This window comes from Corynebacterium sp. ACRPO, assembly GCF_022347205.1.
Lineage (GTDB): Bacteria > Actinomycetota > Actinomycetes > Mycobacteriales > Mycobacteriaceae > Corynebacterium.
This window is the reverse complement of the sequence record NZ_JAKRNE010000001.1, coordinates 286,385-344,055: the sequence shown is the minus strand read 5'-3', so window position 1 is coordinate 344,055 and position 57,671 is coordinate 286,385. Positions and strand designations below refer to the sequence as shown.

The window sequence follows — 57,671 nt, the reverse complement described above, 5'->3', positions numbered from 1 at the left end:
GCCGCGTAGGCGTACTTGACTAGGCCCGAGCAATCGAAGCCAGACTGACCGAAGTCCCCGAAGGAATCAGCCACGCCACCATCGCGAAGCCCACCAGTAGGACCATTATTATCGCCGCCACCCCACACATAAGGGACGCCGACCTGAGACTCAGCGCGAGAAATTACGGCCTCAATCTGAGCGTCTCGGCCCGCGTCTGCACTCGTGGTGGTTTCCTCGGACTCAGTTACCTCATCCAACTCGGGAGCATCAACACTGGCGGCAGGTGCAGTGTTCGGACTGCCCAAACCAAGCAAGTCAGATGAACCTTGCATGAGGGTACGCACATCGTCCTCATCAACCGCCGCGGCAATATCATTCGCAAGTCCGAGCGCATCGTTCACAGAGGACCCAGTGCCGAAATCGACGTTCTGGAACGTCGGAGTAGCACCCTTGTTGAGGGCGTTTTCAAAGTCCGCCTCTGGAGCAGTCTTCTCCTGCTCAGCAACGGATGGTTCCTCCGGGTTCTCTGCAACGTCCGTGCCGCCCGTAACCTCAGGCGTTCCCTCCTTTACCACCTCATCAGTAAAGGTCTGAGACTTGTCTCCTGTAGTCAAGTCTTGAGGGTTGACAGAAAATGTATCGGTAGAATTCCCAGAATCAAGATTGGTTACTTGATTTGGGGCTGCCGGAAGAGAATCCTGCTGCGAGAACTGTACCCCGCTTGCCCCCTCCGCCTGGGCCGTAGCCTGCTGCTGGCGGGCAAAAGTGGCTTCCGCAAATCTTTGGGTAGCGTTCAGTCGCGCTTCATTCTGGGCCAGCTCTCGGCGCTCCTGCGCAACACGATTCTCGGCTTCTCGCTTTTCCTCGCCCGCCTGGCGCAGCTCATCTTCCAAGCTGGCAACATACTCTTCGTTAGCACCCGGCTCACCGTTCACTTGTTCCAATTGGGCTCGAATCTGAGCAATACGGTCTTCCGCGCCGGAAACATCTGCTTCCGCGCGACCTAGCTCTGCCCGGGACTCCTCTACAGCACCCTGCAGTGAATCCGCGTTGGCAACCGCACGGTCAATTGCTACGTGGTCTGAGTTTTGATCGTGGACCGTACCCGGGTTTGGCGTCGATACTTCATCGGCGCCCGCTGGGGCTACGGTGGAAAGCGTTGAAATAGCTGCGGTACCTGCTACTGCAGCAATGAAAGCGCGAACATGTCGAATGCGCGGAAGGCGAATGGTGGCCACTGAAATACTCCTAGTTTGGGCCCACGCTGCTCCTTTAGTGAGAGTCCATGAAGACTCCGGACATAGGTATGCCCGAGCTCCCCGCCTGCATATTTCGCACAAACACAGGCGTTATCGCATGTCTTATTGGGCGGCCTAGAGGTTCGCCTCGAGTAGATATCAATAGATACGCGAAGCTAACCCCTGGTGCCCGCAGAGACTAGAGCGGTAATTGTTGATGGACTGCCTACATTGGCTGAGACTTCACTCCGGGTGTGCTCTTTCGGTGGACCCTCAGCAGACTTAGGGCTTTCATGTTGGAACTAGAGAGAGTTAAGGACGATTGCTGCGCCGTTACTGGACGACTCAAACCGCTACTGTTTCCCCACAACAGCGATATACAGACAACTTGCACTCTGGCAAGAGAGCCTAAAGGTCTACTTGCGTGAGTCCGACAAGTCGGCCACAAATGGTCTACAACTATTCTCTATTCAAACAAATTCCCACGACTGCGAAATCCACTTCTATTCTTGCGCTGCGCGCGACATACGCTCCAGGATGCGTCTAACAACCCGCGATTCCGTATGCCCCGATCACGTCTTCGTTGCACTGAGCACCGTGAGAACTGCTCTACGGGTTCTGGCAGACCTCGCCGCGGCGCCGGACCGGAATCCAAAAGGTCTAGCCTTTTAGTACTACCGAGCCGTCGAGGGCAAGCAGCCACAAACCATGAACAGGCCGCACGAGGCTGACCCTTGTGGAGTGATTCGGCGTTCCCAGACCCTATCCCTATGGACCTCTTCGTGCGCACCTTCTGTGCCAACAGGCTTTCAGCCTTAGCCTTATAAAGGTTCGCACCAAAATTTCCACACGGTGGAGTTCTAATGAACGCGTCTCACCTCATAAACGGAAGGTGGGTTGATGTGTAATTTTTTCGAACATTGCAATCGCTCAAGTTCTTTGCCTGCGTCCCCAATCACTTTCGATTGGTCCCAGTTCATTGACTTCCAAGAACGGCCACTCGACGTTCTAACCTTCGCTCAAGGCGTGCTTCCCCACATACCCGTGCGAGTTCTCTCGTGACAGTCAAGGCTAAGCCCATGAACCCAGGAAGCAAGAAATGTCTCCTGAGTCGACAACCGAACCTTACGTCACGACACGCCCGTTTCGCACAATTTTCCCGCAATTCACGTGAGTCAAGTTAATTCACATGACTCAACATGTGCACCTAACCTGCAATGATTCTGTTACCATCCCGTTATTGTGACTTTAGTCACTGGCTAACCAGAGTTCCATACGCTCTACCGGCCCTCAGCTCGTCCACAACTAGGACAACAGAGCCACTCCCCCACCGGATGTCAACCCCTAAGAGTTTACTTTGACCACTCCCCCGCCCCATTTACGGTCCCCAATTAGGTACCAGGTTCAAGCTAAGCCCAGACCGAACTTCTACCTCCCCGATCCACAACCGGCCTTCTCGACACACCGTGAGTGAACGAAACTGCGCCATTCACATTCACCCGGAGTTCTTCGGTACCCATCTTCGGGCCGGTTGCCCGAATTTTTCACACATCGAAGGCCCGCAAAAATTTCACCCTGAGACGCGATACTTTTTCGAACAAACTTAATTTTAAAGGAGTATCTGTCGAGTTTTGGAAAGTGAAGTTCCGCAGTGCTCGCGCTACCCTATTTGCCCGACCGACCCAATCGGGAATTACATAGAGTCTTCTCAACCCCTAGACCCCGCGCCGGCTGGCCACCAGAAAAGAGCTGACCAAAACAATTATGGCGATTACGGCAACCGTCCCCACTACTGCGCCCACAGGGAGACTGATTTGGTCTAGCCCCCTGTAGTACTCAGACAGAAGGTCTACTTGGTTAACTCCAGGCACGATCTGCGCCTGCACCGACTCAATGCCGGCGCGGCTATAAGTGTCACTGACGGAAGAAACATGGCGGGGGGTTTGAACGATGACAGTGTTTAAACCTGTCGCATCCTGGAGCTCTTGGGCAATGTCGCGGACATCAGGTGCCCGATCAGCCATCACATCAACCACGGCCACCCCGTCACCGTCTCGCAAGCCTTGAGCTACCTCCGCGTTGAGCTGTGCATCTTGGCTGAGCGCTGGGGACGTATAGGCCACGCCGTCCTCTTTCAGCTGGCTTGCCAAATCAGCTACATCTACGCCCGCAGGAACCATGCGTATCTCTTCCTTATATATAGGGCTCCTAAACTTCTTCTCCCCAAAGATACGGACAGATCACAGCAACCCATTTCCTCAACTCGCCGATTTTCCTGAAAAGGTGAAAACAGAACGCTTGTACTGTTACAATGGCAGCGACCGAAGGTTTTAGCCTCTACAATATCTAGGTGAACCATCGCGTTCTTTGTCGCCTTCAACACAGCGGGCCCCATGGTCGCGTCGAGTCACACTCGTGACCGTTGACGCTGAGCACTGCCCCGCTGTGACGACAGGCGGCGAGTACCAAACAGAACACACTGTTTATTAACAAGGAATGGAGCTCCCTGTGACTGAAAGCTTGAACTCCTTCGAGGCCAAGAAGACCCTTGACGTCAACGGCAAGTCTTATGACTACTTTGACATCAACACCGTCTCCGGCTTGGAGAAGTTGCCTTACTCCCTCAAGGTGCTGGCAGAAAACCTGCTGCGTAACGAGGACGGCAAGAACGTAACCAAGGACCACATCAACGCCTTGGCGAACTGGGATCCGGAAGCAGAACCGGACACCGAAATCCAGTTCACCCCAGCACGCGTCCTCATGCAGGACTTTACCGGTGTTCCTTGCGTTGTTGACCTCGCTACCATGCGTGAGGCCGTCTCCGCACTGGGTGGCACCCCGGATCAGGTTAACCCTCTCAACCCGGCCGAAATGGTCATTGACCACTCCGTCATCGTTGAGGCTTTCGGCTCTACCGATGCGCTGGAAAAGAACGTTGAAATCGAGTACCAGCGCAACGAAGAGCGCTACCAGTTCCTTCGCTGGGGTGCTGAGAACTTCTCCAACTTCCGCGTAGTTCCTCCGGGAACCGGCATTGTCCACCAGGTAAATATCGAGTACCTGTCTCGCGTTGTATTCGACAACGAGGGCCTTGCTTACCCGGATACCTGTATCGGTACCGACTCCCACACCACCATGGAAAACGGCCTGGGCATTCTGGGCTGGGGCGTCGGCGGCATCGAAGCAGAGGCTGCCATGCTCGGCCAGCCGGTGTCCATGCTTATCCCGAAGGTTGTCGGCTTCAAGCTGACCGGTGAGATTCCTACCGGCGTTACTGCAACCGACGTCGTTCTTACCATCACCGAGATGCTGCGCGAGCACGGCGTTGTTCAGAAGTTCGTTGAGTTCTATGGCAACGGTGTTAAGTCTGTCCCGCTGGCAAACCGCGCCACCATCGGCAACATGTCCCCTGAGTTCGGTTCCACCGCTGCGATCTTCCCGATTGACGAGGAGACCACCAAGTACCTCGAGCTCACCGGCCGCCCGCAGGAGCAGATCGACCGCGTCGAGGCCTACGCCAAGGCGCAGGGAATGTGGCTGGAGGAGGACGCTCCAGAGGCAAAGTACTCCGAGTACCTCGAGCTGGACCTGTCCACCGTTGTTCCTTCCATTGCCGGCCCGAAGCGCCCGCAGGACCGCATCCTGCTGACCGAGGCCAAGGAGCAGTTCCGCAAGGATCTGGCTAACTACACCACCGACGAGGTTTGCGTTGACGAATCCTCTGTCGAGGCAAAGCGCATGTCCGCAGAAGGCGGCGCCCCAGCTATGGAGGACGTCACCGGCGGCTTGAACAAGGCTCGTGAGGGTCACGGCGAGTCCTCGGCTACTGGCGCGAAGGGCCGCCACTCCAACCCAATTACCGTGGAGTCCCAAAACGGTGGCGAGTTCACCTTGGACCACGGCATGGTTGCCATTGCCTCCATCACCTCCTGCACCAACACCTCTAACCCATCCGTCATGGTGGGCGCGGGCCTTATCGCCCGTAAGGCAGCAGAAAAGGGTCTGCAGTCCAAGCCATGGGTTAAGACCATCTGTGCTCCTGGCTCCCAGGTTGTTGATGGCTACTTCCAGCGTGCAGACCTGTGGAAGGACCTCGAAGCCATGGGCTTCTACCTCTCCGGCTTCGGCTGCACCACCTGCATTGGTAACTCCGGCCCACTGCCGGACGAGGTTTCTGCAGCCATCAACGAGAACGACCTCGCTGCCACCGCGGTACTTTCCGGTAACCGCAACTTCGAGGGCCGTATCTCCCCGGATGTCAAGATGAACTACTTGGCTTCTCCAATCATGGTCATCGCCTACGCCATTGCCGGCACCATGGACTTTGACTTTGATGCACAGCCGCTGGGCCAGGATAAGGAAGGCAACGATGTCTTCCTGAAGGACATTTGGCCATCCCCGCAGGAGATTGAGGACACCATCCAGTCCGCTATCTCCCGCGAGATGTACGAGGCTGACTACGCCGACGTCTTCAAGGGCGACGATGCTTGGCGCGCCCTGGACGTGCCGGAAGGCGAGACCTTCAAGTGGGATGAGGATTCCACCTACATCCGCAAGGCTCCTTACTTCGATGGCATGCCAACCGAGCCGAACCCGGTTGAAGACATCAAGGGCGCACGCGTGCTGGCAAAGCTGGGCGATTCCGTCACCACTGACCATATCTCCCCTGCTTCCGCTATTAAGCCGGGCACCCCGGCTGCGCAGTACCTCGATGAAAACGGCGTTGCCCGCCAGGACTACAATTCCCTGGGCTCCCGTCGCGGTAACCACGAGGTCATGATGCGCGGCACCTTCGCGAATATTCGCCTAGCTAACCAGCTGGTAGACGTCACCGGTGGCTACACCCGTGACTTCACCCAGGAAGGCGGCCCGCAGGCCTTCATCTTCGATGCTTGCCAGAACTATAAGGAAGCCGGCATCCCGCTCGTTGTCATTGCTGGCAAGGAGTACGGCACTGGTTCTTCCCGTGACTGGGCCGCTAAGGGCACCAACCTGCTTGGTGTGAAGGCTGTTATCACTGAGTCCTTCGAGCGTATCCACCGTTCCAACTTGATTGGCATGGGCGTTATCCCACTGCAGTTCCCGCAGGGCGAGTCCCACGAGTCCTTGGGCCTGGATGGTACGGAGACCTTCGACATCGAGGGCATCTCCGCCTTCAACGATGGCTCCATCCCGAAGACCGTCCACGTCACCGCTACCAAGGAGTCCGGCGAGGCCGTCGAATTTGATGCTGACGTTCGCATCGACACCCCGGGTGAGGCTGACTACTTCCGCCACGGCGGCATCTTGCAGTACGTCCTGCGTCAGATGGTCAAGAACTAAGCGTCTTCGCGCAGTCCTTTAGCCCACCCGAGGGGAGCTAAAGGACTAAGTTCTGTCGACAACGCGGGGTTGCACCGCCCTCCCCAGGAAGGGCAATGCGGCCCCGCGTTTCGTCACGTCGATTTTATTTCTTATTTAAAATTACTGATTAAAGATTCTTTAGACATCCCCCATTAAGGAGAGTTCCCTACTATGCCCATCGTGAGCGAATCTGAACTTAGCCGCCGCCGGCACGACATTCTCGTAGGTGCCCGCCGCTGCTTTGCAGAGCACGGGTACGAGGGAGCGACTGTTCGGCTTTTGGAGCAAGCGACGGGTAAGTCACGTGGCGCAATTTTTCACCACTTCGGTGACAAAGAGTCGCTATTCCTAGCCTTGGCGCAAGAAGATGCCGCTCGGCAGGCCGAAGTCGTGGCTCAAAATGGCTTGGTAGAAGTCATGCGGGAAATGCTCCAACATCCCGAGCGCCACGATTGGCTAGCCACTCGCTTGGAAATCACCTCCCTGCTACGCACTGACCCCTCGTTCGCCGCTCGGTGGAAAGAAAATCAATCGGTTCGTGATGAAGCCGTTCGCGCACGATTGGCATCTAATGCGGATAAGGGTCGCCTACGAGATGATGTAGGAATCGATACCTTAGCCATCTATCTTGAGGTGTTCATGGACGGATTCATTAACCGGCTTGCCTTGGGCGATACCGCGGAGTTGGAAAATGTTCTTGACTTAGTAGAGCAATCCATCCGCGGTGTTCAGGCGAGCCCACAGTAACCCCATACACCTACTTCTGCTCCCAGCTGCTTCTAAACTGATGTTGGAAGTAGCCGGGAGCAGTATTGTATGCGCCTAATGTTGCGGCACCGGCACTGTCTTTTCCGCCACTTGGGCATAAGTTCCTATTTCTGCCACAAACTTAGGATCGTGGCAGGTAACCACGAGGGCGCTGCCGGACTGCAGTGCATGGTGGATCAATTGGTGCATGAGCCAGCGGTCGGCAGCGGAAAGCAAGGTGTCTGGCTCGTCGAGCAGGACCACCTGTCGGTGCTGCCCGATCACGTGGGCAATTTGCGCAAGTCTCAGACGAGACGATGAAAGATCGAGAGGATGGTCTGCGGGGTTTAGTCCCAGCAGGTTGCGCAAGGTGTCATTGGGGACGAATTCCTCCACCGTTGCAAACACTGCCTGATCAAACGGCGATTGCAGGGCAAGAGCGGGTGGATTCGAGACAACTCCGGCACCATCGAGTCCAGCAGCAGCGCGCAGGAGCGTGGTCTTGCCACTGCCATTATTGCCTCGCAGCCACGTAACCGCAGATTCCGTGATAGGGATTTCTACCGGTCCGACGCTGAAGGACGTGCCGGTGGGCTGAGAAAAATGCCACCATTTCTTCTTTACTGCACCCCTGTGTGCCGTTAGCGGACCGATACTCCCTGTCCGGGAGCTTGCAGAAACCCGCGGTAAGTCGAGGTCCGCTACGAGTGGGTCTGTTCCGATGATGTCGCCACCCAAGTCTGGCCAGGAGGAGCTAGAAACGGAAATCACGCAAGTCCCCGGCATTGCCTGCAAGAGGCGAACTACTTGCGTGCGTGAGTTAGCGTCTAGCCCGGCTGCAGGCTCGCACACAATCATGACTTTTGGCTCGCGAATGGCAACACAGGCTGCCGCCAACCTGCGCGTTTGGCCACCAGATAGCTGGGTTGGGTCATGTTCGCAGTAGTCAGACAGTCCTACAGCGCGAAGCATTCGCTCCCCGCGCCGCTGCATTTCAGGGGCAGGCACGCCGGCATTTTCGAGGCCTAAAACTACTTCTTCGATGCAGGTTTCCCGCAGGAAGCTAATCTGTGCTGAGGCATCCGTGCCGATGATGGCTTCGGTAGATAGGTACTCCGCTAGTTCCACGGCAACGTCTTCGGCGGCTGTGTCAGGTTCGACGAGTACTTGATAAATGGCCCCTGGGGTGGGCTTAATGCGGGCTAAATCCATGTAGCAATCACCACCGCAAAGCTAACTAATGGAATGACCAAGCGTACGACGCGAGAGGCCATGGAATCGGCAACAGGACGCAGGAGGGTGCGTTGACCCTCTTGGTCGAATCCGACGGCGGCTAGGGCCTGGCCACGTTGGGTTCCTTGGGTAAGGAGGCGAGCGATAACGGGAATAATGACGCGCGAAATGGTGTTGCGCCAGGTCACGGTGATGCCGGCGAGCTGGTTGGCCTCACGGACGCAGCGCCAAGCGTGCGCACCTTGGGGCAGGGTTTGCAGGGAGGCTCCAACGATATATGCGACCTTGTGGCCAGCGCGCGAAACTTGCAGCCATTTGGCGATATCAGCAATGCGCAGCGCTGCCATGGCCGCGATGAAGCAGGCCATGAGGGCGCAGAATCGGAGGGTGAGGGTGGCGGCGAGCACCAGGCCGTCGCTTGTTACCAGCGGCAGCACTGGGTCATCACCGTAGGGGGCGTGAATGACCAGCATGGAAAGGGCCGCCGGGGCGCTTAGCGCCACAGTTGTCAAAATCACGGAAGCGTTGCGGGTAGCGGCAGTACCGCAGGCTAGGGCGAGAAGCACTACGCTTGCCGACGCCACCGGGGTATCCAGCGCCAAAGTAAGGATCCAGCCGCAGGCCGCGATGGTGACAACGGTCGCGGGATGAAGGCCCTGCATTAACGTGGCTGGAGGGATTCTCGGGTGCGCTGTGGCAGTGCCTTTACCGCTGCCCAGACAATGAGGAAGACCAGTGCCTTATCCAGGGGATCCGAAATAAAGGACTGGAGCGTAACCGAGGCGATGAGGGAATTGCCCAGTTCTCGGAAGAGCGAAACAACCGCGCCCGTACCAAGACCTGCGGTACCGCCATAAACAAAGGCAGCCACTGGTGCGGCGAGCATACCAGAAATGATGCCGATGACGGCGCCGCTGAGAATAACCCACCAGACCTTGGTGAAAGCGCCCTTCTTGATTACCAGTCCGGAGAGGAACCCCGTGGCGGCGGACACGGCGGCGAAGGGCAGGGCGGCAGGGTTCAACAGCCCCCATACGACGGAGGACAATGTACCGGTAGCCAATCCGGCAATGGGTCCCGCAAGCGCGGCTACCAGGATTGTTCCCACGGAGTCGATATACAGCGGAACGCCGATAGAACCGATGATTTCGCCAACAACAATATTGAGCACTAGCGCTACCGGGATGATGGCGATGGTTCGTGCCGGTAGCGCCGGAACGGTGCCGGCTAGAAGAAGCGCGGCGCCAACGAGGTAGCCGGCGAGGGTAATGAGCGCCTCTGTCGAGCCGGCGACAGATTCCCAATCAGTAGGACGCAGGAGAACCAGATAAATCCAGGTTGCGGCGACGATGAGTGCACCCGCGATGACCATGGCTTTGCGGGCGGGGGTGAGAGAAAGCTGTGACACAGTAAAAGTCCAAATCCATATACCGAAAAATGGGCAAAATAAACGACGACCGCGGATGGTGCTGTTTTTCCTATGTCACCTCGGAAAGCGAGCTCGCACGGCACGTGCGCCGCGGATAATAGTAGAGGTTCTGCGTGTCAAAAGCCACTAATGCGAAGCCAATAGCGTCAATCCCCGCACGCATTCGTGGTGTGCGGCCGCTATGTCTGCGCTTGTTACCAGCCGCGCGTTGAGGGCGCGGCCCCAATGGTTGCGCAAATCCGCAACGCTCGTGCCCCGCAGCAGTGACGATTCCGCCTCGACGTCCATGGTGGTTTCTACCGCGCCGAAATTGATGCGCCCGAGAGCAATCATGCAGGTCAAGAGGTCGTGGATTTGAGCTTGATATCCCTCCCCTTGTGCCTGGTGGAATTCAAAATAAAAACGCAACACGTCCGGCAGGATTTGTGCCGTGGGGTGCTCCCCCAACAATTCAAGGACCTCGTCTAGGCGCTGCGAGGTGATGAGAAACTGTTCCGTTACTTCGAGGGAACACAGCGTGGTGAGAACGCGTGGGGCGGTTGAATGAAAATGTTGGGCGGCGGCGTGTGGATCCACCCAAAAGTTCCACTCGGCAGTTGGCGTGGTGTTTCCGCGGTAATTGACCGCGCCGCCCATGATGGTGATGGCGCCGAAGCGCGCGGCAGCTTCGCTATGGGTTGCTTCGAATGCAGCAAGGTTGGTGACCGGTCCAGTAACGATCAGCTGCAGATCGTCGTGGGTGGCTAATGCTTCTTCCCATACCTGCTGCCAATCGCGCTGTTGCAGCTTGGCGGCGGCAGCGGGGGCATGTGCGTAGCCCAGTCCTGTCGGGCCATGGGTCTCAGGGGTGGTGGTGAGATCCACCTTGAGCGGTAGGGGTAGGCCGGGGGCTGCGGGAACGTCGGCAAGCGAGCACAGGTCCAGAATCCAGCGGGCATTAGCCGCGGTCTGGTGGACCTCGACGTTGCCGGCCGTGGTGGTAACCCCCACCAGCTCAATCTCACCGGCATGATGCAGACCCGCCAAGTACATGAGGGCGAGGCAATCATCGATGCCGGGATCGCAATCAATGAGTACAGCTGGTGGCTTAGTAGTCATAATGCCAGCCAGTCTAGCGACTTACTTGATAGAGCTCACCGGATTGTCGCCATCAACGAAGGCAAGCGGGGAATCCGGCAGGTTGTCGCGGCCAAGGGCCTCGACGATGACGTCCGCAACCAGCTCGCGGGAAGAAGTCAGAGACTCCTTCAGCTTCTTTTCCTCAATCTGCTCAATGCCCTTGGCTGGTTCCTCGGTCAGCATCGCTGGCTTGAGGATGAGGTGCGGGTAGCTGGCCTGTACAAGGCGGTTGTCTACTTCCTTCTTCGACTCCACATAGGCATACCACTTCTCATCGGCAGGATCCGTGGTTGCTACCTGGGAGCCGGCATAAGAGATCATCACATAGGCAGGCACATTCTTGCCCTCCTGCTGCAACTTGTCCATGGCGTCGAGGGTAGCGAGGGCACCATCGCGGTCAACGGCCCAGGTGAGGTCTGCCCCACCTCGGCCGCCATTGCCGGCGCCCCAGACTACAGCGTCATAAGCGGCGAAAAGATCTGCCCACTGATCCACGGTTTGTTCAGTAATATCCGCCATAACCGGGGTCGCGCCGAGCTTTTCAATCTCGGACTTCTGCTCTGGATTGCGGATGAGGGAGTCGACCTCGTGGCCGGCGTCAACCAGCTTAGGGGCGGTCAGCAGTCCGACCTTGCCGTGTCCACCGATGTACAGAATCTTCTTCTTATCAGTCATGCCTCCCCACCGTAACAACGGCGCGGCCGGCGTGCAGACGCCCTCACCTATCTGGCACGCACAAACCACCGCGGCGTGCCCGGCAAGCAGATAGACTTGTCTGCATGTATGCCATTATGACCGTCACCGGCGCCGATAGCACCGGCATCATCGCCGCGGTGACCACTACCCTTGCAGAACTCGATATCAACGTCATCGACGTCTCCCAGACGCTCATGGGCGGATACTTCACCATGATCCTGCGCGTCGAATTCGATGCGGACAAGGTCTCCATCCAGACCATCAAGGAGCGCATGCGCCCCGTGGCGGAGGAAAAGCACCAGTCCATCCGCATTCAGTCCGAAGACCTCTTCACCGCCATGAACGAGATTTAGAATGAGTACGCGTTTTAATACCACCAATATCTTGGACACCATCGAGATGATTGAGAACTATCGTCTCGATATCCGCACCGTGACCATGGGCATCTCCCTCCTCGGATGCACCCGCTCCACCATGGAGGCTACCTGCCAGGCCATCTATGACCGCGTCACCCAGCAGGCAGGGCGCCTCGTCGAGGTGTGCGAAGGCATCGAGGGCGAGCTCGGTATCCCCATCGTCAATAAGCGCATCTCCGTAACCCCCATCTCGTTGGTGGTGGCCGGCGTAGAGGGAAACCCCGTTGATGCATCGAAGGCGCTGGATAAGGCAGCCAAGGAGGTTGGCGTCAACTTCGTGGGCGGCTATTCCGCCCTAGTAGAAAAGGGCGCCACGACCGCGGAGCAAAAACTCATCAGCTCCATTCCGGAGGCGCTGGCTACTACCGACGTCGTCTGTTCCTCCGTGAATATCGCCAGCTCCCGCGCCGGCATCAACATGGATGCAGCCAAGAAGATGGGCGAGGTTATCAAGGAAGCGGCCGAGCTAACTAAGGATGATTCCGCCATAGCGTGCGCCAAGCTCGTGGTCTTTGCTAACTCCGTGGGAGATAATCCCTTTATGGCCGGTGCCTTCCACGGCATTGAGGAACCCGATTGTGTGGTCTCCGTGGGCGTTTCTGGCCCGGGTGTGGTCGACCGTGCCTTGGGCTCGCTCGAGGGGGCCAGCTTAGACCAGGTTGCAGAAGAGGTGAAGAAGGCTGCTTTCAAGATCACACGCGCCGGGCAGCTGGTGGGCACCATGGCCTCGGAGCGCCTGGGCGTTCCTTTCGGCATCATCGACCTTTCGCTTGCCCCCACCGCCGAATTGGGCGATTCGGTTGCGCACATCTTGGAGCACATGGGCTTAGACCAGGTGGGCACCCACGGCACCACTGCAGCCTTGGCTCTGCTTAACGACGCCGTAAAGAAGGGCGGCATGATGGCTTGTTCCCGCGTGGGCGGGTTGTCTGGTTCCTTCATCCCGGTTTCCGAGGACAAAGGCATGATCGACGCGGTCAAGTCCGGCTCCATTTCCATGGACAAGCTGGAGGCCATGACCGCTATTTGCTCGGTTGGCTTCGACATGATTGCCCTGCCGGGCGATACCTCGGCCGCGACGATCTCGGGCATGATCGCTGATGAGGCCGCCATTGGCGTGATGAACCATAAAACCACCGCAGTACGCGTCATTCCGGTACCTGGCGCCCAGGTAGGAGACGAGGTCAGCTTCGGAGGACTTCTTGGCTACGCCCCAGTCATCCCGGTCAATCAGGTGGGCAATGCGCAGTTCATTAACCGCGGCGGCTTCATCCCCGCGCCGGTGCATGGATTCCGCAACTAGCGCCAGCAACAACCGCGCCGCGGTCTAGTCCGCGGCGTGCTCCTCGCCCGGCTTATCGGATTCCGCCCACGCAGCTAGGTTGGCCTGGAAGTGCTGGTAGGAAGCCTCCAACTGTTTCAGCTCCACCTCGCCGCCTACTTGGCGGCGAGCATCGGAGTAGATGGCCTGGGCGGCGTCGTCAAGCACGCGCCGGCGTTCCGCCGTGCGAAGAAGGGCAACGACCTTAGCGAGGTTATCCAGCATGCTGAGGTAAATCTCCGCATTATCGGCCGCATCGCGCCGAATCTGTGCAAACATCGCATCGACGATTTCGGCATAGCTAAAGGTCTGATAATCCAGCCGAAACTCGCCGCCCACATGCACAATGCCCTGCGGAAGCCGCTTATCCCCAATCACCGTAAGAATCTGGGTAAAGCGGTCAATGATGTCAATTACCGTAAATGGGTCATTAACGCCGGTGCTCAAAGCGCGGGCGGCAATCTCAGCAAGGTGACGGGCGGTAAAGCGTGGATCGTGGGCGGAGGCGTTTTCGCGGTGCTGCGTAAGCACGATATGACGTTCTATATCTTCCGGCAAACGTGGCACGCCGTGGGCAATGACCTCGCCTTCCAATACGAGGTCTCCCGGTGCCACGCCGAGGTGCACCGCACAATTTTCCCGCGCCGCCGCCTGAGCAATGGCGTCATAGTCCACGAATTTGAGATAGCCAGTCTCACTACTGCGGCGCTTTTGCGCGTTCGTGTAGAACTCTGGCCCCGGCGCTTTTACCTTCTCTTCCTCCTCACCGCGGCGGATGAGCCGGCGCATGTGGCTTTCTACATCTTGGGCAACCACGTGCACCACGTGGGACATGCTGATCGATTGCGCAATATGCACGATGAAGTAGATGAGGAAGACAACGCAGGCGATGGCCAGCAGCACCGTGACGGCTACATTGAGGGAAGGAACATATTCTTCTTCCCCACCGCCGCCGGTACGGACCGCGCGCAGGGACAAGAGCGCAAAAATAAAGGTTGCCAGGTAGATCGCCAACGTGGATTGAATGGAGCGATCCTTTAAAAACTCGTGCAGGAGGCGTGGTCCCATCACCGTGACCACGCCCGACAGCGCGGTCAGGGTGATGAAAAAGACGGTGCCGGCCAAGGATAATGACGAGGTTGCTACCGCGCTTAGAATCCCTTGCGCGCTATCGGCGCTGCCGTCATAAAAGGGTGTGGCCGACACATCAAAATTGCTACCAGCCGCAATGAGCACCTCCGCACCGACTGCGGCGAGGGCCACCGCCACAGCAGGAATGAGCCAAAACTTTTCCCGCCAGGCGGGCATCCTCTCCAGCAGCGTTTTCATAAATCCCTAAGCTAGCTCCACGATCTCCATATAGTCATCGGACCACAGGTCCTCATCACCATCGGGCATGATGATCACGCGTTCCGGATCCAGTGCCTTAACCGCACCCGGATCGTGCGTCACCAGCACCACAGCGCCCGTATACGTTTTCAGTGCATCAAGCACCTGCTCGCGCGAAATCGGATCCAGGTTATTGGTCGGCTCGTCTAGCAGCAGGACGTTCGCGCGGCTGGAGACCAAGGCGGCCAGTGCAAGACGCGTCTTCTCGCCGCCGGAGAGCGTACCCGCAGGTTGCTCCAGCTTCTCGCCGGAAAACATAAAGGCACCAAGCAGGCTGCGCAACTCCTGCTGATCCGCGTCAGGACAAGCATCAATGGTGTTTTGCCACACGGACTTATCCGGGTCGATGGTGTCATGTTCCTGCGCGAAGTAGCCGATGCGCAGGCCGTGGCCACTGACGATGCCACCTTCACCATCGGTGCGTTCCACACCGGCGAGCAATTTCAACAGGGTGGTCTTACCTGCACCGTTGTAGCCGAGAACAACCACCCTAGAACCTTTGTCGATAGCGAGGTCTACTCCCACGAAAACCTCCAGCGAGCCATACATCTTGGTCAGGCCCTTGGCATTCATGGGGGTCTTGCCGCACGGCGCCGGCTCGGGGAACTTAATATTGGCCACCTTATCGGCCACGCGGACTTCATCGAGCTCGCTCATCATGCGTTCAGCACGGTGGAGCATCTGTTTTGCCGCAGCGGCCTTGGTTGCCTTGGCACCGAGTTTGGCCGCCTGCTTTTGCAGTGCAGACGCCTTCTTTTCCGCATTGGCGCGCTCTCGGCGGCGCCGCGCTTCATCGGTAGCACGCGCATCGAGATACTTCTTATAGCCCATGTTGTACACATCGGCCTCGCCGCGGACTGCGTCAAGGAACCACACCTTGTTGCACACGGCTTCTAGCAGTTCGACGTCGTGGGAAATCATAATGAGCCCGCCCTCATGCTTGGACAGGAATTGGCGCAGCCACGTAATAGAGTCCGCATCCAAGTGGTTAGTCGGCTCATCTAGGAGCAGAGTGGTCTGGGATTTGCCGGAGCCTTCAGTAGCTGCAAAGAGGATCTGTGCCAGCTCCACACGGCGGCGCTGGCCACCCGAGAGAGTCTTGAGCTGCTGATCTAGGACACGCTGTGGCAGGCCCAAATTGTCGCAAATCTGCGCACACTCGGAATCAGCCTCATAGCCGCCGAGCGACTCGAACTGCTCCTCTAAGCGGGAATACTTACGGATAGCCTTATCCCGGAACTTATCGTCCGTGGCCGACTCCATGAGTTCTTGTTGCTTCGCCATGCGGCGCTTAAGATCATCCAGACCGCGTGCGGAAAGAACGCGCTCGCGTGCCGTTTGCTCGATATTTCCCTCGCGGGAATCCTGGGGCAAATAACCAATGGGGCCCGAGCGAGTCACAGAACCACCATAAGGCTCCGTCTCCCCTGCCAAAATGCGCATGGTCGTCGTCTTGCCCGCGCCGTTGCGGCCGATGAGGCCGATGCGGTCGCCAGGCTGCACGCGGAGGTGCTGCCCGGGGGCGTCGAGAAGCGTGCGCGCTCCTACCCTGACTTCGAAATCATTGGTTACAATCACGAAGAAATAGTCTAGCAATTGACGCGGCCAACGCTAAGACGCACTAACGCCCCCACCAGCCACTTCCCGAATCCGAGAAATGCGCTGTTGGGGGCGTGTGATTAATACGCGATTTTAAACCGCGAAACCGAGGGCCTGAAGCTGCTCGCGGCCCTCCTCAGTAATCATCTGCGGGCCCCATGGCGGCATCCATACCCAGTTGATGCGGACGGCATCTGCCAGCTTATTGGCCTTAACGATGTCTTCCACCTGCTCTGCAATGACATCGGTCAGCGGGCACGCCGGCGAGGTCAGCGTCATATTGATCATGACGATTTCCTTGCCATTGTCCTCTTCAAACCAGAGGTCATAGACAAGGCCCAAGTCAACGACGTTGATGCCGAGCTCGGGGTCGATGACATCACGCATGAATTCGGTGACGTCAAAGGCCTTAGAGATCTGCTCTTCGGTCTGCTCCGAGCGCTCGCCGCTGCCGGAGAATGAAGAGTTCTCGTTCTGATAAGGATCTACGGGTTCGGTCATCTAGTTCTCCACTTCAGTTAGTGCATCGGCGGATGCAGCCTGGAAGGCCTTCCATCCGAGGAGCGCACACTTGACGCGCGCTGGGTACTGGGACACGCCGGCGAAGGCGACGCCGTCACCGATGAGGTCTTCATCGCCCTCTTCTTGGCCGCGAGAGGTAATCATCTTTTCAAACTCGGCCAGCTTCTCATTGGCTTCCGCAAGCGGCAGTCCAACGATCTCTTCAGCCATAACCGAGGTAGAAGCTTGCGAAATGGAGCAACCTTCCGCGTCATAGGAGACGTCCTCGACGGTCTTGCCGTCGTCGGAAAGGCGCACGCGCAGGGTCAGCTCATCGCCGCAGGACGGGTTCACGTGGTGAACCTCGGCCTGATACGGCTCCCTCAGGCCGGCGTGTTGGGGGTTCTTATAGTGATCCAGGATGACGTCCTGGTACATGGAATCTAGATTCATGAGGCAACTCCAAAGAATTCGCGGGCAGCCTTGATTGCGTCCACCAGCTTATCTACTTCTTCCTCGGTGTTATAGAGGTAGAAGCTAGCGCGGGCGGTGGACTGTGCGCCGCAGGCACGGTGCAGTGGCCACGCACAGTGGTGGCCAACGCGAATGGACACACCGTGGTCATCGAGGACCTGGCCCAAGTCGTGCGGGTGAACGCCCTCCACAGTGATGGAAATGGCGCCACCGCGATTTTCGGTGGTCTCTGGACCGATGATGCGCAGACCAGGGATTTCCTTGAGCTGGCGCAATGCGCGCTCGGTGAGCTTCTTTTCGTGCGCGTGGATATTGTCCATGCCCACTTCTTCCAAGAACTTCACCGCTGCGCCGAGGCCAACCACCTGGCTGGTCATCTGCGTGCCCGCCTCAAAGCGCGTCGGCGGCTCGGCAAAGGTGGTCTCTTCCATCTTGACGATCTCAATCATGGAGCCACCGGTCAGGAAGGGCGGCAGCTTCTTGAGCAGCTCATCCTTGCCGTACAGCACGCCCACGCCGCTGGGGCCACACATCTTATGGCCGGAGAAGGCTGCGAAATCCACGTCCAAGTCATGGAAATCCACCGCCATATGTGGCACCGACTGGCAGGCGTCGAGGACAACCATGGCGTCCACCGCGCGGGCGCGGCGCACCAGTTCATTCACGTCCGCCACGGCACCCGTGACATTGGATTGGTGAGTAAATGCAACTACCTTGACGGAATCATCGAGCTCGAGCGAATCGAGATCGATACGACCGTCTTCGGTCATGGAATACCACTTCAACGTAGCGCCAGTGCGAGCACACAGCTCCTGCCATGGCACCAAGTTGGCGTGGTGCTCCAATTCGGTGATGACGACGGTATCGCCCTCGCCCACGTAGAGGTCCCCCGCGCGCTCGTCGCTCAGCGCATAGGCAACTTCGTTCAGGGCCTCAGTGGCGTTTTTGGTAAAGGCGATTTCGTCGCGGTCCGCGCCCACAAATGCGGCGATAGCTTGACGCGCGGACTCGTAGGCATCATCGGCCTCCTCTGCCAATTGATAGGAACCGCGGTGAACAGGGGCGTTCGTGTGCAGCACAAACTCCTCTTCCGCCTTCCATACCGGCAGCGGGCGCTGGGAGGTAGCGCCCGAATCCAGATACACCAGTGGCTTATCGCCACGCACCGTGCGCTGGAGAATCGGGAACTGTTCCCTAATTGCGTTTACATCAAATCCAGACATGAATCTTCTTTGGATAGTCGCGGTTGACCGGCCGAGGGTCGGTCCTTACTTGAGGAACTGGTCGTAGCCGTCAGACTCGAGCTGGTCCGCCAATTCAGCGCCACCGGTCTTGATGACGTGGCCGTCAGCGAAGACGTGGACGAAGTCCGGCTTCACATAGTTCAGGATGCGCTTGTAGTGGGTAATCATCAAGATGCCACCATTGGTTTCCTTCTGGTAGCTATTGATGCCCTCAGACACGATGCGCAGAGCGTCAACGTCCAGGCCGGAGTCAGTCTCGTCCATGACTGCGAACTTCGGCTTCAGGATATCCAGCTGCATAACCTCGTGGCGCTTCTTCTCGCCGCCGGAAAAGCCTTCATTGACGGAGCGGGAGATGAAGGACTTATCAATCTTCAGGTTCTCGCGGGCCTGGGTAAGCTCCTTGTTCCATTCGCGCAGCTTCGGTGCCTCGCCGCGAATGGAGGTGACTGCGGAACGCATGAACTGGGAGACCTTGACACCTGGTACCTCAGTTGGGTACTGCATCGCCAAGAAAAGGCCGGCGCGAGCGCGCTCGTCGACGGGCATCTCCAGCAGATTTTCGCCGTCGAGAAGCACCTCGCCCTCGGTGACCTCATACTTTGGGTGGCCGGCGATGGTGTAGGACAAGGTGGACTTGCCTGACCCGTTCGGACCCATGATGGCGTGGATCTCGCCGGAGTTGATGGTCAGGTTAACGCCCTTGAGGATTTCCTTCGGCTCGCCGCCTTCTTCCGTCGGCAGCACCTGGGCGTGGAGGTTCTTAATTTCCAGAGTAGACATAATGTGTGTGGTTTTCCTTCTATGAAAGCTTTAGGCGGAGATCTTTTCCAGTTCTTCGGAAATGCGGTTTTCCAATTCCTCGGACAGGGACTGCACCGGAATACGGTGGATGACCTCATTGAAGAAGCCACGGATGATGAGGCGGCGGGCTTCAGCCTCTGGAATGCCGCGAGACATCAGGTAGAACAACTCGAGGTCATCGAAGCGACCAACGGTGGCCGCGTGGCCTGCACCGGTAATTTCACCGGTCTCAATCTCCAAGTTAGGGATTGCGTCCGCGCGAGCGCCCTCAGTCAGAATCAGGTTGTTGTTGGTCTCGTAGGTATCGGTGCCCTGTGCATTGGAGCGGATAAGGACATCGCCGACCCAGCAGGTACGGGCCTCATTGTCCTTGGTGCCCTGCAGTGCGCCCTTGTACAGGACGTGGGAGCGGCAATTAGGGACAGAGTGATCTACCAACATGCGGTTTTCAAAGTACTGGCCTTCGTCAGCGAAGTAGACGCCCAGCAGCTCTGCGTCGCCGCCCTGCTCGGTGAAGTTCACGCGAGGCACGATACGTACCACCTCGCCGCCAAAGATGGCGGAGTTGTGGCGCAGCACGGAATCGCGGCCGAGCTGTGCCACGTGGTTAGACAGGTGTACGGCATCGTCTTCCCAATCAACGTCAACAACGACGGTGAGGTGAGCACCATCGCCCACGATAAACTCGACGTTATCCGCGTGGGTGCCAGAGCCGACGTACTTCAAGATGACGGTAGCTTCCGCATGGTGGCCTACCTCGATGGAGGTAGCGCCAAAGGAAGTTACGCCCTCGCCCTTGCCGGTGTAGGTAATGACCACGGGCTCTTCCACCTGAGCCTCGGCGTCAATGGTGACAACCTTGCCTTCAGGCATAGAAGTCCACGCCTGTGCCGCAACGCGGTCAGACGGGGTACCAACGCGGCCCAAGCGCTCGTCATCGCGAGCGACGGTCTCGGAGCTTACGCCTGGATGTTCGCTCACGGTGACGTCCTGTGCCACTGCCTCAGCGAACTCGCCATTGTGCAGTCCACGGAGCTTGCGCAGGGAGACAAAGCGCCACACCTCATCGCGGCCGTGCGGCACCGGGAAGTCCTCCACGTTGGTGGAGGTAAAGACATCACCCTTGGTGATCTTATCCGGGTTGAATTCGTTCGAAGCGACCATTTTCTTTAGCCGACCGATCCTTCCATTTGCAGTTCGATGAGGCGGTTGAGCTCGAGGGCGTACTCCATCGGCAGCTCCTTAGCAATCGGCTCAACGAAGCCACGCACGATCATCGCCATTGCTTCTTCTTCCGCAATACCGCGGGACATCAGGTAGAACAGCTGCTCCTCAGAAACCTGGGAAACGGTTGCCTCATGGCCCAGCGTGACGTGGTCATTGCGGATGTCGTTATACGGGTATGTATCCGAACGCGAGATATTGTCCACCAGCAACGCATCGCACTCGACGTTAGAGGTGGAATGGTGCGCGTTCTGATTAACCTGCACCAAGCCGCGGTACGCGGCGCGGCCGCCGGCACGGGCTACCGACTTAGACACGATATTGGAAGAGGTGTGCGGAGCCATGTGAGTCATCTTGGCACCCGTGTCTTGGAACTGGTTCTCACCAGCAAAGGCAACAGAGAGAACCTCACCCTTGGCGTAAGGACCGGTCATCCATACGGCCGGGTACTTCATGGTGACCTTGGAGCCGATGTTGCCGTCAACCCATTCCATGGTGCCGCCTTCTTCTACCTTGGTGCGCTTGGTCACCAAGTTGTAGACGTTGCTGGACCAGTTCTGAATGGTGGTGTAGCGGCAGCGGCCGCCCTTCTTCACGATGATCTCCACTACTGCGGAGTGCAGGGAATCAGACTTGTAGATAGGAGCGGTGCAGCCCTCGACGTAGTGCACATAAGCGTCCTCGTCGACGATGATGAGGGTGCGCTCGAACTGGCCCATATTTTCCGTGTTGATGCGGAAGTAAGCCTGCAGTGGAATATCTACGTGCACGCCCTTGGGCACGTAGATAAAGGAGCCACCGGACCACACTGCTGAGTTCAGCGCAGAAAACTTGTTGTCGCCGGCTGGAATAACGGTGCCGAAGTATTCCTTGAAGAGCTCAGGATAGTCACGCAGAGCGGTATCAGTATCCACGAAGATGACGCCCTGGCTTTCCAGGTCCTCACGGATCTGGTGGTAGACAACCTCGGACTCGTACTGGGCTGCCACGCCGGCAACGAGGCGCTGCTTCTCGGCCTCTGGAATGCCCAACTTATCGTAGGTGGCCTTGATGTCGTCCGGGAGGTCTTCCCAGGTCTGGGCCTGCTCCTCAGTGGACTTCACGTAGTACTTAATCTGGTCGAAGTCGATGCCAGACAGATCCGCACCCCAGGTGGGAACGGGCTTCTTATCAAAGATGTTGAGGGCTTTCAGGCGCTGGTTAAGCATCCATTCCGGCTCGCCCTTCTTGGCGGAAATATCGCGTACTACATCTTCGTTCAAGCCGCGGCGAGCAGAAGCACCAGCCGCGTCCGAGTCGTGCCAGCCGTACTCATATGCACCAATGGAATCAATGATTTCATCATCGGTCATCTTGTTCTCGGGTGCCGATTGTGCCTGGGTCATGACTCGCTCCTTTCAGTATTTGTATTAACGGGTGTCAAGGGGATGTTCGTGGTACAGATCCCGTGACCGCCAGCAATGGAGGCCAAAGGCTGTACGTGTTTGCCTAATAGAGCAGAAAAGACTTCTTGTTCCGCCTCACACAGCTCTGGATGTTCGGCCGCCACGTGGGAGACCGGACAATGATGCTGGCAGATTTGCACTCCCTGACCAGCGCGGTCCACCGTGGCGGCGTACCCGTGCTCGTCCAAGACCTCGGCCAGCTTACGGGCCACATCCTCTACAGATTCGCCCTCTTCTATCAAGGGACGCACATCTGCAACGAGTCGCTCGAAGCGGACTTTGGCAAAGCGCTTAACAGCCTCAGACCCGCCGACGTCGCGGAGCGCCGTCAAGGCATCAGAGGCCAAATCATCGTAGGCGTGGCCGAATTGCGCTCGACCACGATCAGTGAGGCGGAAGTGTTTGGCTGGTCGCCCGCGACCAGACCCGCTGCCCGTTGAGCCGCGAGTAACTGGGCGGCGGCGCACAACCTCCGTCAGTTCCTCTTCCACCAAATTGTCTAAGTGCCGGCGAATTCCGGCAGCAGAAAGGCCAAGGCGTTCACCCAAGTGGGAAGCGGTAACGGGCCCGTCCTTCAGCAGCAACAGCATCACCTGCCGGCGGGTATCACCATCCGTAGTGCGGGATTCCTTAGCCGCCTTGTAGGTAGTTTCTACACGCTGAGGTGCACTCATGCCGGGACCTCCCTTCGTGCTTCGGTCACTTACAGTCGCCCTGCAACCGACTCCCGTAGTTCCGAGAGTCGCACCGCAGTCCAACTGCGCCTCCTTTATTAGACAACACTAGTGTTCCTTAATTCATTCCAGAATGCCACCATTGGCCATTCTTCGGCGTGGCACGGGGGTGGCCAACTCCCCTCATCGCCACGACTGGCGGCGCTGCCCACGCTAAAAGAGCGCCCCTGCTGGGGTTGAGACGGAGGATTCGCGTAAGGTCTTATCCCATGACAGGCAAATTCCGCGGCTTTCTTTCCGGCGTCAAGGCCGAGCTGCCGCAGCTGGGCACCGCTGGTTCTCGGTCTGCGCGACTGCACGCCGAGGACACCGGAGCCGCAGAACCTGATTCTCGTTTTGATTTTGTCCCCGCCAATGCGGATGGTCTAAAGCGCACCACCACCGCACAATGGCGGACATTTTTTATCCTGCGCTGGGTAGGCACAGTGGGTTCTCTGCTTATCGCCTTCGGCGCGTTAGGTGCCGGCGCTCTCCCAGTTGTGGGAAACCCCTATGACAACGTGCCCTTCGGCTCCCTCATGTCTCGCATGCTGCAGACCTCTTCTGCCATAGTCATGGTGGGAGTAGGCCTGTTGGTGGCCGCCTGGGTTTTTCTTGCCCCTTTTGTAGGCACGCCGCTGCGCCAACCCCAAGAAGGTGCCCTCACACCAGCGCGCGCCCGCCGGCTCGTGACCACACACCAGTTGTGGCGCACGTGGGCTGGTTGGGTCCTCCCGCTGATTTTTACTGCCCCGCTCTTTACCCAAGACATCTACTCCTATTTGGCTAACGGTTCCATCGTGATGCAGGGCATGGATCCGTATTCAGCAGGACCGGTGCAATTGCTTGGCGCGGGTGATGAGCTCGCCCGATCCGTACCGTTTATCTGGGCCAACTCCCCTTCCCCCTATGGCCCCGTAGCGCTCGGTCTCGCTGGAGTGGTGAGCGCAGTTACCTCAAATTCCATCCTTCTAGGAGTTATCGCCCACCGCCTCCTATCCATCGCCGGCATCATGGTTGCTGGGTGGGCAATTAGCTGTCTCGCGCGACGCTGCCGGGCATCTCCAGAATCTGCGCTGTGGCTCGGCATTCTCAACCCACTCACTATCTTGCATCTGGTGGGCGGAATCCATAATGAGTCCATAATGCTGGGCCTGCTCTTGGTAGGCATGGAGCTGGGCCTGAGGGGCGTCGACAAGCTAGAAGAGTCCACGCGCAGTGCCTACCTAGCACTAATTGCTTCTGGATTTTGTCTGTCCTGCGCCGGAATGGTCAAGGTTACCGGCTTTATCGGACTGGGCTTTGTGGGGATGGCGTATGCCCGCCACCTGATAGACAAAGGCGGCGCATCACGCTGGAAAGCCTTGGCCTATGCCATTGCCCTGCAGCTAGTTATCTTAATTGCAAGCATTGCCCTTATTAGCGCCTTGACCGGCATTGGCCTGGGGTGGATCACGGGACAAGGCGGGGCGGCCTCCATCCGCTCGTGGCTTTCGACCTCCACCGCCGTAGGCGTGGGTACCGGCTTCATTGGAATGCTGCTGGGCCTAGGTGACCACACCGAAGCGATTCTCACCGTTACCCGTACCTTTGGCGTGCTGGTGGCAGTAGCTTTCATGGCCCGCATGCTCTTTGCAACGTTGCGCGGCCGCATCCACCCTGTGGGAGGGCTCGGCACCGCCTCCTTAGTGCTGGTTATCTTCTTTCCCGTCGTCCATCCGTGGTACATCCTGTGGGCGGTACTGCCTTTGGCTGCATGGGCCAACCGGCTTATCTTCCGTTTCTGCGTCGTGGCTTATTCGGCAGCTATGAGCTTCTTTGTGCTGCCACGCGGCCTCGGGTTGCCGCCCAGCACCATCATCGTCATCTATGTGTCGGCTGCCTGCACGTTTGCCGTCATTGCCGCCCTGTGGTGGGTTGCAGTGCGGCGCAGCGGAATCCGTGTCCTAAACTAATCCCACGTGAATTCCATTTCAGCCGATCGCCCAGCCCTCACCTTGGACAACGTGGTGAAAAAATATGGCTCCACCACCGCCGTTAATGGTCTGAGCCTTAGCGTTGCCGCAGGTGAGATCTTTTGCCTCCTTGGTCCCAATGGCGCTGGAAAGTCCACGACGATCGAAATGTCGGAGGGTTTTATCCACCCCACCAGCGGCACAATCGACGTCCTGGGGTTGGACCCGAGTTCCGCACCGGACAAGGTGCGCGAAAAGGTCGGCATCATGTTGCAGGGTGGTGGTTCCTACTCCGGCATCCGTGTTCTGGAAATGCTTGAACTTTCCGCTAGCTACAGCGCCCATCCCCTCTCCCCGCACTGGCTACTGGAAACGCTCGGGCTGGAAGGAGTAGCCCGGACTCCCTATCGCAGGCTCTCCGGTGGGCAGCAGCAGCGGCTTTCCCTTGCTTTAGCAATTATCGGTCGGCCCGAGCTAGTTTTTCTCGATGAGCCCACCGCCGGCATGGATGCACAATCCCGTTTGGCGGTGTGGGACCTTGTTCGAGCCCTAAGGCGCGATGGCGTCACCATTGTTCTTACCACCCACCTCATGGATGAAGCGGAGTCACTAGCGGACCGAGTAGCCATCATGGATCATGGCGAGCTGGTAGCCCACGGCACCCCCGCGGAACTTACCTCGCAGTCGGACTCGGCAGGACTTAGTTTCAGCACCGATATCGATGTTGATGTGGAGGCTTTGGCTGAGGCTGGAATTCGGGCGACCAAATCCCGGCCGCTGCATTACCGCTTGACCCAAGCCGGCACGCCCGAGACCATCGCTACGCTTACCGCCGAACTTGCCCGCCAAGGAGTCCTGCTGCGGCGCCTAGACGCGGCTCACCGCAACTTGGAGGAGGTCTTCCTTGACCTTACCGGCCGCCATTTGCGCAGCTAGCTGCACCCTACGCCAGGACCGAATTCAACCAACTGCGTTGCGGAAAGAAGCCACCACATGAGCACAACCTTTAACCCCGGAACCTTTACCCCAGCCCCCAAACGGGCCAGCGCCGGCGCCATGTTGCTCGCGCAAGGAAAGATGGAAGCAAAACTCATGCTGCGCCACGGCGAACAGCAATTGTTGAGCGTCATCATACCGCTGGCCTTGCTCATTGGCGCGGCCCACCTGGAGTCCCTCACCGGACATGGCTTACACGAGGTATTTCCCATGGTGCTTGCAGTAGCGGCCACCTCCGCAGGCTTTACCGGTCAGGCCATTTCGCTTGCCTTTGACCGGCGCTATGGGGCCCTTAAACGCACCGGCGCATCCGGTGTGCCGGCCTGGGCAATTATTGGCGGCAAGATCCTCGGCGTACTCACCATGGTGGTATTCCAAATCCTCGTTTTGGGCATAGCTGCCTATATCCTGGGTCTCCGCATCAGCCCGGGCGGGGTGCTGCTCATGATCCTCTCGCTATTTTTCGGCGTTGCGGCTTTTACCGCCATGGGGCTGCTACTCGGCGGAACCCTCAGCTCTGAGGTAGTACTCGCACTGGCCAACCTCATCTGGTTCCTGCTCCTCGGCGTAGTCGGGTGGACCCTCTACTCCCAGGGCCTTGGCAATAATGGCGTCCTCAACGCAGTGCCGACTGTCGCCCTAGCAGGCGCGCTTACCGACGCCTCCAATTCCGCCTTCCCCAGCCTCGAGCTCCTGTCCTTGTTGGCGTGGCTTGCGGTGGCGTCGTTCGCGGCGGTCCGTTGGTTCCGCTTCGATGGCTAAATGTGACTTTTGTCCGGTTCCTTTCGAAACGAGAGGAATTTTTAGGCCCGAAATCTTCCGACTAGTAGGATGCTATGCGTGAATTACTGGACAAAGATCAAGCGCTTCTTTAAGAAAGCCGCCCCTACACTGCAACAGCAGCGCCTCATCGCGCTCATCCTTCTCTTGTGCCAGGGTGGCATCACCGTGTCTGGTTCCATTGTCCGCGTGACCGGCTCGGGATTGGGCTGTCCCACCTGGCCGGAATGCCAACCAGGCTCCCTTGTCCCTATGGAAGGCGCTGCGCCTGCTCTCCACCAGGCCATCGAGTTTGGTAACCGCCTGCTTACTTTCGTCGTAACCGCAGCGGCTGTCGCCGCCGTCATTGCCATGCGCATGGCGCGTCGCCGCGCAGAGCTCAAGGTATACGCCTGGCTCAACGTCGCCGGCATCGTCCTGCAGGCGATCATCGGCGGCATTTCTGTACACCTGGACCTGCGCTGGTGGTCCGTGGCACTACACTTCCTGCCTTCCATGCTCTTGGTATGGCTGGCGGCAATGCTCTATTCCCGCATCTTGGAACCCGATGACGGAACGCCACGCGCTCGCTTCCCCCAAGCGATTCGCCTCCTTGCAGCGGTCGCTACCATTGCCCTGAGCATTGTGCTCATCACCGGCACGATGGTTACCGGTTCGGGCGTTCACTCTGGCGATTCCGGGGTGGGAATGGAAGGCCGCCTGCAAGTAGATACCGAAGCCATGGCCGTCACCCACGCCATGTGCATGTATGTCTACCTGACTCTTACTGTTATTACCGTCTTCCTGCTTTATAAGAACCGGGCACCTCAAGACGCTAAGAAGGCTGGCTGGGTACTCGTTGTATGCATCCTCATTCAGTGGGCGGTAGGCGTTTACCAGTTCTACATGAGCATTCCGCGCTGGACTGTCCCCTTCCATATTGGCCTCTCCTCCTTCGTCACCGCGTTTACCGCCCTCCTGTGGGCGCACGGTGTACGCCGCACCGACGGCACCGCGGATCTCATCACCGGCTCTCCCAGCGGCGATGAGAAGTACGCGGCGCGCCAAACCTCTCTTGAACGAGAGCGAGCGACTGCTTAGCCCATAATTCTTACGGCCGGCCGAAGTACTGCACTCGGCCGGCTTTTTGCGCTAGCCTGACCATATGCACGCAATTCAGGTCACAGAAACCGGCGGACCAGAAGTACTTCGCTATACCGAAGTTCCCGCCCCCACCCCTAATGACGATGAGGTATTAGTGGACGTCATCATGGCTGGCGTCAACTACATCGATACCTATTATCGTGAGGGTATCTATAACGCGGCCACCCCGTTCATTCCCGGGTTCGAAGGCACCGGACGCGTAGTCCACGACCCCAAGGGGGAAATTGCCGAGGGCACAATGGTGGCCTGGAACCAGGCTTTTGGCTCCTACGCCGAGCAGGTCTGCGTCCCACGCGAGGCACTAGTAGCGGTCCCGGATGATTTCCAGCCAGAAGTCGCTGCCTCTATGTTGCTGCAAGGCATTACCGCACACTATTTGGCGCATGGCGTTTATCAACTGGGTGAAGGCGCTTCCTGCCTGATTACCGCCGGCGCCGGCGGTGTAGGCCAGGTCCTCACCCAAATGGCATCGTCGCTCGGCGCCACCGTCTATACGGTCGTCTCCACGGACGAAAAGGAAGAACTCTCCTACGCAGCCGGTGCGGATAAGGTATTTCGCTATGGCGACGGACTCGCCGAGCAGGTCCGTCGCTACAACGGTGATAAGGGGGTTGACGTGGTTTACGACGGCGTCGGCAAGGCTACCTTCCACGAGTCACTCGAAGCAGTACGCCCTCGTGGCACCGTCGCGCTATTCGGCGCCGCCTCTGGCCCAGTTGAGCCTATCGACCCGCAGCTGCTGAACAAGCATGGGTCTATCTTCCTCACCCGGCCTTCCATCGGTGCATGGACAGCCCAAGAAGGCGAGTTCCAAATGCGTGCACAGGCGGTCGTCCAAGCTGTGCTCGACGGCGAACTGAGCTTCAACGTCACGGCCTCCTACCCACTGGAAGACGCCGCTGCGGCCCACCGCGACCTCCAGGAGCGCAAGACTACCGGTTCCATCGTGCTGCGCGTCCAAGCTGGCGATAAAGCCTAAACCCACCCACAAACGCCAAAAGCGCGGGAAAAGCAGCTGTGCTTTCTCCCGCGCTTTCGCTTTATCCTTGAGTAACTAGGCGCAGTTAGAATAACGTGGCCGACCAGCCGAGCATCCGGCCTAGTGGCTCCCAGCCCAATACTGCGTCGATGGACAGCCCAATAAAGAGCACCGAAAGGTAGTTATTGGAGTAAATGAACAGTCGCATCGGCTTAACCTTAGCGCCGTTCTTGACTCCCTTGTGCAGGCGGATAGCCATCCACAGGAATACCGCGCCGGAGGCAAGTGCTGCGACCAAGTAAATCCACGATGCAGCGGGGACGATAAGTAGGGTCACGATAACCGTGCCCACGGTATACCACACGATCTGTCGAGTGACTTCCTTCTCATCAGCAACTACGGGCAGCATCGGCACGCCGGCCTTGCGGTAGTCTTCCTTGTACTTCATGGCCAGCGCCCACGTGTGCGGCGGAGTCCAAAAGAAGATGATGAGGAAAAGCACGATTGCCTGCCACCAGCGGTCAGGCTCTCCAGCAGGAGCGTTATCCCGGATAACCGCCCAGCCGACCATCGCGGGCATGCAGCCGGCCAAGCCGCCCCAGACGATATTTTGAGCATTGCGCATCTTCAAAAACTTGGTGTAGACGAAGACGTAGAAGAAGTTCGTCAAAACCACGAAAAAGGCCGCCAGCCATGAATGAGCAAGGACTCCCAACCACAGCACGGAGATGATGAGCATTACCCAAGCGAAAATTGCTGCGTTCCGCTTAGAAATCGTGGCCCTTACCAGCGGGCGGGCCCTCGTGCGCTGCATTTTTTGATCCAGCTCGTAATCCACGACGTTATTAAACGTGTGGGCGGCAGCAGCACCCATCCAACCGCCGAAAATGGTCGACACGATAAGCCAGATATTGTCTGAAACGGCCTCCACGCCGCGTTGTGCTTGGAGCATCGCCGGGATTGCGGCCACGAGGAGGAGTTCAATGATCCTCGGTTTCGTTAGCGCAAAATAGGCCTTGATGGTCTCCAAGGGATTCCTCCACTATCTGAACGTTGGTGAACTGTGCCCCGCACACTCCCTGCGCGCGGTCACCCCTAGCGGTCGCACAGGCCCGTGAAAAAGTTCCAGTTCTCTCACTCACAATTTTCGACGCAAGGGCGAAAGACTACAAGCCTACGGCCGCTAGATTCAGTGCGCGCTCTAGCGCCCACGCGCACTCCACTTAGCCATGCCAGCATACCGTTTATGCCGAGCTTTCTATAATTGCGCACCGCCGGTTAAAAAATTACTAGACTGAATAAAGTTAAGTACTTTTTGCCTAGACGTAAGCGAGGCTTTCCTGTGTCGAAAGATAAGTTGTCCCCAGAACTCCAAACTATGGTCGAGCGCCGTTATCCGGAGGATTGGTCGGAGTTTGACACCCGCGCCGTCGACACCGTGCGAGTACTAGCGGCAGATGCTGTACAAAAATGCGGTTCCGGCCACCCTGGCACCGCTATGTCCCTCGCGCCCCTCGCCTACACCTTGTACCAGCGTGTCATTAGCCATGATCCCGCGGATGTGCACTGGGCCGGCCGCGACCGCTTCGTTCTGTCAGTTGGCCACTCTTCCCTCACCCAATACATCCAGCTTTACCTGGGCGGCTTTGGCTTGGAAATGGACGATCTCAAGCAGCTGCGCACGTGGGGATCGCGCACGCCTGGCCACCCTGAAGTGCACCACACCGATGGTGTGGAAATCACCACCGGACCGCTTGGCCAAGGCCTTGCTTCCTCCGTGGGCATGGCAATGGCGGCACGGAAGGAGCGCGGCCTTTTCGATCCAGAGGCCCCGGCCGGCGAGTCTCCCTTCGACCACTACGTCTACACCATTGCTTCCGATGGTGACCTGCAGGAGGGCGTTACCGCTGAGGCCTCTTCCCTGGCGGGTACGCAAAAGCTCGGCAACTTGATTGTCTTCTGGGACGATAACCGCATCTCTATTGAGGACGATACGAATATTGCTTTCAACGAAGACGTGGTAGCCCGCTACGAGGCCTACGGCTGGCACGTCCAAACTGTCGAATCCGGCGAAGACGTCGTAGCCATTGAGGAGGCTGTCAAGGCCGCTCAGGCAGAGACCGAGCGCCCTTCCTTCATCCGCGTGAAGACCGTCATCGGCTACCCGGCCCCGAATAAGATGAATACCGGCGGCGTTCATGGCGCTGCTCTGGGCGATGACGAGGTAGCTGCCACCAAGGAGGTATTGGGCTTCGATCCCGAGCGCAGCTTCCACATCGACGACGAGGTCATCGAACACACCCGCAAGCTGCGCGAGCGCGGCGCCGAGAAGCACGCCGCGTGGCAGAAGAAGTTCGACGAATGGGCTGCAGCCAATCCGGAGAACAAGGCACTCTTTGACCGCATGAAGGCGCGCGAATTGCCGCAAGGTTTCGACGCTGAATTGCCGGTGTGGGAACCGGGTGAACCTTTGGCCACCCGCAAGGCTTCTGAAGCCACCATCCAAGCATTGGCCGCTTCCCTTCCTGAGATGTGGGGTGGCTCTGCTGACCTTGCCGGCTCCAATAACACCGTGATTAAGGGCGCTGACTCCTTCGGCCCCGCAGCCATTACCACCGATATGTGGTCGGCTCAGCCATATGGCCGCAACCTCCACTTCGGCATTCGCGAGCACGCGATGTCTGCGATTATGAACGGTATTGCTCTGCATGGCAATACCCGCGTTTACGGCGGCACCTTCCTTATTTTCTCTGAGTACCAGTACCCCGCTGTGCGCCTGGGCTCGTTGATGTCTACCGATACCTACTATGTCTGGACCCACGACTCCATTGGCTTGGGCGAGGATGGCCCAACCCACCAGCCGGTAGAGACCCTTTCTGCCCTTCGTGCTATCCCGAACCTGTCCGTTATTCGCCCGGCCGATGCCAACGAAACCGCTCAGACCTGGGCGGCAGCTCTCGAGTACAAAGCTGCGCCTAAGGGCCTGGCACTGAGCCGCCAGGGACTGCCGGTACTGGAAGGCACCAAGGAAAAGGCGCATGATGGCGTGCGCCGCGGCGCTTATGTTCTGGTGGAAGAGTCCAAGGAAACACCAGACGTGATCCTCCTCGCTACCGGCTCTGAGGTGCAGCTTGCTGTCGCCGCCGCTAAGGAACTGGAGGCCGCCGGAACAGCCACCCGCGTTGTCTCCGCACCGTGCCTTGAGTGGTTTGATGAACAGGATGACGCATACCGCGAGTCCGTGCTGCCTAGCGAAGTGCAGGCCCGCGTTTCCATCGAAGCCGGCATCGCTATGCCGTGGCACAAGTACACCGGTTCTTTCGGCCGGACCATTTCCATCGAGCACTACGGCGCCTCTGCTCCTGCGGGCGAACTCTTTGAGAAATTTGGCTTCACCACTGCAGCGGTTGTTGAAGCGGCACAGGAATCGCTCGCTGCCGCGAAGAAGTAAACCCCCACGACTGGATAAGGAGTACACATGAACCACATTTCCGAACTTGCCCAGCTGGGAACCTCAACCTGGCTCGATGACCTTTCTCGCGAGCGCCTAGTCTCGGGCAATCTCAAGGAGATAATTTCCGCTAAGTCCATCGTGGGAGTTACCACCAACCCGGCGATTTTCGCCGCGGCGATGACCAACGGCACCGCCTACGACGCCGAGCTTTCCACGTTGAAGGAGGCCAAGGCCACCGCCGATGAAGCGGTGTACGCATTGGCCATCGAGGACGTCAAGAATGCCTGCGACCTCTTTGCGGATATCTACTCCTCTACTAACGGTGCGGATGGCCGCGTGTCCATCGAGGTCGACCCACGCATTTCTGATGATGCTACCGCCACCCTTGAGCAGGCGCGTGAGCTGTGGTCAAAGGTCGATCGTCCCAACGTAATGATTAAGATTCCGGCCACGACCGGCTCCCTCCCGGCCATCGAAGATGCCCTGGCGGAGGGAATCAGCGTCAACGTCACCCTTATTTTCTCCGTGGATCGCTACCGCGATGTCATTGAGGCTTTCCGGACCGGACTCAAGCGTGCCGCCGAAGCAGGCAAGGACGTCTCCACCATTCACTCCGTGGCTTCCTTCTTTGTTTCCCGTTTGGATACCGAAGTGGATAAGCGCTTGGAGGCTATTGGTAGCGAGATTGCTCTGGCACTGCGAGGCAAGGCGGGCGTCGCCAATGCGCAGCGCGCCTATGCACTCTTCCAGGACGCCTTGCTTAACGACGCCGATTTGCCCGAGGGAGCCCACCTCCAGCGTCCGCTGTGGGCTTCTACTGGCGTAAAGAATCCGGAGTACCCAGCCACCTTGTACGTATCGGAGCTGGCTGGACCGCATACGGTCAACACCATGCCAGAAAAGACCATCGATGCGGTTCTTTCCGAGGGCAACCTTCACGGCGACGCCCTGTCTGATAGCCGCGAGGCTGCAGAGGACGTCTTTGCCCAGCTAGAAGAGGTCGGCATTGATTTCGATGATGTCTTTGCAGTGCTGGAGCGCGAGGGCGTAGATAAGTTTGTCGCTGCGTGGGAGGAACTGCTTGCTTCCATTCAGGAGCGACTCGCGTAAACTAGCCGTGTGACTTGTGCCCCGCCGAGAATTCGGCGGGGCATTCTGCCGCTAAAATATTAGCGAGCTTAAAGCCCATAAACTCAGGAAGGATTCTTCGTGACCGACTCAGCCGCTTGGGTCAACCCCTTGCGCAATGCCAGCGACAAGCGATTGCCGCGAATCGCAGGACCCGCGGGCATGGTCATCTTCGGCGTTACCGGTGACCTAGCATATAAAAAGCTACTGCCCGCCATCTACGACCTAGCGAGCCGTGGTCTCCTCCCCGCTGGCTTTACCCTTGTGGGTTATGGTCGCCGTGACTGGGACAAGGTCGCATTCTGTGACTACGTTCGCTCAGCCGTCATCGCTGGCTCACGTACCGAGTTCAATGAAGATGTCTGGCAGCATTTATCCCAGGGAATCGAATTTGTGCAAGGTTCCTTCGATGATGCTGGATTCGATCGCCTTTCGGCGCGTTTGGGCGAGCTTGATCGTGAGCGCGGCACCGGAAGCAACTGGGCATACTACCTTTCGGTTCCCCCGGAGTTCTTCTCCAATATCTGCCACCAGCTGGAGCGGGTGGGCATGGCCAACTCCGTCGAGGACTCGTGGCGCCGAGTAATCATTGAGAAGCCTTTTGGCCACGATCAAGAGTCTGCCCGCAAGCTCAATGAGATTGTCAACGCCGTCTTCCCCGAGTCCGCGGTCTTCCGCATTGACCATTATTTGGGCAAGGAGACGGTGCAAAACATCATGGCTTTGCGCTTTGCCAATCAAATTTTTGAGCCCATGTGGAACGCCCACTACATCGATCACGTCCAAATCACCATGGCCGAAGATATTGGCCTGGGCGGCCGCGCTGGCTACTATGACGGCATCGGTGCGGCTCGCGACGTCATCCAGAACCACCTGCTGCAGCTTTTGGCTCTGGTTGCGATGGAAGAACCCTCCTCCTTCGAGCCTGAGGCCCTACAGGCAGAAAAGGTCAAGGTGCTGCGCGCTACCCACGCCGTGCACCCACTCAATAAAACAACTGCTCGCGGCCAGTACTCCGCCGGCTGGCAAGGCTCCGAGTTTGTCAAGGGCTTGCGCGAAGAAGAAGGCTTCGATCCGGAGTCCACGACGGAGACCTATGCAGCCTGTACCTTGGAAGTAAACTCCCGCCGCTGGGGAGGAGTGCCTTTCTACCTGCGCACGGGCAAGCGCTTGGGCCGGCGCGTGACCGAGATTGCGCTGGTATTCAAGGCAGCGCCAAATCAACCATTCGTTGACGGCCAGACCGATGCGCTGGGCCGAAACGCAGTGGTGATCCGCGTACAGCCGGATGAAGGTGTCACCATGCGCTTTGGCTCCAAGGTGCCCGGTTCCACCATGGAGGTCCGAGACGTCAATATGGACTTTGCTTATGCTGAGGCCTTTACCGAGGAATCTCCGGAAGCATACGAGCGCTTGATTTTGGATGCCCTCCTCGATGAGTCCTCGCTCTTCCCCACCAACGAAGAGGTGGAACTTTCCTGGTCGATTTTGGATCCCATCATCGATTACTGGGCCGAAGCTGGTCAGCCGGAGGAATACCGCGCTGGCACATGGGGCCCGGAATCCGCCGATAGAATGTTGCGCCGCCGGGGCCACTCCTGGCGCCGCCCATAGGAGGGACGCAGACAATGATTATTCCATTGCCCAACACCACTACGCGTGAAATCTCCAAGAAGCTAGTAGAGGCCCAAGAGCATTACACCCTTACTACCGGCCGAGTACTTACCCTAATCGTGGCTGCCCGCGAGGACGATGATCTGGAAAACATCCTGGCCTCCGTGCGCGATGCCTCCCACGAGCACCCGTCGCGCGTTCTGGTCGTCGTGACGGGCGACCCGCAGGCAGATACCCACCTGGACGCGCAGCTTCGCGTGGGTGGTGAAGCGGGTGCTTCTGAGATGGTCATCATGAAGTTGCACGGCGCCTTGGCAAACCAGGACGAGGCAGTCGTTACTCCACTGCTGCTTCCCGATACCCCCTTGGTCGCCTGGTGGCCTACCTTGTGCCCGCCCGATCCAGCTGCCAGCTCTGTGGGCAAACTGGCTCAACGCCGCATCACCAACGTTGCCTATGACGGACGCGTCACTGGCGAAGATCTGCGCACCTTATCCGCCGGTTACACGCCGGGCGATTCCGATATGTCCTGGGCCGCCATCACTTTGTGGCGCGGCGTCGTGGCCTCCGCATTGGACCGCCATCCTCACGAGCCCGTGCAGTCCGTCGAGGTGGCGGGCCCTGCGGGCCACCCAGCGCCAGACTTCGCGGCCGGATGGCTCCTCGATCGTTTGGCAGTCCCCGTCCACCGCACTGTGACCGATTCTCAGGAGCTGCACTTCCCAGTGACCCACTTGCGGTTTAATCGGGAAACGAGCCACGTCGACGTTGATGTCGTCGACGAGCGCACGGTGCGGGTGTGCGTTCCAGGTTCCCCGGATTCCTTGGTGAGCCTTAGCAAGCGCTCCCAAGCTGAGGTTCTCTCTGAAGAATTGCGCCATCTGGATGCCGATAAGACTTATGCGCAAGCGCTCCGTGCGCTCGCCCAAGTAGACTACAGTAAGCAGTAAAACGGCTTAACTCTGATTCTTTGCAAAGGATAGCGATACCTCATGGTAACTCTTCACCGCGTAAGCGATGTGGATGACCTTATCTCCCAGGCCGCGCTGAAATTCGTGGATACCGTAGCGCGCATCCAAGCCGCCGGTGGCGGGCTCCACCACGATGGGGTCGCGCGAGTTGTCCTAACCGGCGGTGGCGCTGGAATTGGCGTTCTTCACGAGCTAGCTCGTTTGGATTTCGCGGCACAGCAACAAGGCGAGAATTTTCCCGCCCAACGCATCGATTGGTCGCGCGTTCACGTCTTCTTCGGCGATGAGCGTAATGTACCCGTCTCTGATGCAGATTCTAATGAGGGTCAAGCACGCAGTGCCCTGCTCAACCACGTAGATATTCCAAACCAGAATATCCACGGTTTTGATCTGGGCGCGGTGTCTATGGAAGCCGCGGCGAGTGCGTATGAGCCAGAGCTGAAGGAATTTGCCCCAAACGGCTTCGATCTCCATCTGCTGGGCATGGGCGAAGAGGGCCATATCAATTCCTTGTTCCCCCATTCTGAGGCGGTTCGGGAGCAAGAAGAGCTAGCTGTTCCCGTTCATGACTCTCCCAAGCCGCCGAGCGAGCGCATCACCCTTACTCTTCCCGCAGTCAACAAGTCTGATCGGATCTGGCTTCTTGTAGCAGGCGAGGCCAAGGCGGAAGCTGCCAAGCACGTCGTTGAAGGCGCTGAGCCTGAAGAATGGCCAGCTGCAGGCGTGCACGGTAAGGAAGAAACCATCCTCTTCCTTGCCGATGACGCCGCATCCGAGCTCTAGGCACGTCAGCCTAGAGCGCAGCCGAGCTGAACTTTTGGGCTCGGCGCCACGCAAAAAGCGCCGGTACCGCTTCCCCACCTACAGTTCCTACAGGAAACCAGGAGGTTGGAAGCCGGTACCGGCGCTTTCGCTAGTCCAGCTGGTGGCTTAAGCGAATGCTTGGATGAGGTTGAGGCCTACGATGCACGCAAGCCAGATAATTACCATGACCACGGTGTAACGGTCCAGGTTCTTTTCCACGACGGTCGAGCCGGACAGGTTCGACTGCACGCCACCGCCAAAGAGGCTGGACAGGCCACCACCTTTGCCCTTGTGCAGCAGCACGAAGATGGACATCAAAATAGCTGCGATGACCAAGATGATTTCCAGTGCCAAGACCATGAGGATAATCCTTATTTCTAACGTGCGCCCTGCGGTTGACTCTCGCCACCCGCTAGCGCGGAATCGTACTTTTAGGCTTCGCGTACAGCGAAGCAATCACACCGGCCCACTGTACACGATGGCGCGGGCTGGAACCATTCCAACCCGCGCCTTAGCGCGAACCTGTGACGGGTGATAACTGCTGTTAGCTCAGGGCATTAGCTGCGTTGGCAGCCAACTTGGCAAACTCCTCGCCGACCAAGGAAGCGCCACCGATAAGGCCGCCGTCGACGTCAGGCTTGCTGACGATCTCTGCAACGGAATCAACCTTGACGGAACCACCGTAGAGAATGCGGATACCTGCAGCAACCTCCTCGCCTGCGAGCTCCGTTACGAGCTCACGGATGGCGGCGCAGACTTCTTGGGCATCGTCTGCGGAGGCAACCTTGCCGGTGCCAATCGCCCAAACTGGCTCGTAGGCGATGACAGTCTTGGCAAGCTGGTCTGCGCTCAGGCCGGCCAAAGAATTGCGGGTCTGGTTAACCACGTAGTCCACATGGGTACCGGCCTCGCGTACAGCCAACGGCTCGCCTACGCACACGATGGGGCTGATGCCATTGTCCAATGCTGCAGCTGCCTTCTCTGCAACGAGCTTATCGGTCTCGCCGTGGTACTGACGGCGCTCCGAGTGGCCCACAACCACCCAGCTGCAGCCGAGCTTGGCCAACATCTTGCCAGATACTTCACCAGTGAATGCGCCGGACTCGTGCTTGGAAATGTCCTGCGCACCGTAGGTGACCTGCAGCTTGTCGCCCTCTACCAGCGTTTGGATAGTGCGGATATCAGTAAACGGGACCATGTAGGCCACGTCAACCTTCTCGTAGTAGTCCTTTGGCAGGGAAAAGGCGAACTTCTGAACGGAGCCGATGGCCTCGACGTGGTCGAGGTTCATCTTCCAGTTACCTGCGATAAGTGGGGTGCGTGCCATGAATTTTTCCTCTCTTTCTGGCAAATTAAGAAGGCAGTTTTAGGCTTCCAGGACAGATACGCCCGGAAGCTCCTTGCCCTCGAGGTACTCGAGGGAGGCACCGCCGCCGGTGGAGATATGGCTGAAGCCATCCTCATCCAAGCCAAGCATGCGCACGGAGGCAGCGGAGTCGCCGCCACCAACGACGGAGAAGGAACCGTTCTTTGCGGTGGCGTCGATAATAGCCTGCGCTACACCAGCAGTGCCCTTGGAGAAAGCTTCCATTTCGAATACGCCCATCGGGCCGTTCCAGAAGACGGTCTTGGAGGAAGCAAGCACCTCTGCAAACTTTTCCACAGACTTTGGTCCAATATCCAGGGACATCCAGCCTTCAGGGATGCTATCGAGCTCGACCACCTGGGTCTCTGCATCCGCTGCGAACTTGCTTGCAGCAGCGAGGTCAACCGGAAGCACCAGCTTGTCGCCAAAGCGCTCGAGCAGGTCCTTGCAGTTTTCGATCTGATCTTCTTGCAGCAGGGACTCTTGGACGTTATAGCCCTTGGCGGCCAGCAGGGTGTAGCACATGCCGCCACCAATGATGACCTTGTCTGCCTTGCCGGCCAGTGCTTCAATCACGCCGAGCTTATCCGAAACCTTGGCGCCGCCGAGGACAACCACGTACGGGTGCTCCGGCTCCTTGGCTACGGTGGACAGAACCGACAGTTCCTTTTCTACGAGCTTGCCCGCGTAAGCCGGCAGGCGCTTAGCGACGTCATACACAGATGCCTGCGCACGGTGGACAACGCCAAAGCCATCAGAAACAAAAGCGCCGTTATCGGCTGCCAGAGCAACGAGCTCGTCAGCGAACTGGCCGCGCTCAGCCTCGTCCTTGGAGGTCTCACGGGGGTCGAAGCGGACGTTTTCGATCAACATCACATCGCCATCGTTGAGGCCGTTGGCACGCTCATGAGCGTCTTCTCCGGTGACGTCGCCGGCTAGGGCAACGTACTGGTCAAGCGCTTCAGACAGCGCTTCAGCTACTGGAGCCAAAGAGAACTTAGGGTTTACCTCGCCCTTTGGACGACCCAGGTGTGCGGAAAGAATGACCTTTGCACCACCTTCTAACAGTGCCTTGATGGTCGGAAGAGAAGCGTTGATGCGTCCGGGATCGGTAATATTTCCCTCTTCATCAAGTGGAACATTGAAGTCAGAGCGGACGAGGACGTGGCGGGATTCGACGCCCTCCTTGAGAAGATCGTCAAGAGTCTGGAAAGCCATTATTTACTCCTTAAACAATTCGGACGGGTTAAAAGGCTATAGATATAAGAATACCGGCCGCGACGCAGCGCCGTTTAGGCTTGCATCGCGGCCGGATCCTCATTGCTAGAGCTCTAGTTTAGAGCTTGTCTGCCACCAGGTTGGTCAGGCGAACGAGCTGGGAGGTGTAGCCCCACTCGTTGTCGTACCAGCCCAGAACCTTGACCAGGTTGCCGTTGGAAACCTTGGTCATGCCGGAGTCGAAGATGCAGCCGTGCGGGGAGGTAACAATGTCGGTGGAAACCAGCGGATCCTCGGTGTATGCGAGGGTGTCCTTGAGCTCGCCCTCAGCAGCTTCCTTCAAGGCAGCGTTGATTTCCTCGGCAGTGACGTCGCGGGAAGCGGTGAAGGTCAGGTCGGTAGCGGAGCCGGTGATAACCGGAACGCGCATTGCGTAACCATCCAGCTTGCCGTCCAGCTCAGGCAGAACCAGGGATACGGCCTTAGCAGCGCCAGTGGAGGTAGGCACCATGTTTACTGCAGCGGCACGGGCGCGGCGCGGGTCCTTGTGCGGAGCGTCCTGGATGCGCTGGTCGCCGGTGTAAGCGTGAACGGTGGTCATCAGGCCCTTTTCAATGCCAAACTTGTCATTGAGAACCTTTGCCATCGGTGCCAGGCAGTTGGTGGTGCAGGATGCTGCAGAGATGACGTTGTGGTTTGCCGGATCATAGGTGTCAGAGTTGACGCCGTAGACGAAGGTTGCGTCTACTTCCTTGCCCGGGGCGGAGATGATGACCTTCTTGGCGCCAGCCTCGAGGTGAGCCTTGGCGTCGTTGCCGTTGGTAAAGCGGCCGGTGGACTCGATGACGAGGTCTACGTTGTACTCGCCCCACTTGAGCTGCTTCGGGTCCTTTTCTGCGGTTACCACGATGCGGTGACCATTAACGGTAATGGACTCATCGTCGTGAGTAATTTCGCCATCGAAGCGGCCCAGCACGGAGTCGTACTTCAGCAGGTTAGCCAGCGTGCCGTTGTCGGTCAGGTCGTTTACTGCAACAACTTCGAGGTTGTTGTCACCCTGAGCGACTGCACGGAAAAAGTTACGGCCAATGCGGCCAAAGCCATTGATACCTACGCGGATAGTCACTGTATTTCTCCTCAAAGAGTCGAGTAAATGTGTGTACGGGTATGTGCGCGGGTCCTTCGATGAAGCCTGTGTTTGAGAAGCGCCCGAGCGTTTTCCCTTACATTGCCAATACTACCGAGCGATTTTTGTCAGCGCAGGCTCCCAGCAACCTTGAGAACTAGTGGATGACAGACTTTCCAAAAGCGCGTACACTCTTTCCGATCCTTTTTTTCCCCACATACAAACCCGCTGGATAGGCCCGAACACGTGGGTTTGTGTTGGGTTTACAGCGTTACCATGAGATATATCACTTCCACGCTCTAGTGGTTGCGCCCGCCTCTGTCCGATCGGACATTTCGCAGCATTACTGCTGGCGCCTAATAAGACGACCGTATTGTTTCCATGATGCCCACCGCACGATATGCTTTCTATACTCACTGGCTCACAAAGCGTTTAAGGCAACCCTGCCTGCTCTAGCGCCACCGTTGGTCACCGTGAGAATGCTTTCAGGTGCCCGTAGTTTCCTACGGGCAAGACCACCGTAGAAATCAAGGACTTCTCTTGTTCGAAATAAATACCTCTGCTGTGGGTGACAGCCTCGGGCTTACCGCCCTGGTGGCGATTCTCCCGCTCATTGCATTCTTTATCATGCTGCTAGGCGTAAAGGCACGCGCGCATACTTCTGGCGCCGTTGCCCTGGCAGTATCCCTCATTATTGCCATCGCCGGCTTCTCCATGCCGGTAGATATGGCTTTGTCCTCCGCCGTACGTGGCGGGCTATTCGGTCTCCTGCCCATTGTCTGGGTCATCATTACTGCAATCTGGTTCTATGAAATCACCGTAGCCTCCGGGCGCTTCGAGGATCTGCGCAAGACCTTTGACCTTTTGGGTGATGGCGATATTCGCATCCAGGCTATCCTCATCGCCTTCTGTTTTGGCGGTTTGTTGGAGGCCCTCGCTGGCTTCGGCGCCCCCGTGGCCATTACCGCGACCATGATCATGGCCCTTGGCGTGAAGCCACTGCGCGCGGCTACAGTAGTTCTGATTGCTAATACCGCTCCGGTTGCTTTTGGCGCGGTTGGCATCCCGGTAACCACTGCGGGCGAGGTTGCCGGTCGCAGCGCCGAGCAAACCCACGACATTGCAGCACTTATCTCCTTGCAGGTGCTGCTCATCGCCGCCATCGTGCCATTCCTCATCGCCTTCATCTTGGACGGCTTCCGCGGTGTCAAGGAAACTGCCCCGGCCGCTGCCGTGATTGGCATTTCCTTCGCGTTGGCTCAGTGGTTGGCCGCGACTTTCTTTGCGTACCAGCTCACCAACGTCATCGCCTGCATCGTCTCTTTGGGCTGTGCTTTCGCCTTCCTCCGGGTATGGAAGCCGAAGGGCGTCAAGGAGTTGCGCGAGCGTCTCGAGCTTCCTGCCGCCGAGTCCACCACCGATCTCAACGGACGCCGTATCTGGATGGCGCTGCTTCCCTACGCCGTAGTGACCGTGGTCTTTGCCGTGGCCACCGCCGCCCCCGCTATCTTCGGATTCCTCAAGCTGCACTTTGCCTGGCCTTTGCTTGATGACGCGATTGTCGACGCCGACGGCAAGCTCATGGATACCAGCTTCAGCTTCAATGTCTTTGGCAATCCAGGTACGCTCCTGCTGCTCTCGGGCATTATCGTTGCGGTTGTCTACCACTACTTCAATGAAAATGGCCGCTACAGCCTAAGCTTTGGGCAACCGGTGAGCGCCTTTGGGGACGTCGTCAGCCGCATGAAGTTCTCGGCCCTTACCATCATCTTGGTGCTGGCCTTGGCCTACACGATGAACTACTCCGGCCAGACTATTGCTATTGGTGAGTTCGTCTCTTCTGCCGGCAGCATCTTTGCGCTCTTCGCCCCAGTCCTGGGCTGGATTGGTACCGCGGTTACTGGCTCCGATACGTCTGCTAATGCCCTCTTTGCCAACCTGCAGGTTGCAGCGGCAGAGCGAATCAGCGTGAATCCTGACCTTATGCTCGCGGCCAATACCGCAGGCGGCGTTGTGGGCAAGATGATCTCCCCGCAGTCCCTTGCAATTGCGGCTACCGCCGTCAATATGGAGGGCAAGGAATCAGTCATCCTGAAGAACGTAGTGGGCTACTCCGTGGCTTTCCTAGCCATTGTATGCGTCATCGTGTTCTTGATGACCAACGTCCTAGGATTCCTCGTGCCCTAGTTCTTTAACGCTTCTGGCTAGCCGGTTGCGCACCTGCTAGCCGGGAAGGCACTAAAAATCTCCCCGCAGCTGCGTCTACCGCTTTGGTATCCGCACTGCGGGGAGTTCTTTTAATGTAAGCGAATCCGAGGGTCAGGATTCGTTGAAGAGGTCATCTGTAATCGCTTGGTTGGTATCGGGGATATCCAGCTCCTCGGCTCGCTTATCGGCCATCGACAGCAAGCGGCGAATACGCCCAGCTACTGCGTCCTTAGTCATAGGAGGCTCGGCCAAGCGACCCAGCTCTTCGAGCGAAGCCTCGCGGTGCTGAACTCGCAAGCGGCCCGCGTCTGCCAAGTGCTCAGGAACATCGTCACCTAAGATCTCCATGGCGCGGTCAACGCGCGCTGCCGCGGTAACCGCAGCGCGAGCAGAGCGCCGAAGGTTGGCGTCATCAAAATTGTCCAAGCGCCGAGACGTATCGTGCGCCTCCCGCTTAACTCGCTTCTTTTCCCAGCTCAATCGAGTCTCCTGAGCACCCATACGCGTAAGAAGCGCCCCGATAGCATCACCATCGCGTACAACGACGCGATCTTCACCGCGAGTTTCCTTGGTCTTCGCAGAGATACCAAGGCGGCGGGCGCAGCCCACCAGTGCCAACGCAGCCTCTTGGCACGGGCAGGTAACTTCCAGCGCGGAAGAGCGGCCTGGCTCCGTGAGACTGCCATGGGCAAGGAAGGCTCCGCGCCATGCTGCTTCGCTATCGGCGACGGTGCCGGAGATGACCTGCGGCGGCAGACCCACTACTGCATGGCCGGAGCGGGTGATAAGACCCAGCCGACGGGTCAACTCTTTCGCGCCGGTGGAAATGCGAACCGTTACGCGAGTCTTCTTGGTGGTTCCTGCCGGGCCGGCGACATGGCTATCGGCAGTGATCCCATAGAGGTCATCAAGAGCGTTCATGAAGCGCCGTGCAATGGCGTGGCTTTCTAGCTCCAGCTCATAGGACATGCTGTCACCGGAAATATCTAGCTCGCCGGCGAATCGCAACATCGCCGCCAGTTCGGCAGCGCGAGCGGACTGGCGTGGCACGACGACAGCCGTCAATTCTTCTTTGACCTGGTCGGTCAATGGTGTGGTCACCTAGTTCGCCCCATTTCTATTCTCACAGTCACAAAGTACGCATACCGGCTAGAGCCATTGCTTCCAGCCCAGTGCGGTGAAAGGATTTCTGACATCATACCGCGCGGGCTCGATCGCCGCGCGGTCGGTCGAGTGCGGCCGCTCGCACGATACCGCGGTGAATTAGCGCGCCGGTTCTAATCGCGAGTGCTGCGATAGTCCGAATATAGGTCCAAGAGCGCCGCAGACAGCTTTTCCGGATCGTGCTTATTGATGCTGCGACCATTGGCATCAACTTGGCTCACATCCGCGAAGGTAGCGCGAGCGCCTAGGGACTGCGCGGCGCGCTGAATATAGACGCGCTCACTATCGGTGGGCAAAGCCGCCTCGTCCACCAAAATACGGTCAATCCGCAGATCAGGGGCGTGCTGCGCGAGCACGTGCAAGTGACGCTCTGCGGAGAAGCCATGAGTTTCGCCCGGCTCGGCCGAAAGGTTCAAAACAACGACGCGCAACGCATCGGAAGCAGAAATCGCATCCACTACCTGCGGCACGAGAGTATGCGGCAATACCGAGCTAAACCACGAGCCTGGGCCGATGGTAATGAGATCCGCGCGCTGGATGGCATCAAGGGCATCCGGATTCGCGCTGGGTTGTTCGGGCACGATGCGCACGCGCCGCACCTGGCCCGGTGTGGAAGCGACCGCAACCTGGCCGCGGACCTGGCGCATGACACGGGGGTCGTCGTCAAGCCCGGCAACATCCGCCTCAATCTCTAAGGCTTGATTGACCACTGGGAAAACTCGCCCCTGGGAATTAGTAAGTTCTGCGATGGTATCCAGGGCAGCTTGATAATCGCCGAGTACATCCGTTAATCCCGCAATCATCAGATTGCCTACCGCATGCCCTGCCATAGCGCCATTGCCACCGAAACGGTGTTGCAAGGTTCGTGCCCACAAGTCCCCCACTGGGTCACTATTGGCCAAGGCAGCCAGCGCCATGCGCAAGTCACCCGGGGGAATGATTTCCAGCTCGCGGCGCAAACGGCCAGAGGAACCGCCATCATCCGCGACGGTAACGATGGCAGAAATATCGGCCGCCTCGCTAAAGCGTGCGGACAGAAGGGTTTGATAAAGTCCATGGCCGCCGCCGAGGCAGACCATGTGTGAAGGATTGGTCATAAAAGCGTTAAAACTCCTGTGCTCTAGCCTCGTGCGATATCCCTATGCAAGGTGCTGACGTCCAAGGTGTCATTGTCCCGCAGTCGCGCCGCTATAGCCTCTGCGATGGCGACGGAACGGTGGTGGCCGCCCGTGCAACCGACGCCAAGCGTGATGAAGTTCTTGCCCTCATGGCGGTAGCCATCCAGCATGGTAGAAAACATCTGCAAGAAAGTATCCACGAACTCCTGCGCCGCTGGCTGCGAGAGCACATAGTGGGCAACCGGTTCATCCGTGCCGCGGTATCCCCGCAGTTCTGGAACCCAATAGGGGTTGGGCAGGAAACGCACGTCTACCACTAAGTCAGCATCGCGGGGCGAGCCATTCTTAAATCCAAAGGACTCAACGGTGACATGTTGCTTTTCATTTTGCATCTCACCAAAGGCCGCCTCAATGGCGCGGCGGAGATCATGAATGGATAGGTTCGTCGTATCAATAATGATATCCGCATGGGAACGCACGTCTGCCACCGCCCGACGCTCGCGTTGAATACCTACTTTGAGCGTGTCCCCCTCCTGCAGTGGGTGGGTGCGACGCACCGAATCAAATCGGCGAATGAGCACGTCATCGCGGGCATCCAAAAAAAGCACGGTGGGCTTCATATTTAGTTCCGTAAGCTCATCCATAATCTCTAACAAAGACCCTGGAAACATGCGCGAGCGCACATCCGTTACGGCTGCTACCTTGCCCACCGGAGTTCCCTCTTGGTTGCACAGCTTGAGCAGGTCAACAATGGCGCGAGGCGGAATATTGTGGGCCACGTAGTAGCCCTTATCCTCAAACACTTTGGCAGCGGAACTCAACCCGCCGCCGGACATGCCGGTTATCAAAATGGGTGGAGTTTCGAAATGCGTCATGCCCAACAGTCTAGCGCTTTAGGATTCGCCGCTTCTAGGAGAACTCCACTTAGTTGCCCGAAGAATCATGCAAAGTCTCGTAGACGGTCTGGGCCAGTTTTGGACCGAAGCCGTTTACCTCGCAGATCTCATCCACAGTGGCGGCCTTGAGCTTCTTCACCGAACCGAAATGCTTAACCAGATCGGTGCGCCGCTGCGGTCCCAATCCCGGCACGGAATCAAGAACTGAGGAACGCATCCGCTTTGAGCGCTGCTGCCGGTGGTAAGTAATGGCAAAGCGGTGGGCTTCATCGCGAATCTGCTGCAAGAGGAATAGCGCTTGCGAGTTTCGCGGCAGAATCACCGGCTCATCATCGCCGGGAACCCAGATTTCCTCGAGGCGCTTGGCCAGGCCCACCAGGGTTACATCCACGATGCCTAACTCATCAAATACCTCTTGAGCTGCGGCCACCTGGGGCGCGCCGCCATCCACAATGAAAAGCTGCGGTGGATACGCAAAGCGGCGCCCCGCCTCGGCGGATTCTTCCGCCACCTTCTCCTCTGCAAAGGACGACTCTTCTACTTCCTCATCCGGATGGGCCAGCTTATCTTGCTTGTGACGCTTAAACCGACGGCGCGTAATCTCTGCGATAGAACCGACGTCATCCGAGCGGCCATCACCAGCCGCCTCCTTGATGCGGTAGCGCCTATAGTCCGACTTCTTGGGCAGGCCATCTTCAAAGACCACCAGGGAAGCAACCACATCTGTGCCTTGAATGTGGGAGATATCAGTACATTCGATGCGCAATGGGGCTTGCTCCATACCCAGAGCTTCTTGAATATCCTGCAAGGCCGCCGAGCGTGCGGTGAGATCTCCTACCCGCTTGAGCTTATGCTGACGCAACTGCTCCTTGGCGTTTTTCTCCACCGTGGCCATAAGCTGCTTTTTATCGCCGCGCTGGGGAACGCGCAGGTCTACTTGAGCACCGCGCAGCTCCTCCAACAACGCGACGACCTGCTCCGGTTCATCCGGCAGGGCCTGAACCAAAATCTGGCGTGGAATAACCTGCACGCGGCGGGATTTCATGTGCGATTCTTGGTCCACCCCGCGCCGCTTCACGTCCGCGGCGAGCGCAGCGTCTTCCTGCGCTTCTTGCTTCTCACGCTCTACTGCATCGGAATAGAACTGGATGAGGAAGTTCTGTACCAACGCTGGCAGCGCGGGATCAGGCTGCCCCTCTTCCAAGGGCTCTGAGTTTGCCTGATCGCCAGCGCGTTCGACTACCCAACCGCGCTGACCGCGAATGCGCCCATCGCGAACATGGAAGATCTGCACCGCTGCCTCAAGTTCATCGGAGTTAAAAGCAATGAGATCAGCATCCGTGCCGTCTGTGAAGACCACGGCCTGCTGTTCCATGATCTTGTCAATCGCGCCCAAGTCATCGCGCAGGCGCGCCGCGCGTTCAAACTCTAGGTTCTCGGCGGCCTGCTCCATGTCCTGGGTGAGTTTGCGGCGCACTGAACCGGTGTTGCCATTCATGAAGGACACGAGATCGTTGACCGTCTCGCGGTGGTCTTCCTTGCTTACTCGGCCAATGCAGGGTGCATCGCATTTGCCGATGTATCCCAAAAGGCACGGACGCCCGAGCCGCTCATGCCGGTTATACACACCCTTCGAGCAGGTGCGCATGGGAAAGATGCGGGTAAGCAAGTCCAAGCTTTCGCGCACGGCCCAGGCATGGGAATAGGGGCCGAAATAGCGCACGCCCTTGCGCCGCGGGCCACGGTAGAAAAAGGCGCGAGGGACCGTCTCCCCGACCGAAACCGCGAGCATAGGATAGGTTTTATCATCGCGGTACATGACGTTGAAGTGTGGATCAAAACGCTTGATCCACGTGTACTCCAACTGCAAGGCTTCCACCTCGCTGGCAACTACCGTCCACTCCACCGAGTTGGCGGTGAGCACCATTTGGCGAGTACGCGGGTGCAGTTGCGTGATGTCCTGAAAATAGTTAGACAGCCGAGCGCGCAAGTTCTTGGCTTTGCCCACGTAGATAACGCGGCGGTTTTCATCGCGGAACTTATAGACGCCCGGGTCGGTGGGAATGGTTCCCGGAGCTGGGCGGTAGGTGGTGGGGTCAGCCAATTGTTAATCCTGGGGCATGTACTTGGCTTCCACGTCGCGGAAGCGGCGGACGTTGTCAATGACGGTGCCCTTATCGCCGGACTGCAACGCCCAGACGGGAACGAACTCGAACTCGGGCAGCTCAAGGCGTGCCATACGCTGGCCTACGGGGAAGGAAAGTCCGTAGACCACCTGCCACGGATAAAAGCGGGTGCCCACGATATTGCGGACCTCTACCCCATCCTCATTTGCGCGCAAGCGTGGACGGTTAAGAGCGATCCAGGACAAAACGGAAATGAGAACACCAACGCCAGGGAAGGCGAATTTGTCGATGGTAGTCACGTGCGCACCGGTAAAAGACACATCCAAGGTGATTCCCATGAAGATATGGATGGCCAGAACGAGGATCACCCAGGCGATAGCCACCTTGCGCAAGAAGGGCGAGGTCGCCGTAAATTCCCACGGTTTAGAGGTGGTCTGTGCGAAGGGATCGGCACTGGTATAGGCCAATACTTCGGCGTCGCTAAGCTGGTGGCTGTGCTGCGGATTCTTTGGGGCCTGCGCCTCGTTCATGTGCATACTCCTTTGGGGCGCGCCCCGCCGGCCACCTTAGTGGTCAAGCATCGGGCGCTGACGCATTGCTAGAGGTTACTTCTGTGCTGCGTTTAGTGTACGCAACTGCAGCGCGGTATCTAAAGCCGCAATCATGGCTTCGGCGCCCTTGTTTTCTACCGAGTCTGCAAATCCGGCGCGGTCGATAGCTTGCTGCTGGTCGTTAACGGTCAGGACGCCGTTAGCTACCGGGGTGGATTCATCGAGGGAGATGCGGGTCAGCGCCTGGGTGACGGAATCGCATACGTAGTCAAAGTGCGGGGTGCCGCCACGGATAACGCAGCCTAGTGCCACCACGGCATCGTAGGCGCGGGCTGCTGCTTGGACGACAACGCCAAGTTCCAGGGCACCTACAACTCGGTATTCGGCAACCTCGGCACCATTATCGGTAGCGGTCTGCACTGCCTGGGCATGGAGCTGGTCGCAAATTTCTGCGTTCCACGTAGCAGTAACCACGGCAACGCGCAGTCCGCTGCCATCTACCTGGGCAATATCAGGTAGTCCTTCTTTACTCATCGCTATCCTTTCGATTGGACGTCAAAGTTCTACTTATGTTCGGCGTCCCACTGGGCAACCTGCGGAAGGTCGTGGCCCATGCGGTCGCGTTTAGTACGCAGGTAGTCAATATTATCCGCGTGGGCAGGGGTTGCCAGCGGCGTGTGGTGGCTGGCGTCCACTCCAAAGCCACTCAGCCCCTCGCCCTTATGCGGATTATTGGTTAAGAGGTTTGCGGATTCTATGCCGAGATCGCGAAGGATCTGCCCGGCCACGGAATACTCGCGGGCGTCCTCGGGCAGTCCCTGTTCCAGGTTGGCATCGACGGTATCCATGCCCGAATCCTGCAGGCGGTAGGCCTTCAACTTATGCAGAAGTCCGATTCCACGGCCCTCTTGACCGCGCAGGTAGATGACCACGCCGCGGCCTTCTTGGCTGATAAGGCGCATGGACTCATGCAGTTGGGGCCCGCAATCGCAGCGCCGTGAGCCAAAGGCATCACCAGTTAGGCATTCGGAATGGACGCGCACCATGACGTCGCGTGCGCCGCGCAGTTGGGCGGGATCCCCTGCGACCAATGCAACGTGTTCCTGCCCGTCTACCTCATGGCGGTAACCGATGGCGGTGAAGTGGCCGTATTCGGTGGGGAGCTCAGTGGCAACCTGGCGGGTGACCTGCGTTTCATTATGGCGGCGCCACTCGATGAGCTGCGCGATAGAGATCATGGAGAGTCCATGCGTATCGGCAAAGCGACGCAACTCTGGTGAGCGCGCCATGTCCGTGGGGTCATCTTCGGAGACGATCTCGCACAGCACACCGGCTGGGCGCAGGCCCGCTAAGCGGGCCAGATCAATGGAGGCCTCAGTATGTCCGTCCCGCTCCAGAACGCCGCCTGGGCGGGCGCACAGCGGCACGACGTGGCCTGGGCGGGTGAATTCGCCGGGTGTGGTGTTTGGGTCTGCCAGACGCCGGATGGTTTCTGCGCGCGAGGTCGCAGAAATACCGGTACTACCCGTCGCTGCATCCACGGTCACCGTGTAGGCGGTGCCGCGAACATCCTGGTTGACCGCCAGCATCGGCGGTAGGTTCAGCCGGTTGCAATCTTCTGGCAGTAAGGGTGCGCAGATATATCCAGAGGAATAGCGCACCATGAAGGCCACAAGTTCCGGGGTGGCTAGCTCTGCGGCGAAAATCAGATCGCCTTCGTTTTCGCGATCCTCATCGTCGATGACAACAACCGGCTTACCAGCGGCGATATCCGCGATGGCCTGGTCGATGGAATCTAGACGGATGGAATTCTCACTCGCGCTCATAAGGTAGCAGTCTAGTCCTTAGCCTCAGGGGGTTTAGCTTCGGGGTGAAGCATCTTTTCTACATACTTGGCCAGCACATCCACCTCGAGGTTTACCTCTCCTCCCACCGGCAAGGCGCCGTGAATGGTATCGCGCAAAGTGGTGGGGATAAGGGATACTTCGAACCAGTCGGGGCCCACGGCGCTCACGGTCAGCGAGGTGCCGCTCACGGCAATGGAGCCCTTTTCCACGACGTACCGAGCAAGCTCGGGCGGCAAGCTAAACCGGAGCACATCCCAGTTCTCGGAGCTAGTTCGGCTCTGGAGCGTCGCGGTGCCGTCCACGTGTCCTTGCATGATGTGCCCACCCAGCCGGGTGGTGGGAAGCAGTGCCGGTTCGACATTGACCGGATCGCCCTCGGCAAGGCGCCCCAGTGCGGTGCGGTCCAGGGACTCCTGCATCACATCCGCACAGAATGCATCCGCAGACAGATCCGCCACGGTAAGACATACGCCGTTAATGGCAATGGAATCACCCAGTGCGGCCTCCGCAACGGTACGCGGGGCACGAATGCTCAACCGCAGCGCGTCTGCATGCGGTTCCATTGCCTCCACGGTGCCCAACTCTTGTACTAGACCAGTAAACACGTCCAACCTTTCTCGCTCACTGCTATGTCCAGCGCCTAGCGCACGTATTCAATAAGAACGTCATCACCCAGGGCCTTCATTCCCACCCGGTGGAAACGGGTGGCCCCTGCCAGCGTCTGGGTCACGGGGTGCGCGAGCACGCCACGGCCTTCGCCCAGCAAAAGCGGTGCAATATAGGCAGAGATCGCATCCACCAAGTCGGCCTTGAGGAAGCTGCTGGCCAGGCCTGCGCCTCCTTCCACGAGGACGTCGCGGGCACCGGTGGCGTAGAGCTCCAAAAGAGCTTCTTCGATGCTCTCGTACTGCTCGTACCCCAACTCGCGCAGGTGGCTTGCTGCATCGCCCGCCGATGCCAAATCACGCTTGCCAATGACCACCCGGCGTGGCTGGTGCGCGCGCAAGCTGCCGTCGTTAAAGCGTGCGGTGAGCGAGGGATTATCAGCCAGCGCCGTGCCGGTGCCCACCACGATGGCATCGCGGTGCGCCCTATCGGCATGCACCCAGTCGCGCGCTTCCTCGCCCGTAATCCATTGGCTGGTTCCATCGGCCGCGGCCGTGAAACCGTCCAGCGTTTGCGCGAACTTCAAGGTGACGTGGGGCCGTTGGGTGCGCACGGCGAATAGCCATGGCACCAAAGCATCCTCGGCGTGCGGGGGCTTTTCTAGCTTGGCGACGTCCACTCCAGCCTCCGCCAACACTTCTGCTCCACCCGCAGCCTGCGGGGTGGGATCGGCGTGGAGGTAGTACACGCGAGCCACGCCGGCATCGATAAGCGCCTGCGCGCAGGGACCCGTACGGCCGGTATGCGCGCAGGGTTCCAAGGTGACCACGGCCGTGGCCCCGCGTGCTTTACCTCCGGCCTCCTGCAACGCCATGACCTCGGCATGCGCGCCTCCCACGGGCTGGGTGGCGCCGACGCCCACAACCTCCCCAGCTGGCGACACGATGACCGCGCCTACCGGTGGGTTAGGGCTCGTGGTTCCACGAACTTCAGCACCCGCGGCCATTGCGCGCAATAGCGCTGCGGAGAGAGTGCTGTTCTGGTTCTCCGCGGCCATCAGGCACCAGCCGCCAGATCACGCAGCTGCTTGACGACGCCGGCGGGATCATCCGACTTGAATACGGCTGAGCCTGCCACGAAAGCGTCGCAACCCGCCTCCGCGGCTGCCTCGATGGTCTCGGGCGAAATGCCGCCATCGATCTCGATGACGGTCTCAAGGCCCTGCTCATCAATGCTGCGGCGCAGCTTACGGACCTTCTCCAGCATTTCTGGCATGAATTTTTGTCCGCCGAAGCCAGGCTCGACAGACATCACGAGCACCTCATCGAAATGGTGCAGCTTATCCAACCACGGCTCGATGGCAGTGCCTGGCTTGATGGAAAAGGCCGCACGCACGCCCAAATCGCGGATGCGCTGGGCCAAGTCCACTGCCGCCTGGTCATCGGCGACGGCCTCCACGTGGAAGATAATCGTATGCGCGCCCGCCTTGGCATAGGTCTCCACCCACTTTTCGGGTTCCTCAATCATGAGGTGGACATCTAGTGGCTTATTGGTGCTGCGATGGACCGTGGCCGTGAGATCTGGGCCGAAAGACAGGTTGGGCACAAAGTGCCCATCCATAATGTCCACATGGACCCAGTCTGCGGTATCAATCGCCGCTAGTTCCTCGCCCAAGCGAGAAAAATCGGCGGCCAGGATGGAAGGGGAAATAATCGGTGCGGACATGCCCACCAGTCTATCGCGATTAGTCGGCTGCGCGGCGAAGGGCCGCAAAGAACATGGCGTCGGTACCGTGCCGATGCGGCCACATTTGCACGGATTTCTCATGGCCTACATCGCCCATATCAGGAATGAGAGCATGTGCGTCGAGTTCTTCCGCGCCAAGTTCGCGCACAGCGCGGTCAACGATGCCCCGGGTTTCGCGCAGATCTGGCGAACAGGTGGAATAGATGACCACGCCACCTGGACGCACTAGGTTTAATGCGGAAGACAAGAGCTCGAATTGCAGCTGGTTGAGCTCGGTAATGTCAGACTCGGACTTGCGCCACCGCGCCTCGGGGCGGCGACGGAGGGCACCGAGGCCGGAACAGGGGGCATCGACAAGCACGCGGTCAAAGCCCTCCCCCACGCCGGGATTGCGGCCATCTGCCACATGGACGTCCACAGGTAAATCGCTCACCGTCTTCCCAATCAGCGCCGCTCGGTGCGGGGATACCTCCACTGCATCGACGTGCGCGGAGTCGATGCGGGCAAGCGCCCCCATGAGGGCCGCCTTTCCGCCAGGACCGGCGCAGAGATCCAGCCACCGGCCGGTATCCTCGCCCTCGAGGGGCGCCTCGCATACCGCGCGGGCAATCAGCTGCGAACCCTCGTCCTGGACGGCCGCCAATCCTTGGCGCACGGGTTCCAATTGGCCGGGGTCACCGGATTCCATGTACACCGCATAAGGGGAATAGCGCCCCTCCTCATTGCCGGTCATCAGGGCCAATTCCTCGGCCGAGATTTCCCCAGGGCGCGCCACCAGATGCACCGAAGGTCGATCCGAATCTGCCGCCAGGGCAGCCTCCAACTCCCCTAGGCCCAACACGCGGCTAAACGATTCCGCAATCCAGGTGGGGTGGGCATGCTTAAAGGCGATGCCGGCGATTTCCCCCTGTGGAGCGAGCTTGTCCAGCCAGGTCTTAGCTGGCGTGCGCGTAATGGTGCGCATGATGCCATTAGCAAAGCCCTTGGCTTTGACTTCACCGGCGGCTTCTACCAAACGAACGGTGGTATCAACCGCCGCGTGTGGCTCCACGCGGGTATAAAGAACTTGATAGGTGCCTAGGCGCAAGGCATCAACCACGGCTGGGGAAATGGCCTCGAGGCCGCGCGAAGAGCACTCTGCGATGACGGCATCAACTACGCCAAGGGTGCGCAGCGTCCCGTAGGTGATTTCGGTGGCGAAGGCGGCATCGCGCCCCTTGAGCTTTTGCTTGCGTAGTGCCTTGGGCAAAATGAGGTTGGCGAAAGCATCATCCTCGCTTACCCTGCGCACCACGTCGAAGGCGACCGCACGCGGCGCATCCACGCCCGCAGCCAGCGCGGCCTGAATCAGTCCGCTTTCCTGGCGCTTGCCGGGACGCTGGCCCTTAGCAGCAGCCTGCCGGCCCCTGTGCTGCCCACCGCGGCTACCATGCGGCTGCCGTTGCGGGCGGCCGCCGCGACCCTTCACACCAGCGGATTTGTGGGAGTCCTGCGGCTTACCCGCCGGCGACTTATCCCCGGACTTGCTGCGGGAACGGAAACCTCCACTCATTGAAACTTCACCTCGGCATCCTTGCCTAGTCCGCGGGCCCAATCGGCCGCATTCATCATCTTCTTTCCCGGAGGCTGGATTTTACCCAGCTGGACTGGCTGCGTACCGGTACCGATGAATACGGCATTCTTGGCAATGTGCAGCTGCCCTGGTTCTAGTACCTGTGGAACCGCCGCCTCATCTTTGAGGCTAACCGGTCCAATCTTCACGCGGGCCTCGTCCCACATGGTCCATGCACCCGGACCAGGCGTATGTGCGCGAATGTGCCGATCGATGGCAAATGCCGGTTGGGTCCACTCCACGCGGGCTTGCGCGGTAGAGATTTTCGGCGCATAGGTAGCCTCACCCTGCTGCGGTTGTGCCTCCAGCTGCCCCGCCGCTAAGCCATCCATGGTGGCCACGAGCAGATCGCCACCGGAATAGGCAAGGCGCGTCAACAGGTCATCAGCAGTATCGGTGCCTTTAATCTCCTCCGTCACGGTGCCGAACACCGGGCCGGTATCAAGGCCCTCTTCAATGCGGAAGGTTGATGCGCCGGTCACGTCATCGCCTGCGGCAATGGCCGCCTGCACTGGTGCCGCGCCGCGCCATGCCGGAAGCAAGGAAAAATGCAGGTTTACCCAGCCATGCTGTGGTAGTTCCAGCAGGTCCTTAGTCACCAGATTGCCGTAGGCCACCACCGGAATCGCCTCTGGTTGCAATTCCTTTAAGCGGGCACGCAGCGCCTGACCGTCCTCCGAGTCAGGGCACAGGGTGGTTGGGGTCAATACTTCAATGCCATGTTCTTGGGCGAGCGCCTTCACTGGGCTCGGGTGAAGAGTGCGGCCGCGGCCCTTCTTCGCGTCTGGGCGAGTGATTACCGCCACCACCTCGTGCGACGAGGCAAGCAGCTTTTCCAAGGCCACAACGGCTGGCTCAGGGGTACCGGCAAAAATAATCCGCATGCGGGGAAACTCTCCTCTTAATGTCGTTCAAAATACTAGGCTACAACGCCGCAACGCTGCCGCCACAGCGAGCGGGCTACGAGGCGTTAAACCACTCGGATTCACGGATGGCGCGCATAGCCTCCTTGCGCACTGGCGCCTCCAAGCGTTGTAGGAAGAGCACCCCATCGAGGTGGTCCGTCTCATGCTGGATGCACCGAGCCATCAGTCCTGAGGCCACCATGAACACAGGGCGCCCCTCAATATCCTGGCCAGTCACAAAAACCTGGTTGAACCTCGTGGTTTCCGCGCTAATTCCCGGAATGGATAGGCATCCTTCCGGGCCTGTTTGCTGCTGCTCTCCCACCGGAGTCCAGGCCGGGTTAACAATCGCCCCACGCAGCCCAGATTGGGTATGCGAGCAGTCATAGACGAAGATTCGCTTCAAAATCCCCACCTGATTAGCCGCTAGCCCTACTCCCCCAGCTTTGTCCATGGTCTCGAGCATATCGCTCGCCAGAGCACGCAGACTAGCATCAAATTTACTAATTTCCTCCGCGCGGCTGCCCAAGACTGGGTCGCCGTAGATACGCAGCTCTCGAAGGGACATGGCAATCACACCTTTCTCATGGTACCGAGACCAAGCCGGCCGGCGGTGGCGGCTTCCTCCGTCGAGATTAGCGCATGAGCGCCTATGGCCCCGATATGGCTAACCCACGTGGATAGGGTCAACCACAATGCGCAAAGGCAGGTCATCCTTGCGGGCGCTGCGCGCGGCGTTGGCGCTGCGCAAAGCCCGCCCCAATTGGGACCGCGGCCCCAGCGGGGTGCGCACGACCAGCCGCTGCGGTGGGCCAAAGCGCTGGCTATCGTAGTCACCAGGCAGGCTCTGCCCCGGCGGAAGGGGAACTGGTCCTAATACCTCCGCGTGGTCTGGAAGATCCACAAGCTCGGCAAAGCCATCTAGGGATGCATCCGCACCGTCGATGGCAGCAAAATGCACCGCGGGTGGGAAGCGCACTTCGCGCCGGGCAGCAAGCTCTGCCGCGGCCGCGCCCACCATATCCCAACGCAGGAAATGCTGGACTACGGTAAGCGAGTCATCGGCCGCCAGGATTACTCGACCACCCTTGAAATGCGGCTGCACCAAGGTAGCCGCCTGCGCCCACTTCGCTAGGGTATCCTCCGTGGCGCGCAGGTCTTGCCGGTTGAGCAATGCCCCGGCATCCAAGAGCAACGCCGCGCCATAGGCTCCATCTTTTACTCTCGGTTCCGCACCAGGGGTGGCAATGACCAGCGCCGGCGCATTGTCCACCGCATCGAGCACCTTGTTTCCGCCTGAGACCACCACCCGCGTATTGGGAAAGGCCCGGCCCATTTCTTCCGCAGTGCGCTCCGAGCCCAACACGATGGCCCGCAGGCGCGGTGACCCGCATTCGGTGCACCGATGCCGTGCCTCAATGCGACCGCACCAGCGGCAGGTAGGCATTCCCGCTTCGTCCGGGCCTGCGCTTGCCGACGCCCCTTTGGGCGGCAGCCCCAATGGCCCATTGCAATGCCGGCAGCGAGCCGGCGCTCGGCACTGGCCACAGGCCAAAATGGGCGCATACCCCTTGCGCGGGACCTGCACCAACACGGGCTCTCCTCTATCCAGCGCTTGGTGGGCGGCTTGGAAGGCCTGCGCCTGTACTTTTGTGGTGCCGCCCTGGAGGTCGCGGGCGATCGATAGCCCAAAGGACCCCACCGCCTCGATAGCCGGGCAACGCGCCGATATGGTCTGCTCTTTTGCCACCACGTCGTGCGCCCATCCTGATTCCACGAGGAGCTGTGTCTCCGCCGTCCGCGAATGGTTGGCCAAAACCATGCTGCAGCCTTCGAAGGCTGAGCGAGTGGTAAGCACTTCCCTCGCGTGGACATAGGGCTTGAGGTTGTCGACCAAATTATCATTGCCATCATCGAGGATCACCGCCAGTTGCAGGTCTTTGACCGGGGCAAAAGCGGCGGACCTGGTACCAATGACCACGCGGGCTTGGCCCACTAGAGCGGAGAGATAGCGGCGATAGCGCGCCTGCGGGCCCATGCTATTAGTCAGCACCGTAATCTGCTTTGCCCCAAGTACCTGGCGAAGCGCGGCGTCTAAAGCATCAACGCCCTTCTGGTCCGGGGCGACGAGGAGAACCCCTCCTCCCCCAAGCGCCACTTTGGCAGCGAGTGCAGCCAGCGCATGTGCCCAATCATCGCCCGGGGCGATTTGCCAGGCGGCACGGGCGAGCTTGCCGGCCAGAATCGAATCGACAAAAGCCTCGCCATGTTGATAGGCCGACCATCCTGATAGGTCGGGCTCGCTCGTGGTGCCGAGCTCCTCCCACGGGGTTTCTAGGTCGGATTCTTCCGCTTTGGCGTGCCGCGGCGGGATAGCGGAGCGGATAATGTCTGAGCGCACCCCGCCGTAGCGGTCAGCGAGGGCGTCGACAAGCCGGGCC

The 57,671-nt window shown here is 58.8% G+C and carries 50 protein-coding genes (2 of these 50 running past the window's edge); 15 read left to right on the top strand and 35 right to left on the bottom strand.

All coding sequences use genetic code 11. The features are described 5' to 3' along the window. Both MHY22_RS11590 and MHY22_RS01615 read right to left on the bottom strand, forming a co-directional pair. Positions 1–1,220, bottom strand: partial view of an NlpC/P60 family protein gene (locus MHY22_RS11590; protein WP_239277739.1) — the 5' portion only. The gene continues 235 nt to the left of window position 1, outside the view; 1,220 of the gene's 1,455 nt are visible here — the first part of the coding sequence; it begins with the start codon at positions 1,218–1,220; its stop codon lies off the left edge, out of view. A gap of 1,715 nt (positions 1,221–2,935) precedes the next feature. After that, on the bottom strand, positions 2,936–3,400 hold the full coding sequence (locus MHY22_RS01615) for a DUF6676 family protein (protein WP_239277738.1): 465 nt from the start codon (positions 3,398–3,400) through the stop codon (positions 2,936–2,938). A gap of 328 nt (positions 3,401–3,728) precedes the next feature. On the opposite strand from MHY22_RS01615, the gene acnA reads away from it, so the two are divergent. Continuing rightward, positions 3,729–6,542, top strand: a complete 2,814-nt coding sequence (gene acnA, locus MHY22_RS01610) for an aconitate hydratase AcnA (RefSeq protein ID WP_239277736.1) — start codon at positions 3,729–3,731, stop codon at positions 6,540–6,542. Between the two features lie 192 nt (positions 6,543–6,734). Beyond that, positions 6,735–7,310, top strand: a complete 576-nt coding sequence (locus tag MHY22_RS01605; RefSeq protein WP_239277734.1) for a TetR/AcrR family transcriptional regulator — start codon at positions 6,735–6,737, stop codon at positions 7,308–7,310. A gap of 75 nt (positions 7,311–7,385) precedes the next feature. Here the strand turns inward: MHY22_RS01605 and MHY22_RS01600 are convergent, their stop codons facing one another. From MHY22_RS01600 to MHY22_RS01580, 5 genes are all read right to left on the bottom strand, one after another. Then, positions 7,386–8,522 carry an ATP-binding cassette domain-containing protein gene (locus MHY22_RS01600; RefSeq protein ID WP_239277733.1) on the bottom strand — a complete coding sequence of 379 codons (1,137 nt, stop codon included), beginning with the start codon at positions 8,520–8,522 and terminating at the stop codon, positions 7,386–7,388. Next, positions 8,513–9,205, bottom strand: coding sequence for an energy-coupling factor transporter transmembrane protein EcfT (locus MHY22_RS01595; RefSeq protein WP_239277731.1), 693 nt, complete (start codon positions 9,203–9,205; stop codon positions 8,513–8,515). The genes MHY22_RS01600 and MHY22_RS01595 overlap by 10 nt, the downstream gene beginning before the upstream one ends. Next, on the bottom strand, positions 9,205–9,915 hold the full coding sequence (locus MHY22_RS01590) for an ECF transporter S component (RefSeq protein WP_239273272.1): 711 nt from the start codon (positions 9,913–9,915) through the stop codon (positions 9,205–9,207). Before MHY22_RS01590 ends, MHY22_RS01595 begins: the two co-directional genes overlap by 1 nt. Before the next feature lie 183 nt (positions 9,916–10,098). Continuing rightward, positions 10,099–11,070, bottom strand: coding sequence for a nucleoside hydrolase (locus tag MHY22_RS01585; RefSeq protein WP_239277729.1), 972 nt, complete (start codon positions 11,068–11,070; stop codon positions 10,099–10,101). Positions 11,071–11,091: 21 nt separating this feature from the next. Further along, positions 11,092–11,766, bottom strand: a complete 675-nt coding sequence (locus MHY22_RS01580; RefSeq protein WP_239277727.1) for an NAD(P)H-binding protein — start codon at positions 11,764–11,766, stop codon at positions 11,092–11,094. 104 nt (positions 11,767–11,870) lie between these two features. Here MHY22_RS01580 and MHY22_RS01575 point away from each other — a divergent pair, with 104 nt between their 5' ends. Continuing rightward, the gene (locus MHY22_RS01575) at positions 11,871–12,140 is read left to right on the top strand and encodes an ACT domain-containing protein (protein WP_179386521.1); all 270 of its coding nucleotides are present in this window, start codon (positions 11,871–11,873) and stop codon (positions 12,138–12,140) included. A 1-nt stretch (position 12,141) separates the two neighbouring features. Beyond that, positions 12,142–13,506 (top strand): PFL family protein, encoded by a 1,365-nt coding sequence (locus MHY22_RS01570; RefSeq protein WP_239277726.1) that lies wholly within the window; start codon positions 12,142–12,144, stop codon positions 13,504–13,506. Positions 13,507–13,530: 24 nt separating this feature from the next. Here MHY22_RS01570 and MHY22_RS01565 read toward each other — a convergent pair whose 3' ends face one another. The 9 genes from MHY22_RS01565 to MHY22_RS01525 all read right to left on the bottom strand — a co-directional run bounded on the left by MHY22_RS01565 (position 13,531) and on the right by MHY22_RS01525 (position 22,878). Then, complete coding sequence (locus MHY22_RS01565; protein WP_239277724.1) at positions 13,531–14,853, bottom strand: DUF2254 domain-containing protein; 1,323 nt, start codon at positions 14,851–14,853, stop codon at positions 13,531–13,533. A 6-nt stretch (positions 14,854–14,859) separates the two neighbouring features. Then, on the bottom strand, positions 14,860–16,491 hold the full coding sequence (locus tag MHY22_RS01560) for an ABC-F family ATP-binding cassette domain-containing protein (protein ID WP_239277722.1): 1,632 nt from the start codon (positions 16,489–16,491) through the stop codon (positions 14,860–14,862). A 114-nt stretch (positions 16,492–16,605) separates the two neighbouring features. Beyond that, on the bottom strand, positions 16,606–17,013 hold the full coding sequence (locus MHY22_RS01555; RefSeq protein ID WP_239277721.1) for a metal-sulfur cluster assembly factor: 408 nt from the start codon (positions 17,011–17,013) through the stop codon (positions 16,606–16,608). Continuing rightward, positions 17,014–17,466, bottom strand: coding sequence for a Fe-S cluster assembly sulfur transfer protein SufU (sufU, locus tag MHY22_RS01550; protein WP_005324831.1), 453 nt, complete (start codon positions 17,464–17,466; stop codon positions 17,014–17,016). Next, complete coding sequence (locus tag MHY22_RS01545) at positions 17,463–18,710, bottom strand: cysteine desulfurase (protein ID WP_239277720.1); 1,248 nt, start codon at positions 18,708–18,710, stop codon at positions 17,463–17,465. Before MHY22_RS01545 ends, sufU begins: the two co-directional genes overlap by 4 nt. 45 nt (positions 18,711–18,755) lie before the next feature. Then, positions 18,756–19,514, bottom strand: a complete 759-nt coding sequence (gene sufC / locus MHY22_RS01540; protein ID WP_005324834.1) for a Fe-S cluster assembly ATPase SufC — start codon at positions 19,512–19,514, stop codon at positions 18,756–18,758. A 30-nt stretch (positions 19,515–19,544) separates the two neighbouring features. Then, entirely contained in the window at positions 19,545–20,699 is a 1,155-nt protein-coding gene (sufD, locus tag MHY22_RS01535) for a Fe-S cluster assembly protein SufD (RefSeq protein WP_239277717.1), read from the bottom strand. Positions 20,700–20,704: 5 nt separating this feature from the next. Further along, complete coding sequence (sufB, locus tag MHY22_RS01530) at positions 20,705–22,144, bottom strand: Fe-S cluster assembly protein SufB (protein ID WP_005324837.1); 1,440 nt, start codon at positions 22,142–22,144, stop codon at positions 20,705–20,707. Beyond that, positions 22,141–22,878, bottom strand: coding sequence for a metalloregulator ArsR/SmtB family transcription factor (locus MHY22_RS01525; RefSeq protein WP_239277715.1), 738 nt, complete (start codon positions 22,876–22,878; stop codon positions 22,141–22,143). Before MHY22_RS01525 ends, sufB begins: the two co-directional genes overlap by 4 nt. A 269-nt stretch (positions 22,879–23,147) precedes the next feature. Between MHY22_RS01525 and mptB the strand changes: the two genes are divergently transcribed. From mptB to MHY22_RS01500, 5 genes are all read left to right on the top strand, one after another. Then, complete coding sequence (gene mptB, locus MHY22_RS01520; RefSeq protein WP_239277713.1) at positions 23,148–24,872, top strand: polyprenol phosphomannose-dependent alpha 1,6 mannosyltransferase MptB; 1,725 nt, start codon at positions 23,148–23,150, stop codon at positions 24,870–24,872. Between the two features lie 6 nt (positions 24,873–24,878). Beyond that, the gene (locus MHY22_RS01515) at positions 24,879–25,808 is read left to right on the top strand and encodes an ABC transporter ATP-binding protein (RefSeq protein ID WP_239277712.1); all 930 of its coding nucleotides are present in this window, start codon (positions 24,879–24,881) and stop codon (positions 25,806–25,808) included. Between the two features lie 57 nt (positions 25,809–25,865). Next, the gene (locus MHY22_RS01510) at positions 25,866–26,630 is read left to right on the top strand and encodes an ABC transporter permease (protein WP_239277711.1); all 765 of its coding nucleotides are present in this window, start codon (positions 25,866–25,868) and stop codon (positions 26,628–26,630) included. 69 nt (positions 26,631–26,699) lie between these two features. Continuing rightward, entirely contained in the window at positions 26,700–27,728 is a 1,029-nt protein-coding gene (locus MHY22_RS01505) for a heme A synthase (RefSeq protein WP_239277706.1), read from the top strand. Positions 27,729–27,792: 64 nt separating this feature from the next. Beyond that, positions 27,793–28,770, top strand: coding sequence for a quinone oxidoreductase (locus MHY22_RS01500; protein ID WP_239277705.1), 978 nt, complete (start codon positions 27,793–27,795; stop codon positions 28,768–28,770). An 85-nt stretch (positions 28,771–28,855) separates the two neighbouring features. Here the strand turns inward: MHY22_RS01500 and MHY22_RS01495 are convergent, their stop codons facing one another. Further along, entirely contained in the window at positions 28,856–29,800 is a 945-nt protein-coding gene (locus MHY22_RS01495) for a heme o synthase (protein ID WP_239277702.1), read from the bottom strand. Positions 29,801–30,148: 348 nt separating this feature from the next. Between MHY22_RS01495 and tkt the strand changes: the two genes are divergently transcribed. The 5 genes from tkt to pgl all read left to right on the top strand — a co-directional run bounded on the left by tkt (position 30,149) and on the right by pgl (position 36,720). Next, positions 30,149–32,221 carry a transketolase gene (gene tkt / locus MHY22_RS01490; RefSeq protein ID WP_239277773.1) on the top strand — a complete coding sequence of 691 codons (2,073 nt, stop codon included), beginning with the start codon at positions 30,149–30,151 and terminating at the stop codon, positions 32,219–32,221. Between the two features lie 27 nt (positions 32,222–32,248). Beyond that, entirely contained in the window at positions 32,249–33,334 is a 1,086-nt protein-coding gene (gene tal / locus MHY22_RS01485; RefSeq protein WP_239277701.1) for a transaldolase, read from the top strand. 99 nt (positions 33,335–33,433) lie between these two features. Continuing rightward, a complete protein-coding gene (gene zwf / locus MHY22_RS01480; protein ID WP_005328410.1) occupies positions 33,434–34,966 on the top strand; it encodes a glucose-6-phosphate dehydrogenase in 1,533 nt (510 codons plus the stop codon). A 14-nt stretch (positions 34,967–34,980) separates the two neighbouring features. Beyond that, entirely contained in the window at positions 34,981–35,916 is a 936-nt protein-coding gene (locus MHY22_RS01475; protein WP_239277700.1) for a glucose-6-phosphate dehydrogenase assembly protein OpcA, read from the top strand. 42 nt (positions 35,917–35,958) lie between these two features. Next, positions 35,959–36,720, top strand: a complete 762-nt coding sequence (gene pgl, locus MHY22_RS01470; protein WP_239277698.1) for a 6-phosphogluconolactonase — start codon at positions 35,959–35,961, stop codon at positions 36,718–36,720. A 147-nt stretch (positions 36,721–36,867) separates the two neighbouring features. Here pgl and secG read toward each other — a convergent pair whose 3' ends face one another. The 4 genes from secG to gap form a co-directional block, all read right to left on the bottom strand. Beyond that, positions 36,868–37,101, bottom strand: coding sequence for a preprotein translocase subunit SecG (gene secG, locus MHY22_RS01465; protein WP_005324856.1), 234 nt, complete (start codon positions 37,099–37,101; stop codon positions 36,868–36,870). A 184-nt stretch (positions 37,102–37,285) separates the two neighbouring features. Then, positions 37,286–38,068, bottom strand: coding sequence for a triose-phosphate isomerase (tpiA, locus tag MHY22_RS01460; protein ID WP_225746913.1), 783 nt, complete (start codon positions 38,066–38,068; stop codon positions 37,286–37,288). Positions 38,069–38,107: 39 nt separating this feature from the next. Continuing rightward, the gene (gene pgk / locus MHY22_RS01455; protein ID WP_239277696.1) at positions 38,108–39,325 is read right to left on the bottom strand and encodes a phosphoglycerate kinase; all 1,218 of its coding nucleotides are present in this window, start codon (positions 39,323–39,325) and stop codon (positions 38,108–38,110) included. Positions 39,326–39,443: 118 nt separating this feature from the next. Then, on the bottom strand, positions 39,444–40,451 hold the full coding sequence (gap, locus tag MHY22_RS01450) for a type I glyceraldehyde-3-phosphate dehydrogenase (RefSeq protein WP_239277695.1): 1,008 nt from the start codon (positions 40,449–40,451) through the stop codon (positions 39,444–39,446). 540 nt (positions 40,452–40,991) lie between these two features. Between gap and MHY22_RS01445 the strand changes: the two genes are divergently transcribed. Beyond that, entirely contained in the window at positions 40,992–42,638 is a 1,647-nt protein-coding gene (locus MHY22_RS01445; protein ID WP_239277692.1) for an L-lactate permease, read from the top strand. A 132-nt stretch (positions 42,639–42,770) separates the two neighbouring features. Here the strand turns inward: MHY22_RS01445 and whiA are convergent, their stop codons facing one another. From whiA to MHY22_RS01375, 14 genes are all read right to left on the bottom strand, one after another. Next, the gene (gene whiA / locus MHY22_RS01440) at positions 42,771–43,760 is read right to left on the bottom strand and encodes a DNA-binding protein WhiA (protein WP_239228818.1); all 990 of its coding nucleotides are present in this window, start codon (positions 43,758–43,760) and stop codon (positions 42,771–42,773) included. 176 nt (positions 43,761–43,936) lie between these two features. Then, positions 43,937–44,920 carry a uridine diphosphate-N-acetylglucosamine-binding protein YvcK gene (gene yvcK / locus MHY22_RS01435; RefSeq protein ID WP_239277691.1) on the bottom strand — a complete coding sequence of 328 codons (984 nt, stop codon included), beginning with the start codon at positions 44,918–44,920 and terminating at the stop codon, positions 43,937–43,939. 23 nt (positions 44,921–44,943) lie between these two features. After that, entirely contained in the window at positions 44,944–45,825 is an 882-nt protein-coding gene (gene rapZ, locus MHY22_RS01430; protein ID WP_239277771.1) for an RNase adapter RapZ, read from the bottom strand. Positions 45,826–45,865: 40 nt separating this feature from the next. Then, on the bottom strand, positions 45,866–47,941 hold the full coding sequence (uvrC, locus tag MHY22_RS01425) for an excinuclease ABC subunit UvrC (protein WP_239277689.1): 2,076 nt from the start codon (positions 47,939–47,941) through the stop codon (positions 45,866–45,868). A gap of 3 nt (positions 47,942–47,944) precedes the next feature. Beyond that, a complete protein-coding gene (locus MHY22_RS01420) occupies positions 47,945–48,493 on the bottom strand; it encodes a PH domain-containing protein (protein ID WP_239277688.1) in 549 nt (182 codons plus the stop codon). 75 nt (positions 48,494–48,568) lie between these two features. Next, positions 48,569–49,048 carry a 6,7-dimethyl-8-ribityllumazine synthase gene (gene ribH / locus MHY22_RS01415; protein ID WP_239277687.1) on the bottom strand — a complete coding sequence of 160 codons (480 nt, stop codon included), beginning with the start codon at positions 49,046–49,048 and terminating at the stop codon, positions 48,569–48,571. 29 nt (positions 49,049–49,077) lie between these two features. Continuing rightward, on the bottom strand, positions 49,078–50,340 hold the full coding sequence (locus MHY22_RS01410) for a bifunctional 3,4-dihydroxy-2-butanone-4-phosphate synthase/GTP cyclohydrolase II (protein ID WP_239277684.1): 1,263 nt from the start codon (positions 50,338–50,340) through the stop codon (positions 49,078–49,080). An 11-nt stretch (positions 50,341–50,351) separates the two neighbouring features. Continuing rightward, entirely contained in the window at positions 50,352–50,966 is a 615-nt protein-coding gene (locus MHY22_RS01405; RefSeq protein ID WP_239277683.1) for a riboflavin synthase, read from the bottom strand. Between the two features lie 35 nt (positions 50,967–51,001). Continuing rightward, on the bottom strand, positions 51,002–52,024 hold the full coding sequence (ribD, locus tag MHY22_RS01400; RefSeq protein ID WP_239277682.1) for a bifunctional diaminohydroxyphosphoribosylaminopyrimidine deaminase/5-amino-6-(5-phosphoribosylamino)uracil reductase RibD: 1,023 nt from the start codon (positions 52,022–52,024) through the stop codon (positions 51,002–51,004). Continuing rightward, positions 52,024–52,692, bottom strand: a complete 669-nt coding sequence (gene rpe / locus MHY22_RS01395; protein ID WP_239277681.1) for a ribulose-phosphate 3-epimerase — start codon at positions 52,690–52,692, stop codon at positions 52,024–52,026. Before rpe ends, ribD begins: the two co-directional genes overlap by 1 nt. Before the next feature lie 19 nt (positions 52,693–52,711). Further along, positions 52,712–54,265, bottom strand: a complete 1,554-nt coding sequence (locus MHY22_RS01390) for an RsmB/NOP family class I SAM-dependent RNA methyltransferase (RefSeq protein WP_239277680.1) — start codon at positions 54,263–54,265, stop codon at positions 52,712–52,714. Next, complete coding sequence (gene fmt, locus MHY22_RS01385; protein ID WP_239277679.1) at positions 54,262–55,209, bottom strand: methionyl-tRNA formyltransferase; 948 nt, start codon at positions 55,207–55,209, stop codon at positions 54,262–54,264. The genes MHY22_RS01390 and fmt overlap by 4 nt, the downstream gene beginning before the upstream one ends. Positions 55,210–55,285: 76 nt before the next feature. Then, on the bottom strand, positions 55,286–55,798 hold the full coding sequence (def, locus tag MHY22_RS01380; protein WP_239277676.1) for a peptide deformylase: 513 nt from the start codon (positions 55,796–55,798) through the stop codon (positions 55,286–55,288). A gap of 99 nt (positions 55,799–55,897) precedes the next feature. Further along, on the bottom strand, positions 55,898–57,671 hold the 3' portion of the coding sequence (locus MHY22_RS01375; RefSeq protein WP_239277675.1) for a primosomal protein N'. Its footprint extends 266 nt past the window's final position; the window shows 1,774 of its 2,040 coding nt (coding positions 267–2,040); its start codon lies off the right edge, out of view; the stop codon is at positions 55,898–55,900.

Bases quoted from the DNA above. Each gene is read 5' to 3' on its own strand.
- MHY22_RS01615 (WP_239277738.1), bottom strand. From the start codon at position 3,400: ATGGTTCCTGCGGGCGTAGATGTAGCTGATTTGGCAAGCCAGCTGAAA.
- MHY22_RS01410 (WP_239277684.1), bottom strand. From the start codon at position 50,340: ATGAGCGCGAGTGAGAATTCCATCCGTCTAGATTCCATCGACCAGGCC.
- MHY22_RS01420 (WP_239277688.1), bottom strand. From the start codon at position 48,493: ATGAACGAGGCGCAGGCCCCAAAGAATCCGCAGCACAGCCACCAGCTT.
- sufB (WP_005324837.1), bottom strand. From the start codon at position 22,144: ATGACCCAGGCACAATCGGCACCCGAGAACAAGATGACCGATGATGAA.
- MHY22_RS01505 (WP_239277706.1), top strand. From the start codon at position 26,700: ATGCTATGCGTGAATTACTGGACAAAGATCAAGCGCTTCTTTAAGAAA.
- MHY22_RS01555 (WP_239277721.1), bottom strand. From the start codon at position 17,013: ATGACCGAACCCGTAGATCCTTATCAGAACGAGAACTCTTCATTCTCC.
- rpe (WP_239277681.1), bottom strand. From the start codon at position 52,692: ATGTCCGCACCGATTATTTCCCCTTCCATCCTGGCCGCCGATTTTTCT.
- mptB (WP_239277713.1), top strand. From the start codon at position 23,148: ATGACAGGCAAATTCCGCGGCTTTCTTTCCGGCGTCAAGGCCGAGCTG.
- MHY22_RS01565 (WP_239277724.1), bottom strand. From the start codon at position 14,853: ATGAAAACGCTGCTGGAGAGGATGCCCGCCTGGCGGGAAAAGTTTTGG.
- tkt (WP_239277773.1), top strand. From the start codon at position 30,149: ATGGTCGAGCGCCGTTATCCGGAGGATTGGTCGGAGTTTGACACCCGC.
- MHY22_RS01600 (WP_239277733.1), bottom strand. From the start codon at position 8,522: ATGGATTTAGCCCGCATTAAGCCCACCCCAGGGGCCATTTATCAAGTA.
- sufC (WP_005324834.1), bottom strand. From the start codon at position 19,514: ATGTCTACTCTGGAAATTAAGAACCTCCACGCCCAGGTGCTGCCGACG.
- tpiA (WP_225746913.1), bottom strand. From the start codon at position 38,068: ATGGCACGCACCCCACTTATCGCAGGTAACTGGAAGATGAACCTCGAC.
- tal (WP_239277701.1), top strand. From the start codon at position 32,249: ATGAACCACATTTCCGAACTTGCCCAGCTGGGAACCTCAACCTGGCTC.
- MHY22_RS01475 (WP_239277700.1), top strand. From the start codon at position 34,981: ATGATTATTCCATTGCCCAACACCACTACGCGTGAAATCTCCAAGAAG.
- sufD (WP_239277717.1), bottom strand. From the start codon at position 20,699: ATGGTCGCTTCGAACGAATTCAACCCGGATAAGATCACCAAGGGTGAT.
- MHY22_RS01595 (WP_239277731.1), bottom strand. From the start codon at position 9,205: ATGCAGGGCCTTCATCCCGCGACCGTTGTCACCATCGCGGCCTGCGGC.
- MHY22_RS01605 (WP_239277734.1), top strand. From the start codon at position 6,735: ATGCCCATCGTGAGCGAATCTGAACTTAGCCGCCGCCGGCACGACATT.
- MHY22_RS01575 (WP_179386521.1), top strand. From the start codon at position 11,871: ATGTATGCCATTATGACCGTCACCGGCGCCGATAGCACCGGCATCATC.
- MHY22_RS01580 (WP_239277727.1), bottom strand. From the start codon at position 11,766: ATGACTGATAAGAAGAAGATTCTGTACATCGGTGGACACGGCAAGGTC.
- pgl (WP_239277698.1), top strand. From the start codon at position 35,959: ATGGTAACTCTTCACCGCGTAAGCGATGTGGATGACCTTATCTCCCAG.
- MHY22_RS01545 (WP_239277720.1), bottom strand. From the start codon at position 18,710: ATGTCTGGATTTGATGTAAACGCAATTAGGGAACAGTTCCCGATTCTC.
- secG (WP_005324856.1), bottom strand. From the start codon at position 37,101: ATGGTCTTGGCACTGGAAATCATCTTGGTCATCGCAGCTATTTTGATG.
- pgk (WP_239277696.1), bottom strand. From the start codon at position 39,325: ATGGCTTTCCAGACTCTTGACGATCTTCTCAAGGAGGGCGTCGAATCC.
- sufU (WP_005324831.1), bottom strand. From the start codon at position 17,466: ATGAATCTAGATTCCATGTACCAGGACGTCATCCTGGATCACTATAAG.
- MHY22_RS01590 (WP_239273272.1), bottom strand. From the start codon at position 9,915: ATGGTCATCGCGGGTGCACTCATCGTCGCCGCAACCTGGATTTATCTG.
- MHY22_RS01585 (WP_239277729.1), bottom strand. From the start codon at position 11,070: ATGACTACTAAGCCACCAGCTGTACTCATTGATTGCGATCCCGGCATC.
- yvcK (WP_239277691.1), bottom strand. From the start codon at position 44,920: ATGACCAATCCTTCACACATGGTCTGCCTCGGCGGCGGCCATGGACTT.
- MHY22_RS01510 (WP_239277711.1), top strand. From the start codon at position 25,866: ATGAGCACAACCTTTAACCCCGGAACCTTTACCCCAGCCCCCAAACGG.
- ribH (WP_239277687.1), bottom strand. From the start codon at position 49,048: ATGAGTAAAGAAGGACTACCTGATATTGCCCAGGTAGATGGCAGCGGA.
- MHY22_RS01500 (WP_239277705.1), top strand. From the start codon at position 27,793: ATGCACGCAATTCAGGTCACAGAAACCGGCGGACCAGAAGTACTTCGC.
- fmt (WP_239277679.1), bottom strand. From the start codon at position 55,209: ATGCGGATTATTTTTGCCGGTACCCCTGAGCCAGCCGTTGTGGCCTTG.
- MHY22_RS01390 (WP_239277680.1), bottom strand. From the start codon at position 54,265: ATGAGTGGAGGTTTCCGTTCCCGCAGCAAGTCCGGGGATAAGTCGCCG.
- MHY22_RS01525 (WP_239277715.1), bottom strand. From the start codon at position 22,878: ATGAGTGCACCTCAGCGTGTAGAAACTACCTACAAGGCGGCTAAGGAA.
- def (WP_239277676.1), bottom strand. From the start codon at position 55,798: ATGTCCCTTCGAGAGCTGCGTATCTACGGCGACCCAGTCTTGGGCAGC.
- MHY22_RS01570 (WP_239277726.1), top strand. From the start codon at position 12,142: ATGAGTACGCGTTTTAATACCACCAATATCTTGGACACCATCGAGATG.
- ribD (WP_239277682.1), bottom strand. From the start codon at position 52,024: ATGGCCGCGGAGAACCAGAACAGCACTCTCTCCGCAGCGCTATTGCGC.